Annotated in this window: 49 protein-coding genes (2 of these 49 running past the window's edge); 33 read left to right on the forward strand and 16 right to left on the reverse strand. The window is 74.0% G+C overall.

The window, feature by feature from the left end; all coding sequences use genetic code 11:
* The 5 genes from CLV35_RS05900 to CLV35_RS05920 all read left to right on the forward strand — a co-directional run.
* Positions 1-83, forward strand: the final stretch of a protein-coding gene (locus tag CLV35_RS05900; RefSeq protein WP_121192545.1) for a DUF72 domain-containing protein. Its footprint begins 793 nt before the window's first position; only the last 83 of its 876 coding nucleotides appear in the window; its start codon lies off the left edge, out of view; its stop codon occupies positions 81-83.
* A 327-nt stretch (positions 84-410) separates the two neighbouring features.
* Positions 411-2096, forward strand: a complete 1686-nt coding sequence (locus tag CLV35_RS05905) for a ribonuclease J (RefSeq protein WP_121192546.1) — start codon at positions 411-413, stop codon at positions 2094-2096.
* Positions 2097-2151: 55 nt separating this feature from the next.
* Complete coding sequence (locus CLV35_RS05910; protein ID WP_121192547.1) at positions 2152-3246, forward strand: quaternary amine ABC transporter ATP-binding protein; 1095 nt, start codon at positions 2152-2154, stop codon at positions 3244-3246.
* A complete protein-coding gene (locus CLV35_RS05915) occupies positions 3246-5243 on the forward strand; it encodes an ABC transporter permease subunit (protein ID WP_121192548.1) in 1998 nt (665 codons plus the stop codon). The genes CLV35_RS05910 and CLV35_RS05915 overlap by 1 nt, the downstream gene beginning before the upstream one ends.
* Entirely contained in the window at positions 5240-6244 is a 1005-nt protein-coding gene (locus CLV35_RS05920; protein ID WP_121192549.1) for an ABC transporter substrate-binding protein, read from the forward strand. Before CLV35_RS05915 ends, CLV35_RS05920 begins: the two co-directional genes overlap by 4 nt.
* 22 nt (positions 6245-6266) lie before the next feature.
* Here CLV35_RS05920 and CLV35_RS05925 read toward each other — a convergent pair whose 3' ends face one another.
* Complete coding sequence (locus tag CLV35_RS05925) at positions 6267-7229, reverse strand: pirin family protein (RefSeq protein WP_121192550.1); 963 nt, start codon at positions 7227-7229, stop codon at positions 6267-6269.
* Between the two features lie 76 nt (positions 7230-7305).
* The gene (locus tag CLV35_RS05930) at positions 7306-10734 is read right to left on the reverse strand and encodes a glucodextranase DOMON-like domain-containing protein (RefSeq protein ID WP_121192970.1); all 3429 of its coding nucleotides are present in this window, start codon (positions 10732-10734) and stop codon (positions 7306-7308) included.
* 129 nt (positions 10735-10863) lie between these two features.
* On the opposite strand from CLV35_RS05930, the gene CLV35_RS05935 reads away from it, so the two are divergent.
* The 3 genes from CLV35_RS05935 (at position 10864) to CLV35_RS19940 (ending at position 13540) form a co-directional block, all read left to right on the forward strand.
* On the forward strand, positions 10864-12045 hold the full coding sequence (locus tag CLV35_RS05935; RefSeq protein ID WP_147431891.1) for a hypothetical protein: 1182 nt from the start codon (positions 10864-10866) through the stop codon (positions 12043-12045).
* 92 nt (positions 12046-12137) lie between these two features.
* A complete protein-coding gene (locus tag CLV35_RS05940) occupies positions 12138-13367 on the forward strand; it encodes a glycoside hydrolase family 18 protein (protein ID WP_183061767.1) in 1230 nt (409 codons plus the stop codon).
* Complete coding sequence (locus tag CLV35_RS19940; RefSeq protein WP_231121542.1) at positions 13343-13540, forward strand: glycosyl hydrolase family 18 protein; 198 nt, start codon at positions 13343-13345, stop codon at positions 13538-13540. Before CLV35_RS05940 ends, CLV35_RS19940 begins: the two co-directional genes overlap by 25 nt.
* A gap of 7 nt (positions 13541-13547) precedes the next feature.
* On the opposite strand, the gene CLV35_RS05950 is transcribed toward CLV35_RS19940, so the two are convergent.
* Together CLV35_RS05950 and CLV35_RS05955 are read right to left on the reverse strand one after the other, a co-directional pair.
* A complete protein-coding gene (locus CLV35_RS05950) occupies positions 13548-14726 on the reverse strand; it encodes an ROK family transcriptional regulator (RefSeq protein ID WP_121192553.1) in 1179 nt (392 codons plus the stop codon).
* A gap of 58 nt (positions 14727-14784) precedes the next feature.
* On the reverse strand, positions 14785-15732 hold the full coding sequence (locus tag CLV35_RS05955; RefSeq protein WP_121192554.1) for an NAD-dependent epimerase/dehydratase family protein: 948 nt from the start codon (positions 15730-15732) through the stop codon (positions 14785-14787).
* Between the two features lie 123 nt (positions 15733-15855).
* Between CLV35_RS05955 and CLV35_RS05960 the strand changes: the two genes are divergently transcribed.
* The 4 genes from CLV35_RS05960 to CLV35_RS05975 all read left to right on the forward strand — a co-directional run bounded on the left by CLV35_RS05960 (position 15856) and on the right by CLV35_RS05975 (position 20241).
* Complete coding sequence (locus CLV35_RS05960) at positions 15856-16575, forward strand: TetR/AcrR family transcriptional regulator (protein WP_121192555.1); 720 nt, start codon at positions 15856-15858, stop codon at positions 16573-16575.
* Positions 16576-16622: 47 nt separating this feature from the next.
* Complete coding sequence (locus tag CLV35_RS05965; protein ID WP_183061771.1) at positions 16623-17567, forward strand: DMT family transporter; 945 nt, start codon at positions 16623-16625, stop codon at positions 17565-17567.
* An 83-nt stretch (positions 17568-17650) separates the two neighbouring features.
* The gene (locus CLV35_RS05970) at positions 17651-18754 is read left to right on the forward strand and encodes a UTP--glucose-1-phosphate uridylyltransferase (protein ID WP_121192557.1); all 1104 of its coding nucleotides are present in this window, start codon (positions 17651-17653) and stop codon (positions 18752-18754) included.
* Positions 18755-18951: 197 nt separating this feature from the next.
* A complete protein-coding gene (locus tag CLV35_RS05975) occupies positions 18952-20241 on the forward strand; it encodes a multidrug effflux MFS transporter (protein ID WP_121192558.1) in 1290 nt (429 codons plus the stop codon).
* A 767-nt stretch (positions 20242-21008) separates the two neighbouring features.
* On the opposite strand, the gene CLV35_RS05980 is transcribed toward CLV35_RS05975, so the two are convergent.
* On the reverse strand, positions 21009-21794 hold the full coding sequence (locus CLV35_RS05980; protein WP_183061772.1) for a SprT-like domain-containing protein: 786 nt from the start codon (positions 21792-21794) through the stop codon (positions 21009-21011).
* Positions 21795-22001: 207 nt separating this feature from the next.
* Here CLV35_RS05980 and CLV35_RS05985 point away from each other — a divergent pair, with 207 nt between their 5' ends.
* Both CLV35_RS05985 and CLV35_RS05990 read left to right on the forward strand, forming a co-directional pair.
* Entirely contained in the window at positions 22002-23981 is a 1980-nt protein-coding gene (locus tag CLV35_RS05985; RefSeq protein ID WP_121192559.1) for a putative bifunctional diguanylate cyclase/phosphodiesterase, read from the forward strand.
* Between the two features lie 44 nt (positions 23982-24025).
* Entirely contained in the window at positions 24026-26656 is a 2631-nt protein-coding gene (locus CLV35_RS05990; RefSeq protein WP_121192560.1) for a SpoIIE family protein phosphatase, read from the forward strand.
* A 32-nt stretch (positions 26657-26688) separates the two neighbouring features.
* Here the strand turns inward: CLV35_RS05990 and CLV35_RS05995 are convergent, their stop codons facing one another.
* Positions 26689-27663, reverse strand: a complete 975-nt coding sequence (locus tag CLV35_RS05995; protein WP_121192561.1) for an aldo/keto reductase — start codon at positions 27661-27663, stop codon at positions 26689-26691.
* 67 nt (positions 27664-27730) lie between these two features.
* On the opposite strand from CLV35_RS05995, the gene CLV35_RS06000 reads away from it, so the two are divergent.
* The gene (locus tag CLV35_RS06000; RefSeq protein ID WP_231121543.1) at positions 27731-28246 is read left to right on the forward strand and encodes a 2'-5' RNA ligase family protein; all 516 of its coding nucleotides are present in this window, start codon (positions 27731-27733) and stop codon (positions 28244-28246) included.
* Between the two features lie 2 nt (positions 28247-28248).
* Here CLV35_RS06000 and CLV35_RS06005 read toward each other — a convergent pair whose 3' ends face one another.
* On the reverse strand, positions 28249-28701 hold the full coding sequence (locus tag CLV35_RS06005) for a CYTH domain-containing protein (protein WP_121192563.1): 453 nt from the start codon (positions 28699-28701) through the stop codon (positions 28249-28251).
* Between the two features lie 239 nt (positions 28702-28940).
* Here CLV35_RS06005 and CLV35_RS06010 point away from each other — a divergent pair, with 239 nt between their 5' ends.
* The 7 genes from CLV35_RS06010 to CLV35_RS06040 all read left to right on the forward strand — a co-directional run bounded on the left by CLV35_RS06010 (position 28941) and on the right by CLV35_RS06040 (position 37844).
* A complete protein-coding gene (locus tag CLV35_RS06010) occupies positions 28941-29576 on the forward strand; it encodes a hypothetical protein (RefSeq protein ID WP_121192564.1) in 636 nt (211 codons plus the stop codon).
* A gap of 103 nt (positions 29577-29679) precedes the next feature.
* Positions 29680-30843, forward strand: coding sequence for a DUF4192 domain-containing protein (locus tag CLV35_RS06015; RefSeq protein WP_121192565.1), 1164 nt, complete (start codon positions 29680-29682; stop codon positions 30841-30843).
* A gap of 116 nt (positions 30844-30959) precedes the next feature.
* On the forward strand, positions 30960-31886 hold the full coding sequence (locus CLV35_RS06020; protein ID WP_121192566.1) for an ABC transporter ATP-binding protein: 927 nt from the start codon (positions 30960-30962) through the stop codon (positions 31884-31886).
* Positions 31883-32698 (forward strand): ABC transporter permease subunit, encoded by an 816-nt coding sequence (locus CLV35_RS06025; protein WP_121192567.1) that lies wholly within the window; start codon positions 31883-31885, stop codon positions 32696-32698. The genes CLV35_RS06020 and CLV35_RS06025 overlap by 4 nt, the downstream gene beginning before the upstream one ends.
* Entirely contained in the window at positions 32698-33615 is a 918-nt protein-coding gene (locus CLV35_RS06030; protein ID WP_121192568.1) for an aldose 1-epimerase family protein, read from the forward strand. Before CLV35_RS06025 ends, CLV35_RS06030 begins: the two co-directional genes overlap by 1 nt.
* A 125-nt stretch (positions 33616-33740) precedes the next feature.
* The gene (locus tag CLV35_RS06035) at positions 33741-35258 is read left to right on the forward strand and encodes an MFS transporter (RefSeq protein WP_121192973.1); all 1518 of its coding nucleotides are present in this window, start codon (positions 33741-33743) and stop codon (positions 35256-35258) included.
* An 81-nt stretch (positions 35259-35339) separates the two neighbouring features.
* Entirely contained in the window at positions 35340-37844 is a 2505-nt protein-coding gene (locus CLV35_RS06040; protein ID WP_121192569.1) for a DEAD/DEAH box helicase, read from the forward strand.
* Positions 37845-37853: 9 nt separating this feature from the next.
* Here the strand turns inward: CLV35_RS06040 and CLV35_RS06045 are convergent, their stop codons facing one another.
* On the reverse strand, positions 37854-39065 hold the full coding sequence (locus CLV35_RS06045; protein WP_183061774.1) for an aminoglycoside phosphotransferase family protein: 1212 nt from the start codon (positions 39063-39065) through the stop codon (positions 37854-37856).
* On the opposite strand from CLV35_RS06045, the gene CLV35_RS06050 reads away from it, so the two are divergent.
* The 3 genes from CLV35_RS06050 to CLV35_RS06060 are packed head-to-tail and all read left to right on the forward strand — an operon-like array spanning position 39064 to position 40220.
* Positions 39064-39588, forward strand: a complete 525-nt coding sequence (locus tag CLV35_RS06050) for an NUDIX domain-containing protein (RefSeq protein WP_407938189.1) — start codon at positions 39064-39066, stop codon at positions 39586-39588. The genes CLV35_RS06045 and CLV35_RS06050 overlap by 2 nt on opposite strands.
* A 10-nt stretch (positions 39589-39598) precedes the next feature.
* Complete coding sequence (locus CLV35_RS19945; RefSeq protein ID WP_183061776.1) at positions 39599-39826, forward strand: DUF5302 family protein; 228 nt, start codon at positions 39599-39601, stop codon at positions 39824-39826.
* Complete coding sequence (locus tag CLV35_RS06060) at positions 39819-40220, forward strand: ankyrin repeat domain-containing protein (protein ID WP_121192570.1); 402 nt, start codon at positions 39819-39821, stop codon at positions 40218-40220. The genes CLV35_RS19945 and CLV35_RS06060 overlap by 8 nt, the downstream gene beginning before the upstream one ends.
* Here the strand turns inward: CLV35_RS06060 and CLV35_RS06065 are convergent.
* Positions 40201-40743: an MOSC domain-containing protein gene (locus tag CLV35_RS06065; protein ID WP_121192571.1), complete on the reverse strand. Its 543-nt coding sequence runs from the start codon at positions 40741-40743 to the stop codon at positions 40201-40203. The genes CLV35_RS06060 and CLV35_RS06065 overlap by 20 nt on opposite strands.
* A gap of 17 nt (positions 40744-40760) precedes the next feature.
* A complete protein-coding gene (locus CLV35_RS06070; RefSeq protein WP_231121545.1) occupies positions 40761-42500 on the reverse strand; it encodes a long-chain-fatty-acid--CoA ligase in 1740 nt (579 codons plus the stop codon).
* Positions 42501-42597: 97 nt separating this feature from the next.
* Between CLV35_RS06070 and CLV35_RS06075 the strand changes: the two genes are divergently transcribed.
* Positions 42598-43332, forward strand: coding sequence for a histidine phosphatase family protein (locus tag CLV35_RS06075; protein ID WP_121192573.1), 735 nt, complete (start codon positions 42598-42600; stop codon positions 43330-43332).
* On the forward strand, positions 43322-44233 hold the full coding sequence (locus CLV35_RS06080) for an NAD(P)H-hydrate dehydratase (RefSeq protein WP_231121546.1): 912 nt from the start codon (positions 43322-43324) through the stop codon (positions 44231-44233). The genes CLV35_RS06075 and CLV35_RS06080 overlap by 11 nt, the downstream gene beginning before the upstream one ends.
* 22 nt (positions 44234-44255) lie before the next feature.
* Here CLV35_RS06080 and CLV35_RS06085 read toward each other — a convergent pair whose 3' ends face one another.
* Positions 44256-45293 (reverse strand): HNH endonuclease, encoded by a 1038-nt coding sequence (locus tag CLV35_RS06085; RefSeq protein WP_121192575.1) that lies wholly within the window; start codon positions 45291-45293, stop codon positions 44256-44258.
* Positions 45294-45339: 46 nt separating this feature from the next.
* A complete protein-coding gene (locus CLV35_RS06090) occupies positions 45340-46251 on the reverse strand; it encodes a PAC2 family protein (RefSeq protein WP_121192576.1) in 912 nt (303 codons plus the stop codon).
* Between the two features lie 400 nt (positions 46252-46651).
* Between CLV35_RS06090 and CLV35_RS06095 the strand changes: the two genes are divergently transcribed.
* The 5 genes from CLV35_RS06095 to CLV35_RS06115 all read left to right on the forward strand — a co-directional run bounded on the left by CLV35_RS06095 (position 46652) and on the right by CLV35_RS06115 (position 52261).
* Positions 46652-48070: a hypothetical protein gene (locus CLV35_RS06095; protein WP_121192577.1), complete on the forward strand. Its 1419-nt coding sequence runs from the start codon at positions 46652-46654 to the stop codon at positions 48068-48070.
* Positions 48071-48135: 65 nt separating this feature from the next.
* Complete coding sequence (locus CLV35_RS06100) at positions 48136-48645, forward strand: ATP-binding protein (RefSeq protein ID WP_121192578.1); 510 nt, start codon at positions 48136-48138, stop codon at positions 48643-48645.
* A 246-nt stretch (positions 48646-48891) separates the two neighbouring features.
* On the forward strand, positions 48892-50292 hold the full coding sequence (locus tag CLV35_RS06105) for an ABC transporter substrate-binding protein (RefSeq protein ID WP_121192579.1): 1401 nt from the start codon (positions 48892-48894) through the stop codon (positions 50290-50292).
* A gap of 110 nt (positions 50293-50402) precedes the next feature.
* Positions 50403-51365: a carbohydrate ABC transporter permease gene (locus CLV35_RS06110; RefSeq protein WP_121192580.1), complete on the forward strand. Its 963-nt coding sequence runs from the start codon at positions 50403-50405 to the stop codon at positions 51363-51365.
* Positions 51362-52261 carry a carbohydrate ABC transporter permease gene (locus tag CLV35_RS06115; protein WP_121192581.1) on the forward strand — a complete coding sequence of 300 codons (900 nt, stop codon included), beginning with the start codon at positions 51362-51364 and terminating at the stop codon, positions 52259-52261. Before CLV35_RS06110 ends, CLV35_RS06115 begins: the two co-directional genes overlap by 4 nt.
* 62 nt (positions 52262-52323) lie before the next feature.
* Here CLV35_RS06115 and CLV35_RS06120 read toward each other — a convergent pair whose 3' ends face one another.
* The 3 genes from CLV35_RS06120 to CLV35_RS06130 all read right to left on the reverse strand — a co-directional run bounded on the left by CLV35_RS06120 (position 52324) and on the right by CLV35_RS06130 (position 55358).
* A complete protein-coding gene (locus CLV35_RS06120) occupies positions 52324-53187 on the reverse strand; it encodes a nuclease (RefSeq protein WP_121192582.1) in 864 nt (287 codons plus the stop codon).
* Between the two features lie 66 nt (positions 53188-53253).
* On the reverse strand, positions 53254-54891 hold the full coding sequence (locus tag CLV35_RS06125) for an ABC-F family ATP-binding cassette domain-containing protein (RefSeq protein ID WP_121192583.1): 1638 nt from the start codon (positions 54889-54891) through the stop codon (positions 53254-53256).
* Positions 54888-55358, reverse strand: coding sequence for a heme-degrading domain-containing protein (locus CLV35_RS06130; RefSeq protein WP_121192584.1), 471 nt, complete (start codon positions 55356-55358; stop codon positions 54888-54890). Before CLV35_RS06130 ends, CLV35_RS06125 begins: the two co-directional genes overlap by 4 nt.
* A 66-nt stretch (positions 55359-55424) precedes the next feature.
* On the opposite strand from CLV35_RS06130, the gene CLV35_RS06135 reads away from it, so the two are divergent.
* Positions 55425-56051 carry a nucleoside/nucleotide kinase family protein gene (locus CLV35_RS06135; protein ID WP_121192585.1) on the forward strand — a complete coding sequence of 209 codons (627 nt, stop codon included), beginning with the start codon at positions 55425-55427 and terminating at the stop codon, positions 56049-56051.
* Here the strand turns inward: CLV35_RS06135 and CLV35_RS06140 are convergent.
* Positions 55992-56879, reverse strand: partial view of a spermidine synthase gene (locus CLV35_RS06140; RefSeq protein ID WP_121192586.1) — the 3' portion only. 51 nt of this gene lie beyond the right edge of the window; 888 of the gene's 939 nt are visible here — the last part of the coding sequence; the start codon falls outside the window, past its right edge — the gene reads right to left on this strand; the stop codon is at positions 55992-55994. The genes CLV35_RS06135 and CLV35_RS06140 overlap by 60 nt on opposite strands.

Here is a 56879-nt window from a genome sequence, read left to right on the forward strand (position 1 = left end):
TGCACGTGCTGATGAACAACTGCTACCGCAACTACGCGCAGGTCAACGCGCGCCAGCTGGCGGACATGCTGCCGGACGCCTGAGGCCTCGAACAGCGCCGCGGCCGTCGCGCTCGGTGTCGGCGGACGCCTCGACCGGCACGCCGTGCCAGCAGGTGCGCCGGCAGCCGCAGGCCTTGACCGCAACTGGCCCGCCACGTCGGGTTGTCGCCATGAGTGGGTACCTCGGGTTCGTTCGTCGCAACGTCTCGTCGCAGGTGGATCGGCAGATGGGGAGCCCGGCCTGAGCACTGGTTGCAGGACGAAGGACTGCTCCCAGCGTACCCGCGGAACGCCCGGTTCGCGGGGACGCCCCCGCGTGCGAGACCATGGCGGCAGCGACCCGTACGTCACACCGAGCGAAGGAGCCACTTGAGCCACCCACACCCCGAGCTCGGACGCCCGCCGAAGCTGCCCCGCGGAGGCCTGCGCGTCACCGCGCTGGGCGGTCTCGGCGAGATCGGCCGCAACATGACGGTGCTCGAGCACGAGGGCAAGCTGCTGGTCATCGACTGCGGCGTGCTCTTCCCCGAGGAGCACCAGCCCGGCGTCGACGTGATCCTCCCGGACTTCTCCTCGATCCGCGACCGGCTCCAGGACATCGTCGCGGTCGTGCTCACCCACGGCCACGAGGACCACATCGGGGGGGTGCCCTACCTGCTCAAGGAGCGGCAGGACATCCCGGTCGTGGGCTCCAAGCTGACGCTGGCCTTCATCGAGGCCAAGCTCAAGGAGCACCACATCATCCCCAAGCTGGTCGAGGTCAAGGAGGGCCAGCGCCGCGGCTTCGGCCCGTTCGACCTCGAGTTCGTCGCGGTCAACCACTCCATCCCCGACGGCCTGGCGGTCGCCGTGCGCACCGGCGCCGGCCTGCTGCTGGCCACCGGCGACTTCAAGATGGACCAGTTCCCGCTCGACAACCGCATCACTGACCTGCGCGCCTTCGCGCGGCTCGGCGAGGAGGGCGTCGACCTCTTCCTGACCGACTCGACCAACGCCGAGGTGCCGGGCTTCACGGTCAGCGAGACCGAGCTCAACCCGGCCATCGAGACGGTCTTCCGCACGGCGCCCCGGCGCGTCATCGTCTCCAGCTTCGCGAGCCACGTGCACCGCATCCAGCAGGTGCTCGACGCGGCCGCCAAGTACAACCGCAAGGTCGCCTTCGTCGGCCGCAGCATGGTCCGCAACATGGGCATCGCGCGCGAGCTGGGCTACCTCGACGTCCCCAAGGGCCTGGTCGTCGACCTCAAGCAGCTCGAGAAGATGCCTGACAAGCAGATCGCGCTGGTCTGCACCGGGTCGCAGGGCGAGCCGATGGCCGCGTTGAGCCGCATGGCCAACCGCGACCACATGATCCGCATCGGCGAGGGCGACACCGTCCTGCTGGCGAGCAGCCTGATCCCGGGCAACGAGAACTCGGTCTACCGGGTCATCAACGGGCTCACCCGCTGGGGCGCCAACGTCGTCCACAAGGGCAACGCCAAGGTGCACGTCTCGGGCCACGCGAGCGCCGGCGAGCTGGCCTACTGCTACAACATCGTGCAGCCGAGCAACGTCATGCCGGTCCACGGCGAGTGGCGCCACCTGCGGGCCAACGGCGACATCGCGATCAAGACCGGTGTCGAGCCCGACCGCGTGGTGCTCGCCGACAACGGCGTGGTCGTCGACCTCGTCGATGGGCGCGCCAAGGCGGTCGGCAAGGTCGCGGCGGGCTACGTCTACGTCTCCGGCACCACGGTCGGCCAGGTCACGGAGGCGTCCCTCAAGGACCGTCTGACGCTGGCCGCCGAGGGCGTGATCACGGTCGTAGCGATCGTCGACACGCGTACGGGCCAGCTGGCCGAGCCGCCGGACTTCCTCGTGCGCGGGTTCGCCCACGACACCGAGGCCGTCGAGAAGTCGGTGCCCGCGATCGAGGCCGCGCTGGCCAAGGCCGCCGGCGAGGGCGTCGGCGACCGGCGCCAGCTCGAGGAGCTGATCACCCGAGCGGTCGCGCAGTGGGCGTGGCGCACGCACCGGCGCAACCCGATCGTCCTGCCGGTGGTCATCGAGGAGTAGCCCCCTGCGCGCCGACTACGATGTCGAGTCCCCGACGCGCGGAGGAGCCGCACGCATGGCGATCCACCCGCAGGAGCAGGCGCGGCTCGCGGGCCGCCCCGCCTCGCCGGGGAACGCCGCCGAGCCGGTCTTCGCCGTCCGCGGGCTCTGGAAGGTCTACGGCCCGAAGGCCGGCGCGCTCCTGACCTCGCCGGAGCTCAAGGCGCTGTCGGCGCCGGAGCTCAAGGCGCGTACGGGTGCGGTGGCCGCCGTGCGCGACGTCAGCTTCGACGTCGTGCCCGGCGAGGTGTTCGTCGTGATGGGCCTGTCGGGCTCGGGCAAGTCGACCCTGGTCCGCTGCCTGACCCGGCTGGTCGAGCCGACGGCGGGGGAGATCGGCTTCGAGGGCACCGACCTGCTCGACGCGGGCGCGGGCACGCTGCGCGACCTGCGCCGGCACAAGATGGCGATGGTCTTCCAGCACTTCGGCCTGCTGCCGCACCGCCGGGTGCTCGACAACGTCGCCTACGGCCTCGAGATCCGGGGCGCCGGGCGGGCCGAGCGCTACGCCCGCGCCCGCGAGGTGCTCGAGCTGGTCGGGCTCTCGGGCTCCGAGGGGTCCTACCCCGACCAGCTCTCCGGCGGCATGCAGCAGCGCGTGGGCCTGGCCCGCGCGCTCGCCGGCGACCCCGACGTGCTGCTCTTCGACGAGCCGTTCTCCGCGCTCGACCCGCTGATCCGGCGCGACATGCAGAACGAGGTGCTCCGCCTGCACCACGAGGTCGGCAAGACCCTCGTCTTCGTCACCCACGACCTGTCGGAGGCCCTGCGCCTGGGCGACCGCATCCTGATCATGCGCGACGGCGGGCTGGTCCAGCTGGGCACCGGCGCCGAGCTGGTCGGCGCCCCTGCTGACGACTACGTGCGCGACTTCGTCAGCGACATCCCCAAGGCCCAGGTCCTGACCCTGCGGTGGGTGCTGCGCGAGCCGCGCCCCGGCGACGACCTCGAGGGCCCGGTGCTCGGCCCCGACGTGCTGGTCAGCGCCGCGGCCCGTGCGGTGCTCGCCGACGACCGCACCGTACGCGTCGTCGAGCACGGGCAGCTGCTGGGCGTCGTGGGGCGCGAAGAGGTCGTCGCGGTGCTCGCGGGCGTCGACGACGCGACCTGATGGCCCTGCTCGACACCGTGCGCGCGGTCCCGCGCCGCACCACCACCCTCGTCCGGGTCGACCGGCGCGGCGCGGCGCTGCTGACGCTGGTCGCGTGGCTGGTGCTCTTCGCCTGGCTCAAGGGTCGCGACACGCTGCGGCTCGAGCAGTCCGACGTGACCGGCCTGCACACCTGGCTCAACACCGTCGACGACCGCGTCGGCGACGCCCGGCAGGACAACCCGGCCTTCCGCAACGTGGTCGGCGGCATCCGCGACACGATCGACGCGGTGGCCACCGCGCTGCAGCACCTGCTCTCCTCGCCCGTCGGCGACCGGCCGCTGCCCCTGGTCGGCTGGCTCGGCGTCGTCACGGTCGCCACGCTCGGCGCCTGGGCGGTGTCGGGTGTGCGGCTCGCGCTGCTGACGATGCTCGGGCTGCTGTTCATCGGCAGCCAGGGGCTGTGGCAGCCGAGCATGGACACGGTCGCCCTCACGCTCACCGCGGTGCTGTTCAGCCTCTTGGTCGGCATCCCGCTGGGCATCGCCACCGGGCTCTCACGCCGCGTGCGGCTGGTCGTGACCCCGCTGCTCGACCTCGCCCAGATCCTGCCGGCGTTCGTCTACCTCGCGCCGCTCGCGCTGTTCTTCTCGATCGGCCCGGCGTCGGCGACGATCGCCACACTGGTCTACGCCGCCCCGCCGGTGGTCCGCCTCACCGCCCTCGGCATCACCGAGGTGCCGCGCGCCACGATCGAGTCGGCGACCTCGCTCGGCGCCACCCGGTGGCAGGTGCTCCGCACCGTCCAGCTGCCCAGCGCCCGCCGCACCATCGTCGTGGGCATCAACCAGACGGTCATGGCCGCGCTCGCGATGGTCACCATCGCCGCGCTCATCGACGCGCCCGGGCTGGGCCGCGTGGTGCTCGACGCGCTCAACCACCTCGACATCGGCACGGCCTTCAACGGCGGGCTGGCCATCGTCGTGCTCGCGGTCGTGTGCGACCGCGTCACCACCGCCGCGCGCCGGCCGCGCACGCAGGTCGGCGGCGGCCCCCGCGTACGCCTCGCCGTCACCGTGCTCGCGACGGCGCTCGGAGCCCTCGCCGTCTACCTCAGCTACACCTACCTCTGGGCGGCCCGCTTCCCGGCGAGCCCCGACCTCGGCACGCCGATCGAGGAGCGCACGACCACGGTCGTCGACTGGGTGCAGGCGCACTTCGGCGGGGCGACCGGCTGGGTCAAGGACGAGGTCACCCGCGGGGTGCTCGACCCGGTGCAGAGCCTGCTCGTCGACTCGCCGTGGTGGCTGACCGCCGCCGCGCTGGTCGCGCTGGCCGCGATCGTGGGCAGCGCCCGGGCCGCGCTGACCGCCGCCGTGTGCGTCGGACTCATCATCGGCACCGGGCTGTGGTCCGACGCGATGGCCACCTTGGCGGCCACCCTGCTCGCGACCGCCGTCGTCGTCGTCCTCGGCGTGGTGCTCGGCGTCTGGATGGGGCGCAGCCCGCGGGTCGACCGCACGATCCGGCCGGTCCTCGACGCCGCCCAGGTCATGCCGGCGTTCGTCTACCTGGTGCCCTTCGTCGCGCTGTTCGCCGCGAGCCGCTTCACCGGCATCGCCGCGGCGGTCGTCTTCGCCGCGCCCGTGGTGCTCAAGATCGTGGCGGACGGCATCGCGGGGGTGCCCCGGGCCGCGGTCGAGGCAGCCACCGCGGCAGGGTCCAGCACGTGGCAGACCGTGACAAAGGTGCAGTTGCCGATGTCGCTGCGTACCCTCGTGCTGGCGACCAACCAGGGGCTCGTCTACGTCCTGTCCATGGTCGTGGTCGGCGGCCTGGTCGGCGCCGGGGCGCTGGGCTTCGACGTCGTGTCGGGCTTCCGCCAGGAGAAGTGGTTCGGCAAGGGGATCGCCGCAGGTGTGGCCATCGTCCTGCTGGGCGTTCTGCTCGACAGGGTGCTGCAGGCCGCCGCGGCCCGCGCACCACAAGCACCGCGAGAGAGGCACCGCGCTCCATGAGGCTCATCCCACGTCGACGACCCGTCCGCCTGTTCGCCACCCTCGCCGCAGCGGGGCTGGTGGCTGCTTGCGGGGGCACGAAGGTGGGCTCGGAGCCCGACGCCGCAGGCGGCACCGCCTCGGCGGGCGGCTCGAGCGCAGGCGCGAAGGCGCCGTGCGGCAACGTCAACCTGGCGGTCTACAACTGGGTCGGCTACGAGGCCGACGCGGCCGTCTTCAGCTACGTCGCCCGGCAGCGCCTCGGCTGCACGGTCACGGAGAAGAACCTCGACGAGCAGGTCTCGTGGCAGGGCTTCGGCACCGGCGAGGTCGACGCCGTGCTCGAGAACTGGGGCCACGAGGACCTGGCCAAGAAGTACATCACCGACCAGAAGGTCGCCCAGGACCTCGGGCCCGACGGCAACACCGGCAAGATCGGCTGGTACGTGCCGCCCTGGTTCGCGGAGGCGCACCCTGACGTGCTCGACTGGAAGAACCTCAACAAGTACGCCGCGATGTTCAAGACCTCCGAGTCGGGCGGCAAGGGCCAGCTGCTCGACGGCGACCCCGGCTTCGTGACCAACGACGAGGCCCTGGTCAAGAACCTCAAGCTCGACTACAAGGTCGTCTACTCCGGCTCCGAGGCCGCCCTGATCGCCAGCTTCAAGCAGGCGGAGGCGGCCAAGAAGCCGCTGATCGGCTACTTCTACGAGCCGCAGTGGTTCCTCTCCGAGGTCGCGCTGAAGAAGGTCGCGCTCCCCGCGTGGACCGAGGGCTGCGACGCCGACGCCGCCAAGGTGGCGTGCGACTACCCCGACTACACGCTCAACAAGGTCGTGAGCACCAAGTTCGCCCAGAGCGGCAGCCCGGCCTACGACCTGGTCAAGAACTTCCGGTGGACCAACGACGACCAGAACCTCGTCGCGAAGTACATCGCGGAGGACAAGCTGAGCCCCGAGGCGGCCGGCAAGAAGTGGGTCGAGGCCAACCCCGACAAGGTCGCCGCCTGGCTGGGCGGCTGACCGGCCGGTCGGCGGCCAGCGGCTAGGCCGGCAGGCTCGCCCCGTGCCGGTCGCGCGCCTTGAGCCGCACGCTCGGCAGGGCGGGCGCCGGCAGCCGTTCGGCGTCGCAGCGCACGACGCCGAACCGGTCGCCGTGCTCCCATTCCTCGCGCGCCTGCACGACCTCCTCGTGCGTGCGGGCGACGAAGTTCCACCACATGACCAGCGGCTCCTCGAACGGCTCCCCGCCGATGACGAACAGCCGGGCCGGCTGACCGCTGGTGACCTCGAGCAGCCGCGAGCCCGGCGGCACGTAGAGCAGCGACCCCGGCTCGAGGGCCAGGCCGTCGACGGTCGCCGCGCCGGTCAGCACCAGCACGCCGTGCTCGAAGGCCGGGTCGAGCTCGAGCCGCAGGGGCGCCGACGCGTCGGTGCCGAGCTCCAGGGCGAGCAGCGGCGAGTGCACCTGCGCGGGGGAGTGCACCCCTGCGTACGCGCCGACGACCACGGTCGCACGGCCGCCCTGGAGCGCGACCTGGGGAAGCTCGGCGTGGTGCTCGAACCGGGGCGCGGTGCCGCGGGCGGAGTCGGGCAGCGCGATCCAGAGCTGCAGCCCGTGCATCGTCGGCGGGTGGTCGGCCGGTGACATCTCCGAGTGCGAGATGCCGCGACCGGAGGTCATGAGGTTGAGCTGGCCGGGCCGGATCGCCTGGTCGTGCCCGACGCTGTCGCGGTGGACGATCTGGCCCTCGACCAGCCAGGTGACGGTCTGCAACCCGCAGTGCGGGTGGGGCGCCACCTGCATGCCCGGCCGCCCGCTGACGTCCTCGGGCCCGAACGCGTCGACGAAGCACCAGGCGCCGACCATCCGGCGCGGGCGCTGGGGCAGCAGGCGGCGCACGGTGGTGTAGCGGCCGAGGGGTACGTCGTGGCCCGCCAGCAGCACGCTCTCGGCGTCGGTCACGGGCGAGGGGTCGGCGGGCAGGACGCGCGGCTGGGGGCTCACCGGGCCATTGTCCCGCCGGACGCGGAACGGCCGCCGCGGTTGCCCGCGACGGCCGTCCGTTCCAGCGTGTCGAGCGTCAGCTCACCGGCACGCCCTGCAGGCGCACGGGGCCCTGCGTGGGGTCGAGCTCGGTGGCCTGGCTGACCCCTGCGGGCGTCAGCACGTCCATGACCTTGGGCGCCGTGCCCGGGTCGATGGAGCAGATCGGGCTCGACACCGAGGCGCTCGCGCAGAGCCCGAACTGGTAGTCCTGCGGCAGCGGCTGGAAGCCACGGGCCTGGTCGGGGCTGAACCCGTCCTGACCGTGCAGCGCGACCGTGAACTTCCACCCGGCGCCCGGCGTGCCGCCCAGCGCCGCCTTCGGGATCACCACCGCGATCGTCTTGCTGATCGAGCTGGAGATCACGGTGACCGCGCCCTGGTTGGTGCCGGCCGCGTCGATGAACACCGGCGACACGAAGCCCTGGATCTCCAGGCGCTTGGTCCAGGCCGAACCGGGGTCGATCGTGAAGTTGCGCGACGCCGGCCCGGGGGAGGTCGAGGTCGTGCCGCCACCCGGCTGCTGGACGTAGATGTCGAGCAGCTGGGCGCCGATCGGCGAGCCGAACGTCGGCGTCAGGTCGCCCAGCGTGGAGCGCAGGGTGACGGTGTCGCCGCTGTCGATGACCTCGAAGCGCCGCAGGTCGTAGGCACCGGCGTGGAAGTCGGCAGCGAGCGGGTACGCGTAGGTCCCCGGCCCGTTGTCGTCGCCCGTCGGGTCGGTCACGTCGAGCACCGTGGTGCCCGGGATGAACGACGAGACCACGGTGACCCGCGCGACACCGGTGGCGCCGGCCAGCTCGGCCGCCGCGCTGATGTCAGTGGTCCCCGGGCCGGTGGGCACGTCGGCGCTGAAGGAGCCGTCGGAGCCGGCGGTCACCACGACGTCGGTCGCGCCGGTCTCGGAGCCCTCGAGCAGGGCCTGCACCGTCACGGTCGCGCCGGGCGCGGTCGTGCCGGTGACGGTGGTGGTGGCACCGGTGACCTCGGTGGCGTTGGCCGGCGAGGTGATCGTGACCGGCACCGCCGCGACCGCGCCGTGCAGGTAGCGGGCCTTGACCGCGGCCGGCTGCTCGACGACGGTCCCCGTCGCGATGGCGCGCGCCAGGCGTACCTCCTGGGCCTGCGCCCAGGTCAGCGGCGAGGCAGAGCCGGCCGCCTTGCCGGTCTGGAAGCCGATCGACGCGATGGCCGGGTCGGTGCCGTAGGGCGACTTGGGCAGGCTCGGGTCCTCCCACGCCTGCTCGGGCACGAGCCCGACTCCGGACGACGACGCGATCATCATCCGCAGCCGCTTGGCGGCCTCGGTGCGCACACCGCGGGCGATCTCGTCCTCGCCACGCTCACCGGAGAGCACCGGCCACACGTGCCCGGACCCCGCCTGCGAGGTCGGCCAGGGCTGGCCGTCGACCGGGCAGTTGGTCGGGTCGGCGACCCAGCAGTCGCCGTAGCCGTCCTCGGAGCCGGGGGTCGAGGTGCCGTAGCGGTAGTAGCCGCGCCCGGTGGGCATCGAGCGGCTGATGACCTTGTCGAGCAGCGGCACGGTGGCCCGCACGTCCGGGTCGTTCGGCGAGAGGATGCCGAGCCGCGTCAGCTCGAGGAAGCCGCCGTCGAGCACCGAGCGCTGGTCGGCCGTGACCGAGCCGTTGCCGAGGCCGTAGGAGACCGCCTCGTCGGGGTTGCCGTTCTTCGACAGGCGGATGAAGTAGCGCCCGTTGCCGTAGGTGCCGGTGGTCGTGACCGTCCAGGCCTTGATCTGGCGCTGGAACGAGTCGGCCGTCGCGCGGTAGAGCCGCGCCGACGCGGAGTCGCCCTGCTGGTCGGCGATCTTGGCAGCAGCGACCAGGCCGCCGATCTCGGCGGCGATCGTCGAAGGGGAGTAGCCGGACTGCTCCTCCCAGCGCTCGTTGCCGAACGACGGGCCGTGCGCCACGACGAAGTCGGCGGCCGGCTTGATGCCGGTGGTGTAGAGCTCCGAGTCGCCGCCGAGCCCTGCCTGCCACGCAGCCAGGATCGGGAAGGCGCTCTCGTCGAGCTGGTCGCCTGCGCTGTCGAAGTTCTTCTGGCCGTTGAGGAGCGAGTTGCGCGGGAACCTGCCGTCGGGCTGCTGCTGGTACTGGAACAGCCAGCGCACGATCGCCTGCTCGGTCGCGGTGTCGCCTGCGGCGAGGAAGCCCGTGAAGGCCTCGTAGAGGTCCCGGGCGAAGATCTCGCGGTAGGAGCCGAACCACACCGGCAGCCCGGTGTTGGCGTCGCGCGCACCTGCGTCGAGCGCCTGGCCCCAGGGGCTCGCGAGCGACGCGACGACCGCGCCGCGGAAGGTCTTGTCCTCGCTGGCCTTCAGGACGTTGACGCTGAGCCAGTACTGCGCCTTGGCCTGCGCGGCCGCGGCGGCCGACTGGCCGGGCAGCGTCGCGGGCGGCGGGTTCAGCTTGGCGTCGTACGTGTGCCACGTGTCCAGGTAGCCGCCGCGCAGGGAGGCGAACGGCGTACGCGCGCTCTTCCACGCGGTGTGCGCGGCGCGCCCCGCGTTGCGCGAGTCGTAGCCGAGCGCCAGCGTGAAGTCCTTGCCCGCGCTGAGCGCGATGCGCCCGGTCTGCACGACGTTGCCGTCGGCGGCCGGCGCCGCGTTGCTCGCCAGGCCGTGCGTCGCGTCGAGCTCGGTGAGCCCGTCGCTCGCGGTGCCGGCGTAGCCGTTGCGCACCGCGGTGAACGGTCGGTCGGCGGCCAGCGCGGCGTAGACGGGCTTGGCGTAGTCGCGGTTGACCGCCTGGGTCGCGGTGCTGGTGTCGGAGGCGACCAGCGCACTGCGGGACGCGTCGTACGTCGCGGTGTCGCCCCCCGCGTTGGCCTCGCCGCCGCCACCGTTGCCGTTGACCGTGGCGTCGTAGCGCACGTAGACCGAGAGGTTCTTGCGGCTCGTCACGAGCTTGGTGTGCATGACGACCGCGTCGGTCTTCGGGTCGGTGACGTACTCGGTGACCAGCTTGTAGCCGTGGGCCTTGCTGGTGCTGGTGACCTCGCACGACATGCCGGACACGTCGGTGGTCCGGACGGTGTACGTCGTGTCGCGGGTCTGCAGGTCGGTGAAGCTCGAGCCGTCGGTGACGACGTACTGCAGCGTCTCGACCTCGGTGTTGTCGATGGTCGGCCAGTAGACGTCGGACAGGACGCCGTCGGCGACGGTGAACCACACCTTCGAGCGGCCGTTCTGCGCCGTGCCGACGCAGTCCTTGCGGGCCAGGTCGAAGTGCGAGGAGGTGCCGCGCGCGGGAGCGCCAGCGGCCGCTGCCGGGGACGCGGCGCTCGCTGCGGGCGAGGCGCTGGCGGCGACCGGCGCGGCCAGCGCGCCCGAGAGTGCCAGGGCGCCCGCGGCGGTGAGGGCTGCCGGCTTCGGCCGGCGGGTGCGTGCCGGCGACTGCCGGCTGGAGAGTGGTGTCGGCGACTGCCGACGGCTGGTTCGCATGGGCACAACTAAGCACCGGGAGGACGGTTCGGCAAGGCCTTCTGCCGGAATCTTGCAGAGATTGACGTGATCTTGCGGGCCGCTCCGAGGTGGGTCCAGGGCCGCCGGCCGTGTGCGATAGTGACGCCCGTGTCAGTCGATGGAGACCTGGCGGTCGTCGGCGTCGTGGCCGCGGTCGCGGGCATCGGCGTGACGGTCGGGGTGGCGCTGCGTACCTGGCGGCTGCCCGAGCCGCTGCCCTGGCGGCGCTCCCTGCGCATCCCTACGGAGTCGCCCGCCGGCCGCGTGCTGGCACAGCTGGGCCGAGCCAGGGACACGGCTCGACGCGTGCTGGCTGCACTGGGCCGGCGCCCGCGCGAGAAGGACTACTCCGGCGACGGGCTGGTCGCCTTCGCCGCCGTCGCCTTCGTCGTGTTCGTCGCGCTCGCGGTCGCCTCCATCACCTTCGCCCGCATCGAGAAGGACGCGCTGCGGGTCGTCGCCGTCGCCTCCGTCGTGGCCAGCTGTGCGCTGGTCGGCGTGCTGCTGCGCTGGGGGTCGCGCATCCGCATGCGCCGTGCGCTGCCCTGGCTGGTGCTGGTCTTCCTCGGTGACGCCGGCATCGCGCTGGCGCCCGCCACCTTCGCGAAGCCGTGGTTCGCCCAGGGCCGCTTCGACCACCGCGCGCAATGGCTGCCGCAGCAGGGCGGCCTGCTCGACCGGGCCAAGGCGGCGCTGAAGATCTGGGACCTCGAGCTCGTCTTCCACGTGCTCGCGCAGTCGCTCGGGCTCACCATGCTGCTGGTTGCCGTCATCAGCTCGGCCGGCTACGTCGTGCGGCTCTCGCGGCGCACCCGGCCGCGCACCGGCGTGCGCTCGCTGGTCGGTGCCACGTCGCTGGTGGTCGTGGGCGCCGTCCTTGCGTCCGGTGCGCTCGCGACAGTCCCCGCGCGCCTCCTCGGGACCTCGGTGTGGGAGGCGAGCGCCTCGGAGTCGTCGGTGAGCGCCGAGTCGACGCCGCCGGTCGCGCTGCAGGCCGACGCGCGCGGCCGGGTGGCGCTGCTCTTCGCCCGCTGCGGCCGCGACCGGATCCTCGACCTCACGATCGACGGCAAGCCTGTCGGGCAAGCCTTCCTCGGCGTGCCGGCCACCTCGCCGGTGACCCGCATCGCGCTGCCCGCCGGCACCGGGACGATGACCGTGCGATTCCGCACGACCCGCAGCTTCTCGCGCACCGTCGTGTTCCCCAGCAGGCCCAAGCCCAAGGGCTTCCTGCCGGCCAAGCGCGGGGTCACCGTGCAGCAGTTCTCGAAGGCGGGCTACGCCTGTTGAGACGGCCGAGGGATTTTTGTACACCCTCTTGACCTAAAAACTCCGCCGGTCGGACAGTGGGCCGTCACGCCCACAGGCCCAGGAGGTCCGTCGTGCCCCACATCCGTCCCCGACCGGCCGCGGCGGCGCTCGTCGCGCTCGCCACGGCGGTCCCGCTCGCCGTCTCGAGCGCGCCCGCGTCCGCAGCGCCGGCCCGCGCCGCCGCCCAGCCCGCCAAGGTCGTCAACGCCTACTTCGCCGACTGGGACGTCTACGCCCGCGGCTACTTCGTCAAGGACATCCCCGCGGCGAAGCTCACCCACATCACCTACGCGTTCGGCTCCGCGACGGCCGACGGGCTCTGCGCGCCCGCCGACGCGTGGGCCGACTACCAGCGACCCTTCGAGGCGTCGCAGACCGTGGACGGCACCGCCGACACCTGGGCCGACCCGCTGCTCGGCAACTACAAGCAGATCCTGGAGCTGAAGGCGAAGTACCCCCACCTCAAGGTGAACATCGCCCTGGGTGGCTGGACGCTGTCGACCAACTTCTCCGACGTCGCCAAGAAGTCGGCCACCCGCAAGAAGTTCGTCGCCAGCTGCATCGACCGCTTCATCAAGGGCAACCTGCCCGGCCTCGCCCCCGGTGCGGCCAAGGGCGTCTTCGACGGCATCGACCTCGACTGGGAGTACCCCGGTGTCGACGCCGGCAACGCGGCCCACTTCTCCAAGGACGACAGGCACAACGCGACCCAGCTGCTGCGCGAGTTCCGCAGCCAGCTCGACGACGCCGCCGGCCCGGGGACCCACTACGAGCTGACCGCGGCCCTGCCCGCGACGTCGAAGGCGTCGCAGTACTGGGAGCTGGAGAAGGTCGCCCGCACCCTCGACTTCGTCGACCTGATGACCTACGACTTCCACGGCGGCTACGAGCCCTTCAGCTCGTTCAACTCGCCGTTCACCACCGACCTCACCGACCCGAACCCGGGCGTCGACGCGACCTGGAGCACGACGGGCACCGTCGCGCACTACCTCGCCAACGGCGTACCGGCCTCGAAGATCGTGGTGGGCACGCCGTTCTACGGCAAGCAGTACATCCGGGTGGGCACCACGGGCGACGGGCTCTACTCGTCCTTCGACAACACAGGGCTGACCGGCGACGTGCTCACGGTCTCGGGGTCGACGACGCCGACCTACCGCGAGATCGTCGACGGGGCAGGGATCTTGAAGAGCGACGGTACGTCGCCGGCCGCCGGGTGGGTGCCCGCTGGAACGCCGCGGCCGGGTCGCCCTACCTCTACAACCCGGCGGCGCAGCACGTGCTCGCCGACGGCAGCACGGTGACGGCACCGACGTTCATCTCCTACGACGACCCGCAGTCGCTCGCGCAGCGGGTGGGCCTCGTGCAGGCCCGCGGGCTGCGCGGCGTCATGGCCTGGGAGATCAGCCAGGACTCCGACGACTCCGCGCTGGTCGACACCTTCGCCCCGCTGCTGCCGAGCGCGCCCCGGCGCTGACGGGAGCTCAGGCGATGAGCGGCCTGGGCCGCAGGACGTGGCCCTGCTCCTGGGCGGCGAGCGCGAAGCCGCCCAGGACGCCGGCTCGCGTGCCGAGCCGGCCCCGCAGCACCTCCACCGCGCGCGCGGAGCCCCGGCGGTCGACGGCCTCGGCGACGCCCTCCTGCAGGGCGGTGCCGAGGCCGCCGACAGCGCCGCCGGTGACGACGGCACCCAGGTCGAGCGTCGCGCACACCGGCGCGAGCACGCGGCCGACGGCGAGCCCCGCCGTACGCAGGATCCGTTGCGCAGCAGTCGATCCCTCGGCCGCCAGCGAGGCGAGGAGCTCGAGGTCGGCCGGGCTGCCGAGCTCGTCGGAGAGGGCAGCCAGCACCTGGGGCGCGGACGCCACCGTCTCGAGGCAGCCGGTGCTGCCGCAGCGGCACGGCCGGCCGCCCTCGTGCACCACCTGCACGTGGCCGATCTCGCCGGCGATGCCGGAGGTGCCGCGGTGCAGCCTGCCGTCGAGCACGAGCCCGGCCCCGATGCCGTCGCAGAGGTCGACGACGACGAGGTCGCGGTGGCCGGCGCCGGCGCCGTAGGTCGCCTCCCCGAGCGCCACGAGGTTGGCGTCGTTGTCGGCCGTGACCGGGACGCCGAGCAGCCCGCCGAGGCGGGCGACGGGGTCGAGGTCCGCCCAGCCCGGCAGCAGGACCCCCGACCGGACCACCCCGGTGCGCGGGTCGAGCGGCCCCGGCACGCCGAGGACCACGCGCGAGAGGTCCTTCGCCCCCACCTCCACCTGCAGCTCCCGGACCGTACGCGCCGCGACCTCGAGCGCCGCAGTGCCGGACGAGCGGGTGTCGACCCGCACCACCCGCTCGGCCCGCACCCGCGGCTCCAGCGTGCCCAGCGCGACCCGGAGCGAGCCGACGGCGACCTCGACCACCGCGGTGAGGCCGGGGGGCGGTGCCAGGGCGAGGCGGCCGGCGGGGCGCCCGCGGGTGCCGGTGCGTGGACCGTCGACGCTGCGTACGAGCCCGTCGTCGCGCAGCTCGGCCACGACGGAGGTGACCGTCGCGCGCGAGAGGTGCGTCTCCCGGCACAGGTCTGCGTTGGTGCCCGACCCCAGGCGCGCGAGCGCCTCGAGCACGCGGCGGCGGTTGGCCGCGCGCAGGGGGTCGCGTCGGGCGGTGCCCTCGCGCAACGTCCGCCTCCCGCCTCGCTGCTGAAGAGTGGGCCGATGCTAGCGGCGGACGCGGCAGTCAGGCGGCTCTCCCAGCAGCCAGGCGCTCCCGCCACCAGGCGACGGTCTCGGCGAACCCCTGCTCGACCGGGGTGGCCGTCTCGCCGAACTCGGCTTCGTAGGCCGAGCTGTCGATGACGTAGGTGCGCTGCCACTGGTAGCGCATCTTCCACAGCTCGAGCGCAGGCTTCTGCACGACCCCGACGGCGCGCAGCACCGGCCACGGCAGGCTCGAGACCTCGGGGACCGGCACGCCGGCCGCCGCCGCGAGACCGGCGACGGCCTGCCGCCGGCTCATCGGGGGAGCGCTCGGCACGTGCCAGGCCCGGCCCCACGCGCGCTCCTCCCCGCCCAGGCGCACCAGGGCGCGGGCGACGTCACGCACGTAGGTGAAGCTGTGCACGGTGTCGGGGTCGCCGATCACCTGCGGCCTGCGGCCCCGGAGCAGCGCCGGCACGACGCGGTCGGCCAGGTGGCCGGTCGAGAGCACGCCGGGGCCGTAGAAGTCCGACGCCCGCGCCTCGGTCGCCCGGATGCGCCCGGCCTCGTGGAGCTCGCGCGCCTCGCGCCACATCCGGGCCCGGATCCGGCCCTTGACGTCGGTCGCCGCGTCGGGCAGCGCCTCGGTCATGGGCACGTCGACCGGGCCGTAGACGTACAGGTTGCCCATCGTGACCAGCACCGCGCCGGTGCGCTCTGCCGTCGTGAGCAGCGAGGCGCTGAGCGGCGGCCACTGAGCCGACCACTGGTCGTAGGGCGGGTTGGCGCAGTTGTAGAGCACCGCGGCGCCCTCGGTCGCCCGGGTGAGCGCAGCGGCGTCGGACGCGTCGGCCCGGACGCTCTGCGCGCCTGCGACGCGGGCGGTGCCCGAGCGGGTGACGACGCGGACGTCGTGGCCCTGCGCGAGCAGCAGCTCGGCGGTGCCCGAGCCGATCGCGCCCGAGCCGACGATGACGTGGAGTGCCATGGTGCTTCCTCTCGTGTGGAACGAGAGCGGTGCTCTCGACGCGGACCACTGTTCTCGGTTATGGATCGATTGTCAAGAGCGGTGCTCTCGGGATGGAGCGCCGCTTCCGGTAGGGTCGTCCGCATGGACGCACCGCGTACGGCCCGGGCTCGCGCACGCGCCGAGCTCACCACCGCGATCGCCGACGCGGCGCGTACGCAGCTGGCCGAGCAGGGCGCCTCCGCGCTGAGCCTGCGGGCCGTGGCGCGGGAGCTCGGCATGGCGTCGTCGGCGGTCTACCGCTACGTCGCCTCGCGCGACGAGCTGCTCACGATGCTCATCGTCGAGGCCTACGACGCCCTGGGAGCGGCGGCCGAGGACGGCGAGCGCACCGCCCGTGAGGCCGGCGGCGGCCCAGGGACGCGCTGGCTCGGCGCGGCCCGCGGCTTCCGGGCGTGGGCGCGCGCCCACCCGCACGAGTACGCGCTCGTCTACGGCTCGCCGGTGCCGGGCTACGCCGCGCCCGCCGCGACCGTCGCCCCGGCCGTGCGCACGGCGCGGGTCCTCATCGCGATCCTGCGCGACGCCGTCGACGCCGGGCAGCTCGAGGCGCCCCGGGCCCCGCTGGGCCGTAGCGTCGTGGCGGCCCCTGTGCTCGAGCTGTCCGGCGGCCTGCCGCCCACCCCGTTCGAGGACCTGCCGGAGCGCGCGCTGGTGCTGCTGTCCTCCCTCACCGGACTGGTGACCTACGAGTTGTTCGGGCACCTGGTGAACACCGTCTCCGACGTCGACACGTGGTTCGACGCGTCGGTCGCCTGGGTGGCCTCGGTGGCCGGCCTGGTGGTGGAGGTCGAGGCGTCCTGAGCGACCCCCGTGGAATGGGCGGCGGACGCGTACGGTTCGCTTCCGGCATGAGCAGCAGCAGCGGCGGTACGCGGCGCGACGGCACGGGCTGGGTCGCGCTGGCCGCGGCGCTGTGGGGGAGCGACGCGCTGCTGCGCGCGCACCTGGTCAAGGCGGTGCCCTCGGCCACCATCGTGCTGGCCGAGCACGCGATCGCCGTGGTGCTGCTGCTGCCGGTGCTCGTGCGCACCTTCCCGGCCGTCCGGCGCCTCGACCTGCGCGGCAAGCTGGCGCTGATCGGCATCGGCGGTGGCGCCTCCGCGCTCGCGACCGTGCTGTTCACCGAGGCGTTCACCTACGGCGACTACATCGCGCCCGCCCTGCTCCAGCAGGCCCAGCCGCTCATCGCCATCGCCGGCGCCCGCCTGCTGCTCGGGGAGCGCCCGCGACTGCGCTTCGCGCCGTTCGTGGCCGTGGCGCTGGTCGGCGGGTTCCTCGTGGCCTTCCCGCACCCGGGCGACGTCGCCGTCTCGTCGGTGCGCGGCGCGCTGCTCGCGCTGGCGGCCGCGACGCTGTGGGGGAGCGGCACCGTGCTCGGCCGCCTGCTCTCGGTCTCGCTCAGCTTCGAGGCCACGACGGCCTGGCGCTTCGCGGTCGGGCTGCCCACCGCGCTGGTGCTCGCGCTGCTGCTCGACGCGCCCGTCGTGCCGCCCGCCGCGGACCTGCCCGCGCTCGCGGGGCTCGCGCTCGGGCCCGGCCTGCTCTCGCTGCTCCTCTACTACTGGGGCCTCCAGCGGACGCCCGCCGCGCGTGCCACCCTGGCCGAGCTCGCCTACCCGGTGACCGCCGCCGTGGTGGGCGTGCTGTTCCTGTCCGGCTCGCTGACGGCCACCCAGGTGCTGGGCGGCGTGCTGGTGGCCGGCACGGTGACCCTGCTGGCCCTGGCCTCGCAGCGTCGTGGTGCCGCGACGGTGGAGGCCCCGCCGCCCCCGGTGCTCGTCGAAGCCGGTTAAGGATTCGGCCACAACCGGGCTCAGCCGGTCAGAAAGTGGCACCCGGGGTGACTCGCGGAGCGCGAACCGACACAATCGTCCCCGTGACCCAGACGATCGATGACGAGACCCAGCGGATCCTCGACGCCTACGGCTTCGACGAGGCGACGTTCACCGACCTGCGCGAGCGCGTACGCACCGGGAGCCTCGGCCCCGCCACCAACGTGGTCGACGGCGTCGTGGGCCCGCCCGACCCTGCCGACGTGGTCGAGCTCCCGGCGCCGGGCAGCGAGGCCTACGACGCGGCTCGCGAGGCCGGCCTGCGCGCGCTGCGCGCCGGCGAGGTCGCCTCCGTGGTGCTCAACGGCGGCATGGCGACCCGCTTCGGCGGAGTCGTGAAGGGCGTCGTCGAGGCCGTCGACGGCAAGAGCTTCCTCGAGGTCAAGATCTCCCAGGCGGCCGAGATCGCGCAGGCCCTGGGCGCCGACGTGCCCGTCGTCGTCATGACGAGCTGGGCCACCGACCGGGCGACGCGCGAGTTCCTCGCCGAGCGCGGGGTGCCGGAGCCGATCTACTTCAGCCAGTACGTCTCGCTGCGCCTCGAGCCCGACGGCGGGCTGTTCCGCACCGGCGAGGGCGAGGTGTCGCCGTTCAGCCCTGGGCACGGCGACTTCCTCATCGCCTTCCGCGCCTCCGGCACGCTGCAGGCGCTGCGCGAGCGCGGGGTGAAGTACGTGATGGTGTCCAACGTCGACAACCTCCCGGCGCGCGTGGACCCGGTCGTCATCGGCGCCCACATCAACGCCGGCCGCCCGGCGAGCTTCGAGTCGGTGCCCAACGAGGGCGACGTCGGCGGTGCGCCGGCCAGCGTCGACGGCCGCAGCCGCGTGCTCGAGTCGATGCAGTTCCCGCCGGACTTCGACCACAGCACGCTGCCGTTGACCAACGTCAACACCGCGACCTTCGACCTCGACGCCCTCGACCGCGACTTCGACCTCACCTGGGTCTACGTCGAGAAGAGCGTCGAGGGCCGCAGCGCCGTGCAGCTCGAGCGCCTCTACCACGAGGCCTCGCGCTTCCTCCCCACGACGTTCCTCGCCGTGCCGGCGAGCGGGCCGCAGGGCCGGTTCCTGCCCATCAAGAAGCCCGACGACCTGGTCGCCGCGCAGGACGAGCTGCGCGAGCTGGTGGCCCGGCCGGCCGTCTGAGGCTCTCAGGCCGCGCTCCTCTGGGCGTCCGCCGATCGCAGTCCCCGATCGCGAGGATTGCGTTCGGCAATGACCGGAAACGCTCTCGCTTAATGCGGCTCCGCTCGGGCAGAATGGTTGCTGGCGGTTCCGGACGGCGCAGTCCGAGGGTGCGCCGATCCCCACCCGTCACCAGGCCCTGAGGTCCTCGCCCCGTCATGTCTGTCGCGACCGTCCGCGCCCTGTCCTACCGCTACGCGACCAGCACGACCGCTCCGGCCAGCCGCCGGCAGCGCATCAAGCTCGTCACCGTGCTCGGGCTGCTCACTGCCCTCGGGCCCTTCACCTTCGACATGTACCTCCCGGCGCTGCCGAAGCTGACCACCAGCCTGCACACGACCGACTCCGCCGTGCAGCTGACGCTCACCGGCACGCTGGTCGGCGTCGCCCTCGGGCAGTTGGCGATCGGCCCGCTCTCCGACGCGATGGGCCGCCGCCGCCCGCTGCTTGCCGGCATCTGCGTGCACATCGTCGCCAGCGTCCTGTGCGCCGTCGCGCCGACCGTGGCCTTCCTCGGCGTGATGCGGGTCCTGCAGGGTCTCGGTGCTGCCGCCGCCTCGGTCACCGCCATGGCCGTGGTCCGCGACCTCTACTCCGGCACCGCGGCGGCCAACACGATCTCGCGCCTGATCCTGGTGCTCGGCATCTCGCCGGTCCTCGCGCCCTCCGCAGGCAGCGCGCTGCTCGGGCTCACCGACTGGCGCGGCATCTTCGCCGCCCTCGCCGGGATCGGCGCGCTCATGCTCGTCATGTCGGCGTTCGGGCTGCGCGAGACCCTGCCGCCGGCGCGCCGGCGCTCAGGAGGCGTCGTCGACTCGGGCCGCACGTACCGACGGCTCTTCGGTGACCGCACCTTCGTCGGGCTGGTGCTCACGGCCGCCTGCACGATGGGCGTGGTCTTCGCCTACGTCTCGGGCTCCTCGTTCGTCCTCCAGGACGAGTTCGGCCTCACCGAGACCCAGTTCGGCATGGTCTTCGCCTTCAACGCCATCGCGCTGATCGGCGCTCCGCAGATGAACGTCGTGCTGCTGCGCCGCTTCGCCCCTCAGCAGATCCTGCTCGGCGGACTCACCCTGGGCGCCGTCGCCGGCTCGACGTTCCTGCTCGTCGCGCTCACCGGCTTCGGCGGGCTGCCCGGCTTCCTGGTGCCGCTGTTCTGCACGCTGTTCTCGATCGGGCTGTGCGGACCGAACACCGCCGCCCTCGCGCTCTCGCGCCACGGCGAGGCCGCCGGCACCGCCGCGTCGCTGCTGGGCGCGATCCAGTCCGGCGCCGGCGCGGCCGCCGCGCCGCTGGTCGGCCTGCTCGGCAACGACTCCTCCGCCATGGCGACCGTGGTCCTGGGGCTGGCGGGCACGGCGGTGTTCCTCGTCGTGGTCGTCGTCCGGCCGCGGAACATCGGCTCCATGGACGGCGCGCTGCCCACCGCCGCGGCGGTTGCGCACTGACGCTGCCGGGCACTGGCTGCGGCGGGCGCGCTGAGCGGTAGGCGCTGCGGCCCGGCGGCAGGAACCTCGAGCTGGGCGGTAGCAACCACGGGCCGGCGGTAGCGCACCTGCTACCGCCGCCCGCGTTCGCTACCGCTCACCGCGGGCGGCGCTGCGCGGCCGCCGCGTACGCACTCGGGGTGCTCGGGGGGCGCGCTGAGCGGTAGGCGCTGCGGCCCGGCGGTAGGAACCTCGAGCTGGGCGGTAGCGACCACGGGCCGGCGGTAGCGCACCTGCTACCGCCGCCCGCGTTCGCTACCGCTGACCGCGGGCGGCGGCTGCGGAGAGGTGAAGAGCCCCCGGAACGCGAGAGCCGCCCCTCAGCCAGAGCTGTGGGGCGGCACGGGGTGCGGGTGGCGCTGGGGGTCAGTCGTCCCAGGGGCCGAGGTCGATGTCGTCCATGCGAGGTCCTTCCTTCGAACAGTGCTGAGGTGTCTTCCCCGGGCAACCGCGGGGCCAACCGTCAGGAGCGCCGTGGAGGCGTGGTCCCGTCGGTGGCGGCCGTGGCGACCGCAGGGGCTGCTGAGTAGGTGTGTCGGCCGATGCGCGCCGCCCTTGAGGGCTGGCGCAGGAGCCGTTCTCAGCGGGCGACGGTCCGTGGTGGACGTCGTCGCCAGGTGGGACGCGGAGAGCTGCCGGCAGGGCGAGCCACGAGCCGCATCTGCGTCCCAGTGTGGCACAACTCCGGGCAGGGCCCCGACATTCCCGCGCGTAGGCCGCCGACCTGGTCAGAGGGCGCGCACGAGGACGAACGGTGCAGTGACCAGACCGGTGCGCGTGCGCACGTGGTAGCGGGTGCGCCCGCGCTTCTCGACGACGCCCACCATGCCGGCGTACTTGCCGCTGCCGAGCAGGCGGACCGGCGCTCCCGGCGGGAGGGGGCGGGCAGCGGGCGGCGGGTCGGCCAGGTGGAGCTCGAGCGCGAGCTCCTCGAGCCCGTCGCCGGCGCCCCCGTGTGCTGCGGCTCGCCCGTCCGCACCGCGCGCAGCAGGCCGCGACGCCCCGGTCGGGAGCTCGCCGCTCAGGCGCCGCAGCTCGTCGAGGTAGCGCGGGTGCATGGGCACGGTGCGCCCCTGGTGGGTCCAGGTGAACACCGCCCGCGGGTCGAAGCGGGAGCTGCACCGCCGGCACGACTGCACGCGCGTGGGCCGGCGGTGCCGCGTGGTGCGGTGGCCTGCCGGGCAGACGCCGACCCAGTCGGCCGGCACGGCGGCCGACTCGGACGAGACGCACCGGTTGCCGGAGCACCCGATCGCCACCGCCCTGGCCCGCCACACCGCGTCGTGGCCGTGGTGCGGGCCCACCAGCGCGTGGGCGATCTCGTGCAGGACGGTGTCGCGGACCTCGGCGGGGGAGTGCAGCTCGGTGAGCACGCGGCTCAGCCCGATCTCCCGGGTCGACGCACGGCACACGCCGGCCCTCGTCTTGGCGCCGTCGAACACCAGCGACCAGCCGCGCAGGCCGTGCTGGCGCATGAGCGCCCGGGCGAGCGCCTCGGCCTCCTCGAGCTCCACGCCGCGTCCTCCTCCCGCTCGGGTGCCAGCGGCACCGTCGTCCGTCGCCACCGACCCTAGGTCCGCCCACCTACACCCGTCCGCGGCTGTCCACAGGCGTCCCGGCCCGAGCCGCGGGCGCCCAGGCCGTCAGGTGACTGTGCGTCGAGGGGCCGTGGCGCACGGCGTACCGTTTCGCGGCGGGCGTACGCCGGGTACGACTCGGGAGTGCCAGTCGACGACCCGGCGCTCCCCAGGAGCGCCGCAGAGCCGGCGGAGGAGTCCCCCTCGGGGCGACCGGCCTTCGAGGCGCTGCAGGTCGACTCGTCGACGCTGGACTACGCGGAGCTCTTCGACGCCACGCCCTCGCCCCACGCGGTCTTCGACCGGCGGCTGGTGCTCGTGGAGGCCAACGCGGCCTTCTGCGCAGCGGCCGGGGCCAGCCGCGGCCGACTGCTCGGCCGCAGCCTGCCCGAGCTCTTCGGCGCCGACGACCCGCTCGGCGGGGACGACGCGGCGGCGCTGCGCGTCGCCCGGTCCATGGACGGCGTGCTCGCGAGCGGTGCGCCGGACTCCTTGCCGCTGCTGCGCCACCTGCTGCCGGGTCGCGGCGACGACGGGCCTGCCGCGCGCTACTGGAGCCTGCTGATCACGCCCGTGCGCGGTGCCGAGGGCACCGTCGAGCTGCTGCTCGTGCGCGCCGACGACGTCACCGGCCTGGTGCGCGACGCCGAGGTCGAGGAGCGGCCGACCGACGTCGTGGAGGTGCTGCACCGCGGGGTGCTCGCCGCCGAGGTCGACATCTTCGCCCGCGCCAACGAGCTCGAGCAGCTCAACGACGAGCTGCGCTCCTCGCGCGACCAGCTCGCCGCCCGGGTGCTGCACGACCCGCTGACCGGGCTGCTCGTGCGCCCGGTGCTCACCGAGCAGCTCTCGACGGCGCTCTCGCGGCTCGCGCGCCACCCGCACCCCCTCGCCGTCCTGTTCGTCGACCTCGACGGGCTCAAGCAGGTCAACGACTCCCTGGGCCACGCCGCCGGCGACGAGCTCATCCGCCGCTGCGCCGCGCGGCTCAAGGCCGGGGTGCGCCCCAGCGACCCCGTCGCGCGCTTCGGCGGAGACGAGTTCGTCGTGCTGCTCGAGGACCTCGACGACGCGGCGGAGGCCGAGCAGGTCGCCGGCCGCGTGCTCCAGACCCTGCGAGCCCCGCTGACCCTCGCCGCAGGCGCTCGCGTGCGCCCCAGCGCGAGCATCGGCATCGCCGTCGCGACGGGGCCGGACGTCACGGCCGAGGTGCTGCTCTCGCAGGCCGACGCGGCGATGTACCGCGCCAAGCACGGCGGCAAGGGGCGCGTCGAGGTCTACGACGACAGCGCCCACGCCGCGGCCGACGCACGGCGCACCCTCGAGGCCGAGCTCGAGCGCGCACTGCCGGAGGGCCAGCTCCGCCTGCACTACCAGCCGATCCTCGACCTCAGCACCGGGGCGACCTACGCGGTGGAGGGGCTGCTCCGCTGGCAGCACCCGACGCGCGGGCTGCTGGCTGCGGCCGACTTCATCGAGCTCGCCGAGGACAGCGGCGGCATCCTGGAGATGGGCGCGTGGGCGATCGGCGAGGCCTGCCGGCAGCTCGCCGCCTGGGACCTCGTGCTGGGCGAGCACAGCCCGCCACGGGTGTTCCTCAACCTCTCGGTGTCCGAGCTGCTGCAGCCGCACCTCGACGAGCGCGTCGCGGAGGTCACCGCCGCAGCCGGCATCGACCCGGCCCGGCTCGTGCTGGAGATCCCGGAGGCCGGCATGCTCGAGGAGCTCGGCACGCGCAGCGGGGTCATCGACGTGCTGTCGAGACTGGGCTGCCAGCTGGCGATCGACGACTTCGGCATGGGCTACTCGCCGTTCGGGCGGCTGGTGCAGATGCCGGCCGGCATCCTCAAGATCGACCAGTCCTTCGTGAAGGCGCTCACCCGCAGCCCCGAGGCGCCCGCCATCGTCTCGGCCGTGCTGCTGATGGCCCACAACCTGCGCAAGACCGTCGTGGCCGCCGGCGTCGAGGACTCCGCCGCGCTCGCGGCGCTCCAGGAGATGGGCTGCGCCTACGCCCAGGGCTACCACTTCTCCGAGCCGCTCTCGGCGCAGGACTACACCGAGCTCGCCCGCCGCCCCGACTTCGACTCGTTCACGGCCGCCCTCGTCGCCGGGGCCGGCTGAGCCGGGTTCGCCCCGCGGACGGCCGGGTGGCAGCATGCCCCGGTATGTCGCCGTCCACGTCGAGCTGCGGTGGCGCCGGGGCGCCCAGGGCCGGCGCGGACCCGGCCGCAGCCGTACGCGCCGTCGAGGCGGCCGGCATCGGACTGCTGGGCTGGGACCCGGCGACCGGCGCGGTGTGGTGCGACGAGGTGGCCCGGCGCCTGTTCGCCGCGCCGGAGGGCGAGCTGCGCGGCGTCGAGGACCTCTGGCGACGGGTGCACCCCGACGACCGCACGGCCGCGGTGCGCGACGTCAGGGCGGCCGCGGGCGGCACGTTCCACTGCGAGGTGCGGGTCGACGTGCCCGACGACGGTACGCGCTGGGTGACCTGCCGCGGTGCCGTGCTGGCCGAGCCCCAGGGGCGCCGCGTCGTCGCGGTGGCCTTCGACTCGAGCGCGGTCCGCGAGGACAGCACGCAGGCGCTGCGGGTGCTCGCCTCGATGGCCACCGGCCTGCTGCTGGTCGACCGCGACTGGCGGGTCACCTACCTCAACCCCGAGGGCGAGCGGATCCTCGGTGTCGAGGCCGACGAGGTGCAGGGGAAGACGCTCTGGCGCACCCTTCCGGCCGCCGGGGAGCCCGCGGCCGTCGAGCGCTACCGCCGCGTGCTGGCGACGGGGGTGCCGGAGTCCGTGGAGGAGCACCACCCCGATCTCGGCGCATGGTTCGAGGTGCGCGTCGAGCCGGCCGCGGGGGGCCTTGCGGTGTCCTTCCTGGACGTCACCGCGCGCCGCACCGCCCAGGAGTCGGCGCAGGCAGCAGCCCGCCGGCTCGAGCTCCTCAGCTCGGTCAGCGAGGACCTCGCCGGCACGCTGGACCTCGGCGAGGCGCTCGACCGGCTGGCCCGCTCGGTGGTGCCCAGGCTCGCCGACTTCGTCGTCATCACCGTCGCGGACGACGCCGGCACGATGGTCGACGAGACCAGCTGGCACGTCGAGGCCGAGCAGCGCGCCACCCTCGAGACCTACACCCAGGTCCGCATGGCGGCGATGACCGACCGCTCGTTCTTCGTCACCGCGATCGGCACCGGTGACCCGGTCATCGTGGAGTCGGGGGCCGCCCAGGCGATCGCCGCCCGGCTCGCGCCCGGGGAGGCGGCGGAGGCGATCCGCCGGCTCGCGCCGGAGTCCGGCTTCTTCGTCCCGCTGGTCGCCCGCGGCCGGACGGTCGGGCTTCTCAGCCTCTACCGCGGGCCCGCCCGCGAGCCGATGAGCGAGGAGGAGCGCTCCACCGGCATCGAGCTGGCCGCCCGCGCCGCGCTCGCGGTGGACAACGCCCGCGCCTACCTGCGGGCGCGCGAGGCGGCGGCCGAGGCCGAGGCCGCCAGCCGGCGGCTCGCCCTGCTCGCACGCGTGAGCGAGGCGCTGTCCACGACCCTCGACGGCGCCGAGGCGGTGAGCCGCTTGGCCCGGCTGGTCGTGCCGCAGCTCGGCGACTGGTGCGTCGTCAGCCTGTCCGGCGCGAGCGGCGGGACGGCCGAGACCGCCTGGAGCCACCGCGACCAGGCCAACGCCGCCGCCGTCGAGGAGTTCGTCCTCACGCACCCGGAGTGGGTGGCCGCGGCGCCGGTGGCGGAGGCACTGCGTACCGGCTTCCCGGTGGCCGTCCGCGACGCCGACGAGGCGGCGCAGGCGCTGGCAGGAGCCGACCTCTCGGTGCTCGCGCCGAGCGGGCTGACGGTGGCGCCGCTCGTGGCGCGCGGACGGGTGCTCGGCGTGCTCGCCCTGGTCACGGGAGCGGAGCGCGAGCCGCACGACGACGACGAGGTCGAGACGGCCACCGAGGCGGCCCGCCGTGCCGGGCTGGCGCTCGACAACGTACGCCTCTACGCCCACCAGCGCTCGCAGGCCGAGGAGCTGCAGCGCAGCCTGCTGACCGAGCCGCCCGAGCCCGACCACGTGCAGATCGAGGTGCGCTACGTGCCGGCGTCGGAGGAGGCGCAGGTCGGCGGCGACTGGTACGACGCCTTCCTGCAGCCCGAAGGCGCGTCGGTGCTCGTCATCGGCGACGTCGTCGGGCACGACATGCGTGCGGCGGCGGCGATGGGGCAGGTCCGCAGCCTGCTGCGGGCCATCGCCTACACCACCAACGCCGACCCGCACGAGGTTCTGAGCCGGCTCGACGCCGCGCTCGAGGGACTGCAGGTGGGCACCACCGCGACCGCCGTCGTCGCCCGGCTCGAGCAGACGGCCGACGAGCGGGCGCGCGGCGTCTCACGCGTGCGCTGGTCGAACGCCGGGCACCCGCCGCCCATGACGATCAGCCCCGACGGGGCGGTGGCGGTGCTCGCGGGCGTCGAGGCCGACCTGCTGCTCGGCTTCGACCCGGCGGCGGCGCGCAGCGAGTCCGAGACCGTCCTCCAGCGCGGCTCGACGCTGCTGCTCTACACCGACGGGCTCGTCGAGCGGCGCGGGCAGTCGCTCGACGACGGGCTGGTGCGCCTGCGCGAGCTGCTGTCGTCGCTGGCGCACTACCCGCTCGACGAGCTCTGCGACGAGGTGCTGCGGCGGCTGCGGCCCGAGAGCGCCGAGGACGACGTGGCGCTCGTCGCCGTGCGGCTGCACCGGCAGGACGTGCCGCGCCCCGGCGAGGCAGGGCCGGAGCGGACGCCGAGCCGCCTGCCGCGCGGGGTCTGAGCCCCGGCGCGCCAGGTCGGCCCGGCGGTCCCCTAGAAGCCGGCGACCTCGTGCGGCACGTAGGGCTCCTCGAGCCGGGCGATCTCCGCCTCGTCGAGGTGCAGGTCGACCGCCGCGACGGCGTCGTCGAGGTGGTGCGGCTTGGACGCGCCGACGATCGGCGAGGTCACGACCGGCTTCGACAGCATCCACGCCAGCGCGACCTGCGCGCGGGTGACGCCGCGGGCCTCGGCCACCTCGCCGACCCGGTCGACGACGACGCGGTCGCTGCTCGCGGTGTCGTAGAGCGTGCGGCCGAACTCGTCCTTGCCGGAGCGGTTGGTCTGCTCGTCCCACGCCCGGGCCAGGCGGCCGCGGCCCAGCGGCGACCACGGCAGCACGGCGACGCCCTGGTCCGCGCAGAAGGGCAGCATCTCGCGCTCCTCCTCGCGGTAGAGCAGGTTGTAGTGGTCCTGCATCGAGACGAAGCGGGTCCAGCCGTGGAGGTCGGCGAGGTAGAGCGCCTGCGCGAACTGCCACGACCACATCGACGAGGCGCCGATGTAGCGCGCCTTGCCGGCCTTCACCACGTCGTGCAGCGCCTCGAGCGTCTCCTCGATGGGCGTGCCGTCGTCCCAGCGGTGGATCTGGTAGAGGTCGACGTAGTCGGTGCCCAGGCGGGTCAGGCTCGCGTCGATCTGGGCGAAGATCGCCTTGCGCGACAGGCCGGCGCCGTTGGGGCCCTCGGCCATGCGCCCGTGCACCTTGGTGGCGATGACGACCTGCTCGCGGGTCGTGAAGTCCTTCAGCGCGCGGCCGAGGATCTCCTCGCTCGAGCCCGCCGAGTAGACGTTCGCGGTGTCGAAGAAGGTGATGCCCGCCTCGAGCGCCTGGGAGATGAAGGGGCGCGCCTCGTCCTCCGGCAGCGTCCAGGTGTGGTTGCCGCGCGCGGGGTCGCCGTAGGTCATGCAGCCCAGGCAGATCTTCGACACCTCGAGGCCGGTGCTTCCGAGCTTGACGTAGTCCATGCAGCCCATCCCACCACCGGCTACGCCGTGCCGGGCGCGCAGGGCCCCCGCGTGCGAGGGTGGCCAGGTGTCCCACGCTGCGGAGCAAGCCCCGATCGTCGTGTCGGCGCGGCTCGACGCGACCGCCCAGGAGTTCTTCGACACCCTGCGGCGCAGGCACTTCCCCGCCGACCGGCTGGTCGTCGGGGCGCACCTGACGCTCTTCCACGCCATCCCGGGCGACGCGCTGGGGGAGGTGCTCGCGGACCTGCGCGACTGCGTACCGTCCGGGCCCGTGACCGCACCGGTGCGCCCGCCGCGCTCGCTCGGGCGCGGCGTCGCCTACGACCTCGACGCACCCGCGCTCGTCGAGCTCCACCGCCGGCTGCGCGAGCGGTGGGCGCCGCTGCTCACGCGCCAGGACGCCCAGCCGCTGCGCCCGCACGTCACGGTGCAGAACAAGGTGACGCCGGAACAGGCGCGCCGGACGCTCGAGCTGCTCGCCGCGCAGGAGCGCCCGGCGGCCGCGGTCTCCGACGGCGTCGAGGTGTGGAGGTACGTCGGTGGCCCGTGGGAACCGGTCACCACCGTCGAGTTCGGCTGAGCTCAGGCGCGATGCGCCGACCCGGCGAGGCCTGCCTCGGTGTAGGCCGGGTCGGCGCTGACCTCGCGGCCGCACCAGCGCGGCACCGGGCCGCTGGCCGGACCGGTGGCGAGGGCGAGCCCCTCGTGGGCGAAGTGGTAGACGTCGAGCGACCAGCCGGCGCCCATGTCGTAGCGGCTGTAGAACACCTTCGCCGGTGCGGCGGCGAACATCGCGGCGCCGAGGCCGGCGTCGACGGCGCCGTCGTAGCCGAGGGGCGACGCGGGCGGCCCGACCGCCTGCACCGTGAAGGTGCCGGGGTCCGGGTTGCCCTCCGCGTCGAGCAGGAAGCGGCGGCACACCCGCACCGACCAGGGCGCAGTCGTGCCGAGGAAGGCGACGTTGAGCTGGGCGGTCGCGTGCAGCGGGAGCTCGGGACGCCGAGGGACCACGAACGTGCGGCACGCGCCGTGCATCTGGCCGCTCCTCTGCGCTCGGTGTGTCCGGTGGCTGCGACCGTCACCGTAGGGGATCGGCGGTCCGGCCGCCGGTAGCCGGCGCACTCCTGTCCTGCGTGACCGGGCGGGTGCAGCACGTGAGCAGCGCGAGTGGCGGGGCGCCGGGCGGGGCAAGAGCCTCCTGCCGGGGGGTTCCGCCACGACGGCGCCACCTCGGTCCGCCCGGCCCTCCCGTCCGACCCCTCGAAGGAACGCCCATGGCTCTGCTGCGGTCCGACGCCCACCCCTCGGAGCGGTGGCTGCGTCGCGCCGCCCCGGCCGCCCTGGCGGTCCTGACCGGGGGAGCGGTGCTGACGACCGTGGTCGCCGTCCACCGCCCGCTGCTGTGGGCGGTTGCCGGACCGCTGTTCGCCGTCGCGCTGTGCGCAGCAGCGGCCTGGGGAGCCGCCGTGCGGCTGCGCCGCAGCCAGGCCCGTCAGGGCAGGCGCCGGGTGGGCCAGTGGGTGCGCAGCGCACGGATCCACGGCGGGCAGGTCGACGGGCTGGCCGCCGTGCGCGCGGGAGCTCCGCTCACCTACGCCGAGCACGCGACCGGATGGCTCTGCCTCGAGCACGAGGTCCTGCGCTTCCTGCCCTCGCCCCGCTGCGACCTGCCCGGCGCCGCGTGGTCGGTGCCGTGGGAGTCGATCGCCGTCGTGGACGTGCGCCCCGCTGCCGACCTGCGCACCCGGCTGGTGCCGGGGCTGCACCGGAGCATCGTGACCCTGCGCTTCCGCGCCCCGCTGGCCCAGCTCGTGGTGCAGGTCGACGACGACCCGCTCGCCGTGCTGCGCGCCTGGCAGTGGTACGGCGTGGGCGAGCGCCCCGCGCGCCAGCGCGGCGCCGACCGCTGAGCCCCCGGGCTGTCCACAGCCGGGCGCCGTCCGGCTGGTCGCCGTCCACAGGGCCCGTCCAGCGACCTGCGCCGGGAGGCGGCGAGCCCCGAGCCTGGGCGCCATGAGCACCCCAGTGATCCGCGCCCGGTCCGTCGACGACCTCGTCCGCGCCGTCCCGCACCTGCTCGGCTTCCACCCCTCCGCGAGCCTGGTGGTCGGCTGCCTCTCCGGCGACCCGAAGCGGGTCGGGCTGGTGATCCGCGTCGACCTGCCGCCGCCGGGCGACGAGCGTGCCCTCGCCCGCCAGCTGGCCCGGGTGGTGGCCGAGCAGTCGGCGGGCGCCGCCTTCGCCCTCTGCTTCGACGACGGGCACGTGGGCACGACCTCGGAGGACCGGCCGCTGCCGTGGAGCAGGCTGGTCGACGCGCTGGAGCGGGCGCTCGCCGACCGCGGGGTCGAGCTCGTCGAGGCCGATCTGGTCGGCGACGGGCGACGCTGGTCCTACACCTGCCAGCAGGAGTGCTGCCCTCCGGGTGCCCTGCTCGAGCCCGCCGACGAGGGCGCCGTCGGCCTGCTCGCCGCCGAGCAGGCCCTGAGCGGGCGGTCGCCGCTCCCCGACCGGGCCGCGCTCTCCGCGTCGGTGCGCCCTGCTGCGGCGACGGGTGTCCGTTCGGCGCTGTCCCGAGCGCGGCTCCAGCGGGCGCGCCGCTCCTACGCGCTGCTCGCGGCCGGCGGCCGGGCGCAGCTGGTGGCCCACGTGTGCTCCCTGGTCGGGCACGCCGCAGCCGCGCTGGGGCAGACGCGCGAGCCCGACCCCGACTGGGCGGCGCTGGTGCTGGTCTCCCTGCGCGACGTGTGGGTGCGCGACGCCGTGCTGACGCTGGCGCTCGACGCGGCGGGCGAGGGGAGCGAGGCAGCGGCGCAGCCGGGGGAGGACCGGGACGGTGGTGCTGGGGCCGGCGCCGCTGCCCTGCCTGGCGGCGGCTTCTCGCGAGCGGCGCTGGTCAGCGTCCTCGTCGCGCTGGCGCAGCAGGCCCCCGAGGCCGAGGCCGCGCCGGTCTGCTCCCTGCTGGCGGGCACCGCATACGCCTTCGGCGACGGCGCCCTGGCCAACGTGGCCCTCGAGCGGGCTCTCGGTGCCGAGCCGGGCTACTCGCTCGCCGCGCTGCTCGACCGCATGTTCGCGGCGGCCACCACGCCGGAGGAGCTGCGCCGCGTGCTGCGCGACGTGCGGGCCGACCTCGCCGGCGCCCTCGACGCCGTGCCGCCGACACGCGTGGGCTGAGCGGTGGTCACCGTGGGCGACCACGGGCGCGCTAGCGTGACGAGGACACCACAGCGAGGGCCGCGCACCACCACGCCGGAGGGGCCCCGGCCCACCACCCAGGGGAGAGGGATGCGGTGATCGAGGCACGCGGCCTGACCAAGCGCTACGGCAGCACGCTCGCGGTCGACGACCTGTCGTTCACGGTGCGGCCCGGCGTCGTCACGGGGTTCCTCGGGCCCAACGGCGCCGGGAAGTCGACGACGATGCGCATGGTCCTGGGGCTCGACCGGCCGAGCGCGGGCGAGGCCCTGGTCAACGGCCACCCCTACACCCGCGCGGCGGCGCCCATGCGCGAGGTCGGTGCGCTGCTCGACGCCAAGGACGTGCACGGGGGGCGCACCGCCCGCGCCCACCTGCTGGCGCTGGCGCAGTCCAACGGGCTGCCGGCGTCCCGCGTCGGCGACGTCCTCGAGCTCACCGGCCTGTCGTCGGTGGCGCGCAAGCGCATCAAGGGGTTCTCCCTCGGCATGTCCCAGCGCCTCGGCATCGCCGCTGCGCTGCTGGGCGACCCGAGCGTCCTGCTCTTCGACGAGCCGGTCAACGGGCTCGACCCCGAGGGCATCCTGTGGATCCGGCACTTCATGCGCTCGCTGGCCGCGGAGGGTCGCACGGTCTTCGTGTCGAGCCACCTGATGAGCGAGATGGCCCTCACCGCCGACCACCTGGTCGTCATCGGGCGCGGGCGGCTGCTGGCCGACACCTCCACCCCCGAGTTCATCGAGCAGAACTCCGCCACCAAGGTGCGGGTCCGCTCGCCGCAGGCGGGTGAGCTCGCCTCCGTGCTGGCGTCGCGCGGCCACGTGCCGACCGCCGTCGACGGCTACCTCGAGCTCTCGGGCGTCGCGACCGACGAGGTCGGCGACGCCGCTGCCGCCGCCGGCATCACGATCCACGAGCTGTTCTCCCAGCGATCCTCGCTCGAGGAGGCCTTCCTGGAGCTCACCAAGGACAGCCTCGACTACGTCGCCGACCCGCACACCGCTCCGGAGGGACAGCGATGACCGCCACCGCCGCACCTGCGCCCAGGACCCAGCCGCCCGCGTCGGGGGCCCGCTTCCCCAACGTCGTGCGCGCCGAGTGGACCAAGGTGGTGTCGCTGCGCTCGACCTGGTGGACCCTGCTGGCGACCTTCGTCGTCACCGTGGGGCTCACCACCCTGATCAGCTGGGCCATCGTCTCCAACTGGGCCGACCGCGGCTCCGACTTCGAACCCGCCGGCGCGTCCATGTCGGGCCTGCTGTTCGGCCAGCTCGCGATCACGGTCCTCGGCGTCCTGAGCCTCGCCAGCGAGTACTCCACCGGCGGCATCCGCACGACGTTCGTCGCGGTGCCGCGACGGCTCTCCGTCCTCGCGGCCAAGGCGCTCGTCGTGGCCGGGCTGTGCCTGGTCGCCGGCCTGGTCACCTGCTTCACCGCCTTCTTCATCGGCCAGGCCTTCTTCGCCAGCAAGGACGGCTCCGTCGGGCTCGGCGACCCTGGCGTGCTCCGGGCGGTGGTCGGCGGTGGCCTCTACGTCGCCGGGTGCGGGCTGTTCGGCCTCGCAGTCGCCAGCGTGCTGCGGCACTCGGCGGGCTCGATCACCGCGGTCGTGGCACTGCTGTTCGTGCTGCCGCTGCTGGCCAACGCGATCCCCGGCAGCGTCGGCGACGCGGTCACCAAGTACTTCACCTCCAACGCGGGCCAGCACATCACCGACGCCCGCACCGTCGCCGACGACGTGCTGAGCCCGTGGGCCGGCTACGCGGTCTTCACCCTGGAGTGGCTCGTGGTCCTCGTCATCGGTGCGTTCCTCCTCACCCGCCGGGACGCCTGATGCCGGCCTCGGTGCCCGCGTCCGGGCGGCAGGTCGAGCTCGTCGCCGGCGATGCCCGTGCCACCGTCGTGGAGGTCGGTGCCGGGCTGCGCGAGCTGTCGGTCGGCGGCCGTCCGGTGGTCGACGGCTACGCCCTCGACGAGATGGCCCCTTCGGCGCGCGGCGCCCACCTCATCCCGTGGCCCAACCGCATCCGCTGGGGCCTCTACACCTGGGAGGGCGCAACCCTCCAGCTCGCCGTCAACGAGCACAAGTTCGGCAACGCCAGCCACGGCACCGCCCGCTGGCAGTCGTGGACGCTGGCCGAGAGCGACGCGTCGTCGGCGACCTGGACGCTGCGGCTGCACCCCGCCCCGGGCTACGCGTTCACCCTCGACCTCTCGGTCGCCTACGCGCTCGCGCCCGACGGGCTCACGGTCACCACGACCGCGACCAACGCCGGCGCCGGCCCGGCGCCCTACGCGTACGGTGCGCACCCCTACCTGATGGCCAGCCCGGGCGCGAAGGTCGACGGCGACAGCGTCCGCATCCCCGCCGCCACGTGGCTGCCCGTCGACGCGACGATGGTGCCGGTCGGGCGGGCCCCTGTCTCCGGCAGCGCCTACGACGTCGAGGGCGCCCTCGGCGAGCGCAGCATCAACACCACCTTCACCGACCTGCGGCGCGACAGCGACGGCATGGCCCGGACGGTGCTCGAGGCGGGCGACGGGCAGCGCACGGTCACGCTCTGGCAGGACGAGTCGTTCCCCTACGTGCTCGTCTACACCGCAGACGAGGTGGGACAGGGCCGCGACCGCGACGCCGTGGCCATCGAGCCCATGACCTCGCCCCCCAACGCCTTCTCCAGCGGTGTCGACGTCGTGCGCCTCGAGCCGGGAGAGACCTTCCGCGGCACCTGGGGCATCGCCGTGGCCTGACGCCGGCGCGGGCGGCTCACCCGATCGGGTCCGCACCGGGCGAGTTTGAACGAAGCCGGGATTGCGGTAGTTCCCTGCGTGGCGCTTCGCCGCAGGGAACGACCCAGGAGGCTGGTTCGATGTCGATGGGGACAGCGCAACCCGAGGTGACCGTACGAAGCACTGTCCCTGCACGGATAGACCGGCTCCCGTGGTCGCCCTTCTTCACCCGCATGGTGGTGGCGCTGGGCGTCGCCTGGGTGCTCGACGGGCTCGAGATCCAGATCGCGAGCGTCGTCGGAGCCGTCCTCAGCAAGGAGGACACGCTCCACATGACCTCCGGCGCGGTGGGGGACATCGCGACGTGGTACCTGCTCGGCGAGGTCGTCGGCGCCCTGTTCTTCGGCCGGCTCTCCGACCGGCTCGGCCGGCGCAACCTGTTCATGATCACGCTGGGCATCTACCTGGTCGGCAGTGGTCTGACCGCGGCCACGTGGAGCGGCCACGGGGCGGGCCTGGCGTTCCTCTACCTCACCCGCATCATCGCCGGCATCGGCATCGGCGGCGAGTACGCCGCGATCAACTCCGCGATCGACGAGATGATGCCCGCGAAGTACCGCGGGCGCGTGGACATCCTGGTCAACGGCACCTACTGGGGCGGCGCGTTCCTCGCGACCATCGCCCAGCTGATCATCCTCAACAACATCTCCGACAAGGTCGGCTGGCGCCTCGCGTTCCTGCTCGGCCCGGTGCTGGGCCTGGTCATCCTGTTCGTCCGGCGGCACCTGCCGGAGAGCCCGCGCTGGCTCATGATGCACGGGCGCGAGGAGGAGGCCGAGGCGACGATCGCGCAGATCGAGCGCTGGGTCCAGGAGTCGGGCCGCAAGCTCAAGGACGTGCCCGACAGCAAGGCGATCGAGATCACGCCCGACCCGGGCGTCGGCTACCTGGCGTTGACGAAGGTGCTGTTCTCGCAGCTGCCGTCGCGCTCGATCCTCGGCGCCACGCTGATGATCACCCAGTCGTTCCTCTACAACGCCATCTTCTTCACCTACTCGCTGGTGCTCACCAAGTTCTACGACGTGAGCACGGGCAACCTGCCCTACTACTTCATCGCCTTCGCGCTGGGCAACCTGCTCGGTCCGCTCACCCTCGGCCACCTGTTCGACACCCTGGGCCGCAAGAAGATGATCTCGGGCACCTACCTGCTGTCGGGCGTGCTGCTCCTGGTCACCGCGCAGCTCTTCCACACCGACGCGCTCAACGCGACGACCCAGACCCTGTGCTGGTCGGTCATCTTCTTCTTCGCCTCGGCCGGCGCCAGCGCTGCCTACCTGACCGTCAGCGAGATCTTCCCGATCGAGGTCCGGGCGAAGGCGATCGCGGTGTTCTTCGCCATCGCGCAGTGCTTCGGCTCGCTCGGCCCCCACATCTACGGCCGCCTGATCGGCGACGGGTCCAACCCCGACAAGCTGTTCTACGGCTACCTGCTCGGTGCCGCCGTCATGATCGTCGGCGGCGTGGTGGCTGCGGTCCTCGCGGTCGACGCCGAGGGCAAGTCGCTCGAGGACGTCGCCACGCCCCTCGGCTTCGTGCGCAAGGTCGCCGTCGAGCAGGCGCCGGCGGAGCGTACGCCGCGCACCGACCGCCTCACCAAGGGCTAGCGTCCGAACCCGCCGCGCGTCCACCAGCGGGGACGCGCCGGCGGGTCCGGACACAGGGGCGCGGGTAGCATCGGCGAGGACATGAGCCTCTTCGACGCGCTGCCCGCGTCCCCCGACCCGGACTCCGTCTACGCCGCGTTCGAGGCCTGGACCACCGAGCAGGGGCTCACGCTCTACCCGGCGCAGGAAGAGGCGCTGCTCGAGGTCGTCAGCGGCTCCCACGTCATCCTCGCCACGCCCACCGGTTCGGGCAAGAGCCTGGTCGCGACCGGCGCCCACTTCGCCGCACTGGCAGCGGGGCGCCGTACCTTCTACACCGCGCCGATCAAGGCGCTGGTCTCCGAGAAGTTCTTCGCCCTGTGCGCCGTCTTCGGCGCCGAGCGGGTCGGCATGCTCACCGGCGACGCGTCGGTCAACCCGACGGCGCCGATCATCTGCGCGACCGCCGAGGTGCTGGCCAACATCGCGCTGCGCACCGGGCCCGGGGCCGACGTCGGCCAGGTCGTCATGGACGAGTTCCACTTCTACGGCGACCCGCAGCGCGGCTGGGCCTGGCAGGTGCCGCTGCTCGAGCTGACCGGCGCGCAGTTCCTGCTCATGTCGGCGACCCTCGGCGACGTCACCTTCTTCGAGCGCGACCTGACCCGGCGTACCGGCCGACCCACCGCCGTGGTCAAGAGCGCCGAGCGGCCGGTGCCGCTCTCGTACTCCTACGCGCGCACGCCGATGCACGAGACGCTCGAGGACCTGCTGGTCACCCGGCAGGCTCCCGTCTACGTCGTGCACTTCACCCAGGCCGCGGCGCTCGAGCGCGCGCAGGCGCTCATGAGCGTCAACGTCTGCACGCGCGAGGAGAAGGACGCGATCGCCGAGGCCATCGGCGACTTCCGCTTCGCGGCCGGGTTCGGGCGCACGCTGTCGCGCCTGGTCCGCCACGGCATCGGCGTCCACCACGCCGGCATGCTGCCGAAGTACCGCCGCCTCGTCGAGACCCTCGCGCAGCAGGGGCTCCTCAAGGTCATCTGCGGCACCGACACCCTGGGCGTCGGCATCAACGTCCCGATCCGCACCGTCGTGCTGACGGCGCTGTCCAAGTACGACGGCACCCGCACCCGCCACCTCAACGCCCGCGAGTTCCACCAGATCGCCGGCCGAGCGGGGCGGGCCGGCTACGACACCGCCGGCACCGTCGTGGTGCAGGCGCCGGAGCACGAGGTCGAGAACGCCCGCCTGGTCAAGAAGGCAGGCGACGACGAGAAGAAGCTCAAGCGCATCGTGAAGAAGAAGCCGCCCGAGGGCTTCGTCACGTGGAGCGAGAAGACCTTCGACCGGCTCGTGTCGTCCGAGCCCGAGCCGCTCACCTCGAGCTTCACCGTCTCGCACGCCATGATCCTCAACGTCATCGCGCGCCCCGGCGACGCGTTCGTGGCCATGCGCCACCTGCTCGAGGACAACAACGAGCCGCGCGCCAACCAGCGCCGGCTCATCACGCGCGCCATCTCGATCTACCGCGCGCTGCTCGCCGGGGGAGTGGTCGAGCGGCTCGACGAGCCGGACGACGAGGGACGTACGGTGCGGCTGACCGTCGACCTCCAGGCGAACTTCGCGCTCAACCAGCCGCTGAGCCCCTTCGCGGTGGCGAGCCTCGAGCTCCTCGACCGCGAGTCGCCCGACTACGCCCTCGACGTCCTCAGCGTGCTCGAGTCCACGCTCGACAACCCGCGCCAGGTCCTCTCGGCCCAGCAGTTCAAGGCCCGCGGCGAGGCGGTCAACGCGATGAAGGCTGAGGGCATCGACTACGACGAGCGCGTCGAGCTGCTCGAGGGCGTGACCTGGCCCAAGCCGCTCGAGGAGCTGCTGACGGCGGCCTACGAGCTCTACGCCAAGGGCCACCCGTGGGTGCACGACGTCGAGCTCGCGCCGAAGTCGGTCGCGCGCGACCTCTACGAGCGCGCGATGACCTTCGTCGAGTACGTCGGCTACTACAACCTCGCGCGCTCCGAGGGGCTGGTGCTGCGCTACCTCGCCGACGCGTACCGGACGCTGCGGCAGACGGTGCCCGAGGACGCGCGCACGGCGGAGCTCGACGACCTCATCGAGTGGCTCGGCGAGCTGGTGCGCCAGGTCGACTCGAGCCTGCTCGACGAGTGGGAGAAGCTCGCGCACCCGGGCGACGACCCGACCCGCCCGGTGCTGCGCGACACCGGCCCGCCGCCGGTCACCGCCAACAAGCGCGCCTTCCGCGTGCTGGTGCGCAACGCGCTGTTCCGCCGCGTCGAGCTCGCGGCGCTGCGGCGCGCGTGGGACCTGGGCGAGCTCGACAAGGACGCCGGCTGGGACGCTGACCGCTGGCAGGACGCGCTCGACGACTACTTCGCCGAGCACGACGAGATCGGCACCGGCCCCGACGCCCGCGGCCCCAAGCTGCTGCTCGTCGAGGAGGAGCCGACGCAGTGGCGGGTGCGGCAGGTCTTCGCCGACCCCGCCGAGGACCACGACTGGGGCATCTCCGCACTGGTGGACCTCGCGGCGTCCGACGAGGCGGGCACCGCCGTGCTGAAGGTCACGGACGTCAACCGACTCTGAGGCGCCCGCTCAGCCGACCGCCCGCCGCAGCCACTCGGCGGGGTCCTGCTCGTGGTAGACGTGCTCGCTCGGCTCGATGCCGTCGAGGAACCGCTGGTAGACGACAGCCTGGCGCAGCGCGGTCACCGGCTCGAGCAGCTCGGCCGCGCGCGTGGGGTCGCTGCCCGGCACGGCCTCGGCCCACAGGGCGTCCCAGCGGCTGCGCACGAGGTCGCGGTGATGCGGGGGGATGCGCGAGAGGAACGCCACCCGGTCGAGCAGCGGGCAGCCCACGCCACTGTCGCCCCAGTCGAGGAGCACGAGCCGCCCGGGCACGCCGCGCACGTTGCCGGGGTGGAAGTCGCCGTGCACCAGCGTGTCGGGGATGCCACACGATGCCACCTCGGCCAGGCGCTGGGGAAGTCCGGACACGAGCGCATCCAGGCGTTGGGCCACGTCTTCGAGCTCGACCCGCCTGCGGCGCACGACGTCCTCGACGAGCGGGACGAGCGCGTCGGCCCGCCAGTCGGGCAGGCCGAGCCCGAGCAGGTCGGGCACGTGCGCAGCTGCCATCGCCTGCACCGGCACCAGCAGGTCGAGCATGTCGGTCAGCAGCGGCGGCACCGCGGCGTACTGGTCGTCACCCGGCACGTCGGCCAGCAGCGTGCGTGCGCCGTCGGCGCCCAGCACGAGTGGTATGCGGTGGTCGCCGTGCCGCTCGAGCCACCGGAGCAGCGCCCCCTCGTGCGCGAGGAACGGCGGCACCACCTTGAGCCAGGCGGTTCCGTCGGCCAGTGGCAGCCGCCACAGGCTGGAGAGGTTCCAGGTGCGCACCTGCTGTCCAGGCCCTGTGCGCCGCGTCCCGCGCGCCGCGAGCACCTCGTCGGCCCAGCGGAGGTCTGCGGCCGGGCCGCCGGGCCGGGCGTGGGGCAGCCGAGCGGGCGAGTCGTCGAGCGTGCCGGACCACGGCTCGCAGACGGCAGCGGCGCGTACGCCGTCGGCCGCCTCCACCAGGTAGGTGACCGGCCCGCCCGCACGCAGCCCGGTGGTGCCTGCGCGCAGCAGTCGCAGCACGGTGACCTCGAGCCCGTGGCGGGAGCGCGCCTGCTCGACGACCGGGCCGACCTCCATCCACCAGGGCAGGTCCACGTCGAACTCGGGCAGCGAGCCGAGCACCCGGCCGGCCCCGTCGCACAGGACGAGGGTCACGGTGCGGGGCGGGGGGAAGTCGTCCGCGTCCATGCGCACGAGCATCGCAGCAGCAGGGGCTGGGTACGGTGCGCTCGTGCACAAGCGAAGCGCAGGTCTGCTCGTCTGGCGGCGTGGCGGCTCCGACGGCTCCGGTGTCGAAGTGCTGCTCGCCCACCCGGGCGGGCCGCTGTTCGTCAACAAGGACGACGGGCACTGGTCGATGCCCAAGGGCGAGTACGACTCCGACGAGGAGCCGCTGGCTGCAGCCAACCGCGAGTTCGCCGAGGAGATCGGCGTCGCGCCCCCGCCTGGCGACCCCGTCGCGCTCGGCGAGTCGCGCCAGCGCAGCGGCAAGGTCAACACGATCTGGGCGGTCGAGGGCGATCTCGACGTCACCGAGGTCGAGAGCAACCTGTTCGAGATGGAGTGGCCGCCACGCAGCGGGCGGGTCCAGGAGTTCCCGGAGATCGACCGGGCCGGATGGTTCGACGTCGCGACCGCGCGCCGCAAGCTGTTCGAGAGCCAGCAGGTCTTCCTCGACCGGCTGCTCGCCGTCGTCGGCAGCGGGTCGTAGGCTGCGCGGCATGACCGAGACCCCCGCTCCCGAGCCGTCCGAGGCCGACGCCCCCGAGGCCGACGCGCCCCAGGCCGCCGAGTCGAGCGACGAGGCGATGCGCCGCAAGTTCCAGGAGGCGCTGGCCCGCAAGCACGGCCACGGTGCCGTGGGTGCCGGCGGTGCGCAGGGCCGCGGCGTCGGCCCCTCGGCGGGCGGCAAGGTCCAGCGGCAGTTCCGCCGCAAGTCGGGTGGCTGACGCGCCGCTCGACGACGAGCTGGTCGAGTTCGCCCACCACTGCTTCGACCTGGCGCGTGCCGGGAGCACGGCGGAGCTCAGCGAGCTGCTCGACGCCGGCCTGACCGTCGAGCTCACCAACGCCAAGGGCGACACCCTGCTCATCCTGGCGGCCTACCACGCCCACGCCGACACGGTGGCGGCGCTGCTCGCCCGCGGCGCGGCGCCCGACCGGGTCAACGACCGGGGGCAGACGGCGCTGGCCGCGGCCGTCTTCCGGCAGGACGTCGGCGCGGTGCAGGCGCTGCTGGCCGCCGGCGCCGACGTCCACGCGGGCGGTCCCTCGGCCCTGGCCACGGCCCGGTTCTTCGACCTGCCGGAGATGCTCGAGCTGCTCAGCGCGGAGCCGGGCTGACCGGCGCTCCCACATCGAGCACGGCCGGGCCCCGCGACAGCCGCCCGGAGGTCAGCGGCGTGCACCGCAGGCCGCCCCGCCCGCGCATCGCGCGGAAGGCGCCCGGCGCGTAGACCACGTCCATCCAGGCGCACGGGTTGGCGGGGCGGCGGCCGGCGAACCGTACGCTGCCGGCCGCCGTCCGCAGCTCGAACTCCACGCCGCGCAGTGCGGCCACGTCGGCGCCGCGCAGCACGAGGTTGCGACGGGCGAGCAGCGGGTCGAGGTCGGGGACGCCCACGACGCCGGAGACGTGCTCGAGCGACTCGACCGCGAACAGCGTGACGGCGGCCGCCGCGTGCGCACGCCTGCCGAAGTAGCGGTCGCCGACGATGCCCCTGCCCTCCACGACCTCCACCTCGTCGCGGTCGTCGGTCACCACCTCTCCCGGGCCGTCAGCGGGCCGGCCGGCGTAGGCGTGCGCGCTCGACACCAGCAGGTGCAGCACCTCGACCGGCCACGACGTACCCGGCTCGGGCGCCACCGCGACCGGCGGGGAGCTCAGCGCTGCTCCTCGGCGCGCCGCAGCAGCTCGGCGCGCACCTCCCGGCGCAGCGTCTTGCCGATCGGGTTGCGGGGGATCTCCTCGACGACGACGAAGCGGTGGGGCACCTTGAACCCCGAGAGCCGCTCGCGGGTCCAGGCCCGCAGGGTCTCCTCGTCGAGGTTGCCGCGCTCGCGAGCGACGACCGCCGCGACGACCTCCTCGCCGCCGTGCTCGACCGGCAGCCCGACCACTGCCGCGTCGGTGAGGGAGGGGTGCGTCTTCAGCACGTCCTCCACCTCGCTGGGGTAGACGTTGAAGCCGCCGGTGATGATCAGCTCCTTGATGCGGTCGACGATCGACACGAAGCCGTCGTCGTCCATGACGGCGATGTCGCCGGTGCGGATCCACCCGCCGGGCAGCAGCGTCGCGGCGGTGTCCTCCGGGCGCTTCCAGTAGCCGGCGAAGACCTGCGGCCCCCGCACCAGCAGCTCGCCCGCCTCCCCGAGCGGGCGCTCCGGCAGCGGGCCGGGGTCGACGCCGGCGGCGACCGCGGCGGGGTCGACGATGCGCACCTCGGTCGACGGGAACGGCACGCCGACGGTGCCGGGGCGCCGCCGGTCCGACAGGGGGTTGCCCACGGTGATGGGGGACGTCTCGGTCATGCCGTAGCCCTCGACCAGCAGGCCCCCCGTGACCTTCTCCCACGCGTCGACCGTCACCGGCGGCAGCGCCATGGCTCCCGAGAGCGAGAAGCGGATCGAGCTGAGGTCGGCGCTGGTCGTCTCCGACGCGCGGGCCAGCCGGTCGTACATCCCCGGCACTCCCGGCAGGAACGTCACCGGCCGCCGGCGCATCGCCTGGAGGAACGCGTCGAGGTCGAAGCGCGGGAAGAGCACGACACAGGCGGCCAGCCGGGTGGCAGCGGTGAGGCACAGGGTCAGGCCGTAGGCGTGGAAGACCGGCAGCACGCCCGCGAACGTCTCGGCGCCCTGGCGCAGGCCGGGCACCCAGGCCGCGGACTGCTCCGCGTTGGCGAGCAGGTTGCGGTGCGTGAGCATGGCGCCCTTGGGCTCGCCGGTGGTGCCGCCGGTGTACTGCAGCAGCGCCAGGTCGTCCGGCGCCGGCAGCGGCACCTCCTCGCCCACCGGCCGGGCCCTGGTGAGCAGCGTGCCCAAGCGGGGCACGTCGCGGGGCACCGGCGCCCGCAGCGCTGCCCGCGTCGTACGCGCGGCGGCCACCGGGAGCCGGAGCGCCAGGCGCTTGGCGCGCGGCAGATCGGCCGAGAGGTCGACCGCGACGACGGTGCGCACCGACGTACGCGGCTGCACCGCGCGCACGGTGGCCACCGACTTCTCCCACGCCAGGACGACCTCCGCGCCGGAGTCGGCGAGCTGGCGGACCAGCTCCTCGGCGGTGTAGAGCGGGTTGTTCTCGACGACGACGGCGCCCAGCCGCAGGACCGCCCAGAAGACGACGACGTGCGTCGGGCAGTTGGGCAGCACGATCGCGACCCGGTCGCCGCGGCCGACGCCGAGCGAGCGCAGCGCCCCGGCGGCTGCCGAGACCCGCCGGCCGAGCTCGGCGTAGGTGGTGACCGAGCCGTAGAAGTCGAGCGCGGGGGAGTCGGGGAACTGCGCGACGGCGCGCTCGAGCAGGTGGCCGAGGTGGGCCTCGGGCACGTCGACGTCGGCGGGGACCCCCTCGGCGTACGCCGCGAGCCATCGCCTGTCGGTGCTGCCCGTTGTCGTCGTCACGCCCCCAGTGTCCACGCCACGCCGCCGCGCGGGCCGCGCCCGGTCGGACCCGAGGCCGCGTGGCGTCGGGGCCGGTCGAACGGGGTAGCGGGGTCGCATGGTCGATCGACGCGAGCCCGAGCGGCTCTGGCTGCTGCGCCACGGGGAGAGCACGGGCAACGTGGCGGACCGCGCCGCCCGCGAGGCGGGCGCGGCGCGGCTCGACCTCGACGTGCGCGACCCCGACGTGCCCCTCACCGACACCGGCCGCAGCCAGGCCCAGACGGTCGGCGCGTGGCTGCGCGAGCTGGAGGAGCCGCCCGAGGTCGTGCTGTGCTCGCCCTACGCGCGGGCTACGGCCACGGCGGAGCTGGCCCTGCGCGCCGGCGGGCTCGACCTCGTGCCCGCTCCGGACGAGCGGCTGCGCGAGCGCGACCTCGGGGTCCTCGACGGGTTCACCGGCCGCGGCATCCGCGAGGCGATGCCGGAGGAGGCGGCTCGTCGCGCGCACCTCGGCAAGTTCTACTACCGGCCGCCCGGCGGCGAGAGCTGGGCCGACGTCGCCCTCCGCGTCCGCAGCGTCCTCAGCGACGTCCGGGCCGAGCACCCCGGCGGTCGCGTGCTCGTCGTGTCGCACCAGGCGGTGATCATGTGCTTCCGCTACGCGCTCGAGCGGCTCGACGAGAAGGGCGTGCTCGCGATCGACTCCGACGAGCCGCTCGCCAACTGCGGCACGACCACCTACGCCGCGGCCGAGGGACGCCTCGTGCTGCGCAGCTACAACCGCGTCTCCCACGTCGCCGAGTCGGCGACCGTCACCGCCGAGCCGGATGCGAGCGCCCGTGTCGTCTGAGAGCCCGAACCAGACCCCCGACGGCGGCGTGCGCACCGTCACCTACGCGCTGCTGAGGGGCTGGCTGCTGCCCAACGACGGCACCGGCAAGGAGTCGCGCGGCCGCACGCTCGTCGTGGGCGGCAGCGCTCAGACGCCGGGCGCGGTGCTGCTCGCGGGCGAGGCGGCGATGCGCGCCGGCGCCGGCAAGCTGCAGGTGGCGGCACCGGCCTCGAGCGCCCAGCACCTCGCGGTGGCGCTGCCCGAGGCCCTCGTGCTGCCCGTCCCCGAGCTCGACGACGGCTCCCTCGACCCGGCCGCCGCCGACCGCATCGCCGAGCTCGCCGCCGACGCCGCGGCCGTGCTCGTCGGGCCGGGGATGGTGGGCGTCGAGCAGACGATGGCGCTGGTGCGCGCGCTGCTGCCCGCCGTCAGCGGCGCTCTGGTGCTCGACGCGCTCGGGCTCGCGGTGGCGGGCGACGACCCCGCGCTGCTGCGCGAGCGCAGCGGGCCGACCGTCCTGACCCCCAACCTCGCCGAGCTGGCCATCTCGCTGCACGAGGAGCCCGGCTCCCTCGGTGACGACGACGTCGCGGCGGCCGTGCGCCGGCTCGCCGGGCTCACCGGGTCGGTCGTCACCTCCGGCGCCACCGAGTCCTTCACGAGCGCGGCGCACGGTCTCGTGTGGCACGACCTCGCGGGAGGGCGCGGGCTCGGCGTGTCCGGGTCCGGCGACGTGCTCGCCGGAGCAGTGACCGGCCTCGCCGCCCGGGGTGCCGGTCCGGAGCAGGCCGCAGTGTGGGGCGTCCACCTGCACCGGCGGGCGGGCGACCGGCTCGCGGCCGAGGTGGGCCGCACCGGGTTCCTGGCCCGCGAGCTGCCCGGGCAGTTCCCGCGGGTGCTCTCCGAGATCGAGGTCTGAGCCGGGCGGTCGCCGGCGCGGCTCAGGCGCCGAACAACGCGGCGATCCGCTCGCCCTCCTGGCCCCCGGCGACCTCCCAGCTGCCGCGGGCCCGCCACAGCGGCGACCCGGCGGGCGCGCTGCGGTAGGCCCCGACCATCGCCCGGCGCACGCGCTCGCTGTCGTCGGGCTCCTCGAGCGCAGGCGCGGGCCGGCGCGACCACCGGAAGACCAGGGGGAGGGCCAACAGGGCCCCGGCGCGCTCGCGGCTGCACCGTGCGTCGGCGACGAGCAGGTTGGCGGCGGCGTCGAGCGGCAGCCGGCGCCACGGCACGACGGTGTCGACGACCGCGTCGCGCGCCCGACCGCCGCACAGCAGGCACCGGCCGTCCTGCGCCTCCAGCAGCGCCTCGCGCAGCTGCTGCGCGCTCGGCGGCAGACCGAAGAGCAGGCGGCCGAGGCCGGTCGGGGAGGCGCCTGCCGCGTCGGCGACGACGGCGGCCCACTCGCTCTGCAGGGCCGGGCGGAGCAGGGGAGCGGCGAGCGCGAGCTGCCGCGGCGTACCGGGCAGCAGCTCGAGCGCGCGGCCGCGCTCGTCGAGCTCGGCCTGGGTGGTGCGCCGGTGCAGCCAGCCCGACTCGAACAGCAGGTCGGGCCCCGGGGACTGCAGGTGGGGGAGCGCGGACTGCGCGAGCAGCAGCGCGACGCGCCGCACGGCCGCCGACCAGCGCGCCGGGTGCGCCGCGCCGGTCGCCCGAGCGGTACGCGTGCCGGCCAGCCGCCCGGCCGAGGCCAGGGCGGCGACCTCCTCGACGAGCGCCGGCTGGCGCGAGGTGCCGCCCGCCTGCGGGAGCGCGCGGCCGTCGGCGAGCGGCTGCACCTGCGCCCAGTAGAGCTCGACGACCCGCTCGGCCAGCTCGTCGAGCCCGACGGCGCTGCGCAGCGGGTCGGCCACGACGAGGTCGAGCAGCGCGCTCAGCGCCGCCAGCTCGACGGTGCTCGCCCGGCTGCGCACCACCGCGAGCTCGAGCAGCCGGGCCGCCACCTGCTCCGGCGCGGGGGAGCGGTCGGGCGCGGGCACGTCGGCGAGGATGCCACGACGGCCGGCGAGGCCTGCGCCGCCGGGCTCAGCCCTCGCCGGACTCCTTGCCGGTCTGCTCGGCGAGGAAGCGCTCGAACTCGCTGCCCAGCTCGTCGGCGCTGGGCAGCCGGCCCTCGGCGAGCAGCGCGGAGTCGGCGCGCGCCGCCACGAAGGCGTCGTACTGCTGCTCCAGGCCGGCGATCATCTCGCCGATCTCGGCGCTCTCGCTGGCCTCGGACTGCACCTTGACCGCGACGACCTGCGCCGCCACCTCCAGCGCCTCGACGTCGAGCGAGAGGCCAGGGGCCTCGCCGAGCGCCTCGACCAGGCGCAGCGCGGCCTGGGGGTACTCCGCCTGCGCGAGGTACTGCGGCACGTGGACGGCGAAGCCGGCGGTGTCGTGCCCCGCGCGGGCCAGGAGGTACTCGACGGCGTGCCCGACCGAGCCCGGGACCAGCGCCTCGTCGAACCACGCCTGGTGCCCCGCGACCAGCTCGGGGCGGGAGGCGTGCGCCGTCAGCCCGAGCGGGCGGGTGTGCGGCACGGCCAGCGGCACGGCGTCGAGGCCCACGACCAGCCGGACGCGCAGCTCGCGCACGAGCAGCTCGACCGCGGCGGCGAAGCGCTGCCACTGCACGTCGGGCTCGGGCCCGGTCATGAGGAGGTACGCCTGCCCGCTGCGGTCGGTCAGCGCGTGCACGTCGATGCGGGGCAGGGCCAGCGAGGCCCAGTGGTCGCGGTCGAAGCGCAGCAGCGGCCGGCGGGCGCGGTAGTCGACCAGCTGGTCGGCGTCGAACGAGGCCACCAGCCGCGGCTCGGAGGTGCTGACGAGGTGCTCGCGGACCAGGCGCAACGCCGACCCCGCGTCGACGAAGCCCTCGAGCGCGCTCACCAGCACCGGGGTGCCGAGGTCGGGGAGCCCCGGCTCCAGCGTGACCAGGCTCTGCGGGTCCAGCACGGTGCACCTCCTCGTCGTGGAGCGAGGGCCGGGTGCGGCCGCGCTCCTACGCGCACTCCAGCGGCAACCGTACGGAGGCCGTCCTTCTTCCGCGCCGCGGGTACGCGGGGGCCCGAGCGCTCCGGGCCGGTCGTTGCTCCGGCGAACCGCGGGGAGGAACCCGGCGTGTCCGGCTCAATGTTCGCGAACGCTCGCCGAAACATGACCGAACGCGCTAGATTGCCCCCTCGAGCGGTCTCACGCCACGGCGGCTGACCGGTCGAGGGGGTTCTGGGGCACGGGGGCCTGCAGACGCGTCGTCGGACACGGCTGCCTGCTCGACGCGTTGCTGCACCACCCGGCTGCACGGCAGGCACGACCAGTTCGCACGACCACGTTGAGCACGAGCAAGGCGGAGCACATGGACAGGACGGCGGAGACGCTGCGCGCGTTGCGCCGTCGCCGTGCTCCGCTGGTGCCGGGCCCCCGCCTGCTGGCCCGCCTCGGCCTGGTCCTCGGGCTGCTGCTCTCGGGCTGGCTGCTGCTCAGCGGCACCGCCTCCGCCGACGAGGGCACCGCCCCGGCCGCCACCGCTGCCGCGACCGTGGAGCCGCCGGCTCCGGACGCGACCGCGGCCTCGACCCCCGAAGCGACGACCCCCGGCACTCCGGCGCCCCAGGCCTCGGTCCCTGCCACCCAGCCCGAGACCGCCCCGGACACCACGCCGGACGGCGGCACCCAGGCGACGGCGCCCGAGACGGCGACCGGCACGGCGACCGACACGCCCGACACCGCGCCCGGCACCGCAGGCACGGCGCCCGACGGCGGCACGCAGCCCCCAGCGCCCGAGCCGGGCAGCGACCCCAGCGGCGACCAGCCCGTCAGCGGTGACCAGCCTGTCAGCAGCGACCAGCCGGTGGCCGGGGACCAGCCCTCGCCCGACGCGACGCCGACCCCCGAGGCCACGCCCGCGCCGAGCGACGCGCCGGTCGTCACCCCGTCGACCACGCCCGCGCCGGAGACCACCGCCACGCCGACGCCCTCGCCGACGCCCAGCCGCGCCACCGCGCACGACCCGGCCTCCGACCACCCCGTCGTCGACCGCTCCACGACCGACCGCTCGGGCGACCACGTCGACCGGCCGGCCGACCCGGCACCCGCGACCGCCGACAAGCTCGACCACGCGAGCGCGCCCGACCACGCGTCCACCGGCCCTGCCGGTGACGTCGACGGCGCTCTCGCCGCGGGCTCGACGACCGGCGCCGCTGCGCCGGCCGAGACCGACGCCGTCGCCGCCCCGGCCGCCGTGCCCTTCGGGCCCGGCCTCCCGACGCCGGCTCCTGCGACCGCCGTCCCGTCAGCGGCGGCCCCCGACGCGGCGCTGCCGCCGCTGCGCGACCTGCGCACCGGCGAGACCGTCACGAGCGACGAGCTCGCCGTCTCGGTCGCGCACCTGCACTCCGACGCGACCCTGCTCGAGCGCAGCGCGCCCAAGCACGCCGCCGTGGGCGCCGAGGCCCCCCACGCGCGCGGCACCGCCGCCGAGCCGGTGCTGACCGGCCGGTCGGGCTCGCCGACCGGCGGCGCGCCCGCGGGACCGAGCGTCCCCACGGCACCCACGGTCCCGGTCGCGCCCGCTCCTGCCGGCCCCACCGTCGCCGGTGCCGGGTCCGGCACCCACACCACCGGCAGCGGCGGCTCCGCCGGCAGCGGCGGCTTCGCCGTCGTCCTCACGCTCCCGCAGATCACCCCGCCGAACGGCCTCGCCGTCCGGCTCGCGAGCGCCGGCGCCCTGCGCCTGCCGCGCATCGCCGTCCTGCCTGCTGTCTCCCCTGCCTGACCCGGGTCCCGGCGGCGTGCAGCCGCCTGCGCGAACCCGTCCGTGCAGCGCCAGGGGAGCAACCCGTGTCAATCCCGTCGATCCACCTCCTGCCCTTCCAGCCTGAGTCCTTCCTCGCCCGCATGTCGTCGGTCGAGGGCCTGAGCCGCCGCCTGCGCGGCGCCACCGGCCGTCGCGCCGAGCACTCCCCGGAGCGCCGACCGCGCGAGGAGGTGCTGCGGCTGCTCGCGACCGTCGAGGCGCCGGCTCAGACCCGCCGCTTCGTCGCCGACATCCTCGGCGCCTGGGGGGTCGCCGCAGACGTCCGCGACGACGTCGTGCTCGTCGTGAGCGAGCTCGTCAGCGAGGCCGCGCGCTACCCGCTCGCCGTGCACGTCGAGGTGCGCCTGACGCGCCGCGCCGGGCGCATCGAGCTCGCGGTGAGCGACCTGTGCCCCGAGCCGCCGTCGTGCGCCGACGCGCGGCCCGGCACCGCATCGCTCGTGCGCGCCGTCCTCGACGGCTGCAGCGAGCACTGGGACTGGTCCTTGTCGGCCCCGGCCGGCAGGACCGTGCGGGCGTCCATCGCCTGCTGAAGACGAGCGGACCGGCCGAGGGGGGCCGGTCCGCCCTTGCGGAGGGTGCTGGCGCGCGGAGGGGGCGCGCCAGCACCCTTTTTCTTGCAGCAGGAGTGCCGTGGAACGTCAGCAGCTGACCGGGCACGGCAGCGGCGTGACGGAATCGTTACGCGCTCGATGCGCCTTTGCGCTACACCCGCGCCTGACGCCCTTGCAGAATGACGTGTCTTCAGATGCACAGCAGAACCAATCGAAGGGGACTCCATGAGCAAGCGCACCCTCCGCCACGGCGGCGTGGTGGTGGCGAGCCTCGCGCTGGCCTTGACCGCCTGTGGTGGCAGCAGCGGCGGCGGCAGCGACGCCTCCGCTCCCGCCGGCTCGACCGGCGCGTCGGCAGCAGCCGGCAGCGACGTCAAGGACGGCCTGGACTGCACGCCCTACAAGGCCTTCGGTGACCTCAAGGGCAAGCAGGTCTCGATCTACACCTCGATCGTCGCCCCCGAGGACCAGCCGCAGATCGACTCCTACAAGCCGTTCGAGGCCTGCACCGGCGTCAAGGTCAACTACGAGGGCAACAAGGCCTTCGAGAACCAGCTGCAGGTCCGCATCGCCGGCGGCAACGCCCCCGACATCGCCTACATCCCGCAGCCCGGTCTGCTGCAGAAGGTCGTCGCGACCGGCAAGGCCATCGCGGCCCCGCAGCAGGTGAGCGACAACGTCGACAAGTACTTCGGCAAGGACTGGCGCGCCTACGGCTCGGTCGACGGCAAGCTCTACGCCGCCCCGCTCGGCGCCAACGTGAAGTCCTTCGTCTGGTACTCCCCGAAGGCCTTCGAGGACAAGGGCTACACCGTCCCCACGACGTGGGACGAGATGACCGCCCTCAGCGACAAGATCGCCGCTGACAACCCCGACGACAAGCCGTGGTGCGTGGGCTTCGGCTCCGGCGACGCCACCGGCTGGCCGGGCACCGACTGGCTCGAGGACGTCCTGCTCCGCACCGCGGGCGCCGACGTCTACGACAAGTGGGTCAACCACACCATCCCGTTCAACGACCCGCAGGTCGCGACGGCGCTGGCCAAGGTCGGCTCCATCATCAAGAACCCGAAGTACGTCAACGGCGGGCTCGGCGACGTCAAGAGCATCGCGACGACCGAGTTCTCCGAGGCCGGCCAGCCGATCCTCGACGGCGGCTGCTGGATGCACCGGCAGGCCTCGTTCTACGCGGCCAACTGGCCCAAGGGCACCGACATCAGCGAGCACGGCGACGTCTACGCGTTCTACCTGCCGCCGATCGACCCCTCGAAGGGCAAGCCGGTCCTCGGCGCCGGTGAGTTCGTCGCCTCCTTCCGCGACGCGCCCGAGGTGTCGGCCTTCCGCACCTACCTCTCCTCGCCGGAGTGGGCGAACATCAAGGCCAAGCTCTCCTCGGGCTGGGTCTCCGCCAACAAGGGCGCCGACATCGCGAACTTCAAGAACCCGATCGACGCGCTCTCGGTCAAGATCCTCCAGGACCCGAACACCGTCTTCCGCTTCGACGGCTCGGACCAGATGCCGGCCGCCGTGGGCGCGGGCTCGTTCTGGAAGGGCATGACCGACTGGATCACAGGCAAGAGCGACTCGGCGACCCTCGCCGACATCGAGAAGACCTGGCCGAAGTCCTAGGCCACTAGGGTCGGGCCGGGTTCCTGCGCTGCGGGAGCCCGGCCCGACCCCGTTCCGCTCCTCGCCGCCCAGTCCACAAAGAGCCGCCCAGTCCACAAAGAGGTGATGTCATGTCCTCAGCCGAGAAGATCGGCCAGATGCTCGTAGCCATGGCTGCTTTCGCCGTGGTGTTCGCCGTCATCATGTTCTTGGCTGACCGCATCAAGGGGCGCTCGGCCGACCGCGTGCAAGCCGCGATCTTCGTGGTCCCCGCGCTCCTGCTCCTCACCGTCGGGCTGGTCATCCCGGCGATCCAGACCTTCTACCACTCGTTCAAGGACGCCGACAGCAAGGACTTCGTCGGGTTCGACAACTACCACAAGGTGTTCTCGGACTCGACCCTGCTGACGGTCCTCGGGAACACGGCGCTCTGGGTCATCATCGTGCCGTTCTTCGCGACCGCGATCGGGCTCCTCTACGCGATCGTCATCGACAAGTCGCGCGTCGAGCCGTTCGCCAAGGCCCTGGTGTTCCTCCCGATGGCCATCTCGTTCGTCGGCGCCTCGATCATCTGGCGCTTCGTCTACGCCTACAAGCCCTCGAGCCGGCCGCAGATCGGCCTGCTGAACGAGATCTTCGTGAAGCTGGGCGGCTCGCCGCAGCAGTTCCTCATCAACCACCCGTCCAACACCTTCTGGCTCATCGTGGTCATGGTGTGGATCCAGGCCGGGTTCGCGATGACCGTGCTCTCGGCGGCCATCAAGGCCATCCCCGGCGACATCATCGAGGCCGCCCGCCTCGACGGCGTCGGGGCGATGGGCATGTTCCGCTTCGTCACGCTCCCGAGCATCCGCCCGGCCGCCATCGTGGTCCTGACGACCATCGCGATCGGCACGCTGAAGGTCTTCGACATCGTCCGCACGATGACCGGCGGCCAGTTCAGCACCAGCGTCGTGGCCAACGAGTTCTACAACCAGAGCTTCACCATCTCCGACGCCGGCGTCGGCTCGACCCTGGCGGTCCTGTTGTTCGTCCTCGTCATCCCGGTCGTGGCCTACAACGTCCGGCAGCTCCGGAAGGCGGACGCGCGATGACCACGACCACTCCTCCCGTCGCGATGGCGCCGGCGGTCCCGACCGCCCGCGTCGCCAAGAAGCGCCTCACCTCGCCGTGGGCCTCGCTCGTGGCGATCGCCATCGCGGTGCTCTGGACGACCCCGACGCTGGGCCTGCTGATCACCTCGTTCCGCAGCCAGCGCGACATCAACCGCAGCGGGTGGTGGAACGTCTTCCACAACCCCTCGCTGACGATGGAGAACTACCGCACGGTCTTCAAGCCGGGCACGGCCAACGACCTGTCGGGCTACTTCGTCAACTCGTTCGTGATCACGCTGCCGGCCGTGCTCGCGCCGGTGCTGCTCGCGTCGATGGCGGCCTACGCGTTCGCCTGGATGCACTTCAAGGGCCGCGACCTGCTGTTCGTGGCGGTCTTCGCCCTCCAGGTCGTCCCGCTGCAGATCGCGCTCATCCCGCTCCTCAAGGCGTTCAACGGCTGGGCCGGGATCGGCGGGTCCTACTGGACGGTGTGGATCGCCCACACCATCTTCGCGCTGCCGTTGGCGATCTTCCTGCTGCACAACTTCATGAAGGAGATCCCGGCCGAGCTCATCGAGGCCGCGCGCGTCGACGGCGCCGGGCACGTGCGCATCTTCTTCCAAGTGCTCCTGCCGCTGATCACCCCGGCGCTCGCCGCCTTCGGCATCTTCCAGTTCCTGTGGGTGTGGAACGACCTGCTCGTGGGCCTGACCTTCCTAGGCACCAACAAGCAGCCGCTCACCGTCTTCATCGGCAACCTGGTCGGCACGAAGGGCAGCGCCTGGTACCTGCTCTCCGCCGGAGCCTTCGTCTCGATCATCGTGCCGCTGATCGTGTTCCTGAGCCTCCAGCGGTTCTTCGTCCGCGGTCTGCTGGCCGGCGGGCTCAAGGGCTAGCGGCGCACCGACCCCGACGAGGCCCGCCCGGCACCAGCCGGGCGGGCCTCGTCGCGTCCGTTCTAGGTCTCGAAGAACACCAGCCGGTCGGGCGCCGCCAGCATCCGCACGGTCTGGCCCTCGACGGCGACGACGCTCGAGAGCGCGGCGACCTGGCCGGTGTCCAGGACCAGCACGCGGTCGGGGGAGGAGTCGAGGAAGGCGCGGAAGCCCGACAGGTCGGCGGTGCCCAGCCCGAGGTACTCCACCAGCCGCCGGAACAGCTTGGGCAGCACGACGGCGGACTCGGTCAGCGTCTCCAGCCCGCGCACCTGCACCCCGCTGGTCGTGGCGTCGACCGGCCAGACGCCGCGGCCCGCGTCCCGGGCCCCGGCGGCGAGGGTGGTGAGCGCGGCGCGCAGGTCCGCGTACAGCTCGGAGTAGAACGTCGGGTAGGCCAGTCCGCTCCCCAGCAGCGCGGCGTTGACCGAGGCGGTCACCGCGTCAGGGTGGAGGAAGACCCGGGCTCCGTCGGCCCCCTCCGGTGCCGCGCCCGCGGCGAACAGGAAGGCCACGGCCCGGCCGTACTTGTCGGCACCGCTGGTGAGGACCGTGGCAGGCACGGACGCCGGGGTCGCCGATGTCACCGTCTGCCCGGAGCGCGTGACCGAGGTGAAGCCGAGCTGCTCGAGCAGCGAGCGGGCTGCGGCGTCCCCCAGCGCGGGCGGCTGGTGCAGCTGGCCGACGCCGCCGCCCGGCGGCGTGTAGTGCGTCTCGAGCGCGTCGATCGCGTCGAGGCGCAGCTGGACGGTCGCGTGGGCGTTCGCCTTCACCCTCAGCCCCGCGGCCGTCCAGGCGTCGGGACGGGTGGGCGTGAAGCGTACGGAGTCGCCGTCGGGTGCGGCGCCCACGACCCCGACCGTGCCGTCGATGCGGAAGAAGGGCATGCCCGCACGGTCCCAGAGGCCAGGGCCGCTGGGAAGTGGCCGGAGGGGCAGAGTCGCGCCGGCGGCTCAGCCCTCGGTGACCTGCCCGCGCGAGACGTGCAGGCGGCGGGTCGTGTGCACGGCCTCGAGCATCCGCCGGTCGTGCGTCACCAGCAGCAGGGTCCCGGCGTAGGAGTCGAGCGCCGACTCCAGCTGCTCGATGGCCGGCAGGTCGAGGTGGTTGGTCGGCTCGTCGAGCACGAGCAGGTTGACCCCGCGGGCCTGCAGCAGCGCGAGCGCGGCACGGGTGCGCTCGCCGGGGGAGAGGCTCTCGCACGCCCGGGTGGCGGCGTCGCCGCGCAGGCCGAACTTCGCGAGCAGCGTGCGCACCTCCGCGTCGGGCCACGAGGGCACCTCCCGCGCGAAGGCGTCGGCCAGGCGCGCCGGCCCGCCGAAGAGCCCGCGCGCCTGGTCGACCTCACCGACCACGACGCCCGGGCCGAGGCTCGCCGCGCCCGAGTCCAGCTCGAGCCGGCCGAGCATCGCGGCCAGCAGCGTCGTCTTGCCCGCGCCGTTCTCGCCCGTGATGGCGACGCGGTCGGCCCAGTCGACCTGCAACGTCACCGGCCCGAGCGCGAAGCCGCCGCGCCGCACCACCGCCTCGCGCAGGGCGACGACGACCGTCCCCGAGCGCGGCGCTGCGGCGATCGACATGCGCAGCTCCCACTCCTTGCGCGGCTCCTCGACGACCTCGAGCCGCTCGATGCGCCGCTCGCTCTGGCGGACCTTGGCCGCCTGCTTCTCGCTGCTGTCGGCGCGGAAGTTCTTGACGAACTTGTCGTTGTCGGTCGCCTTGCGACGCGCGTTGCGCACGCCCTTGTCGGCCCAGGCGCGCTGGGTGCGCGCCCGCAGCTCGAGCTCGGAGCGGGTCTCCGCGTAGTCCTCGTAGGCCTCGCGGGCGTGCCGGCGCGCGACCTCCCGCTCCTCGAGGTAGGCGGCGTAGCCGCCGCCGTAGACGCTCACCGTGCGCTGGGCGAGGTCGAGCTCGACGACCCGCGTGACGGTGCGCGTCAGGAACTCTCGGTCGTGGCTCACCACCACGGTGCCGGCGCGCATGCCGGTGACGAAGCGCTCCAGCCGCGCCAGCCCGTCGAGGTCGAGGTCGTTGGTCGGCTCGTCGAGCAGGAAGACGTCGTAGCGGCTCAGCAGCAGCGCGCAGAGCCCCACCCTCGCCGCCTGACCGCCGGACAGGCTGGTCATCTCGGTGCCGAGGTCGACCGCGAGGCCCAGGTCGGCGGCGACGGCGCCCGCGCGGTCCTCGAGGTCGGCGCCGCCGAGGGCGAGCCAGCGCTCGAGCGCGACGGCGTACGCGTCTTCCGCCCCCGGTTCCTCACGGCCCAGCGCCTCGGTGCTCGCCTCGAGCTCGCGGTCGGCGTCCGCGACGCCGGTGCGCCGCGCGAGGTATGCCGCGACGCTCTCGCCCGGGCGCCGCTCCGGCTCCTGCGGCAGGTAGCCGACCGACGCGGTGGCCGGGGTCAGCGAGACGCTGCCCGCCTCGGGGCGGCGCAGCCCGGCGAGCAGCCCGAGCAGCGTCGACTTGCCGGCGCCGTTGGCCCCCACCAGCCCCACGACGTCGCCGGGCGCGACCACGAGGTCGAGCCCCTCGAACAGCGCGCGGTCGCCGAAGCCGGCGGCAAGGTCGCGGGCGACCAGGGTCGCGCTCATGCCGACAGGTGCGCCCGCAGCGCCTCGACGACCAGCGCGTGGTCCTCGTCCTGCGGCAGGCCGCTGACGACAACGACGCCCACGAGCCCCGTGCCGCGGACGACGAGGGGGAAGCCGCCGCCGTGGGCGCGGAAGCGTGCGAAGGGCAGGCCCGTCCGGTCGTTGAAGTCGGTGCCGGCAGCCTTGTTCGTCAAGTGGTGGTAGTAGGTGGCATGTCCGAGTCGCTCGACGACCCGCGTCTTGCCGGCCACCCAGGCGTCGTTGTCCGGCAGCACCCCGGGCAGGGCGGCGCGGAAGAGGACCTGCGGGCCACGGCGTACCTCGATGAGCACCGGCAGCGAGCGCTGCCGTGCCAGGTCGAGCAGCCTCAGGCCCAGGGCGAGCGCGTCGTCGTTGGAGAGGGACGGCAGCTCGAGCTCCCGCTCCTGGGCGAGGACGTCGTCGGGGGTCAGCTCGGGCGCGGTCACGGTCGCCCAGCGTAGTCGCCGGACCGACAGGTCCGGGCGCTCGGCCCGCGGGCTAGCGTCGGAGCCGTGCGTGCCCGCCCCCTGAGTCCCTCCGGCGTCGTCGCGGAGGTCGCCGCCCGCGTCGAGGCGCTGGGACGCACCGCACCCGTACGCGTCGCGGTCGACGGCGCGCCGGTGTCCGGAGCGCTGGAGCTGGCGCGCGACCTCGTCGAGGTGCTCGTGCGCTCCGGCCGTCCCGCGTGGGTGGTGCCGGCCGAGGGCTTCCTGCGCCCCGCGTCGCTGCGGCTGGAGCACGGGCGCCACGACCCCGACGCTTTCCTCGAGGACTGGCTCGACGCCGGCGCACTCGCCCGCGAGGTGCTCGACCCGCTCGAGGACCCTGGGGCGCCGCGGTTCCTGCCGAGCCTGTGGGACCCGGTGCGCGACCGGGCCACGCGGGCCGGCTACGTCGAGGCGCCTCCCGGCGCGGTGGTCGTCGTGCCGGGGACGTTCCTGCTCGGGCGCTGGCTGCCGTTCGAGCTGACGGTGCACCTGGCGATGAGCGGCGCAGCGCTGGCGCGCCGCACCCCGGCCGACCAGGCGTGGACGCTGCCCGCCTACGAGAGGTACGCGGTGGATCCCGACCCGGTCGCGTCAGCCGACGTGGTCGTCCGCGTCGACGACCCCGCCCGGCCCGCCCTCGTGGTCGGCTAGCCCGGCTCCCTCGGTGGGCGCGGGCGGGTCCTCGTAGGGCGCGGCGGTGCCGACGAAGTCGGTGAGCCGGTCGCCGACGAGGACGCGGGCCTGGGCAGCGCCGCCGGCGGCCCGGCGCAGCAGCGCGTCGAGGGGGAGCGGCGCGTCGGAGGCGGTGATGATGACGTTGCCGTTGCGGCGCCCGCGCAGCACCGACGGCTCGCTGTGCAGGGTCACGTGGGCGAAGCTGTGCAGCGCCGTCGCGGCCTCGCGGCGCGCCTCGACGAACGGTGCTCGACCGGAGAGGTTGGCGACGTACGCACCGCCGGGGCGGAGCACGCGCTTGGCCTCGGCGAGGAAGCCGGTCGTGGTCAGGTGCGCCGGCACGGCGAGCCCGTCGAACGCGTCGCGCACGACCACGTCGGCGCTGGCGGCGGGCTCCTTGCGCAGGCCCTCCCGGCCGTCGCGGGCCTTCGTGCGCAGCAGCGGGGTGCGGCGCAGGCTGAGCAGGTCGCGGGAGAGCTCGATGAGCTTCGGGTCGAGCTCGAGCACCAGCTGGCGCGACTTCGGGCGCGTCGCCGCGACGTAGCGGGCCATCGAGCAGGCCCCGCCGCCGACGTGCACGGTGTCGAGCGGCGCGCCGGCGGGAGCCAGCGAGTCGAGGATGCCGGCGATCCACGCCATGTACTCGAAGCCCAGGTGGGTCGGTGCGTCGAGGTCGACGTAGGAGCTGGGCACCCCGTCGATCAGCAGCACCCAGCCGTTGTCGACGTCGAGGTCGCGGAGCAGCTCGGCGGTCGACCAGGTGAGCTGGTGCGTCCCCGGCTGGAGGGCGGGCGGCGTGGTGCG

This window comes from Motilibacter peucedani, assembly GCF_003634695.1.
Lineage (GTDB): Bacteria > Actinomycetota > Actinomycetes > Motilibacterales > Motilibacteraceae > Motilibacter > Motilibacter peucedani.

What these genes read in the sequence shown, in the direction of transcription:
- CLV35_RS05910 (WP_121192547.1), top strand. Translation starts at nt 2,152, where the DNA reads ATGGCGATCCACCCGCAGGAGCAGGCGCGGCTCGCGGGCCGCCCCGCC.
- CLV35_RS05915 (WP_121192548.1), top strand. Translation starts at nt 3,246, where the DNA reads ATGGCCCTGCTCGACACCGTGCGCGCGGTCCCGCGCCGCACCACCACC.
- CLV35_RS05920 (WP_121192549.1), top strand. Translation starts at nt 5,240, where the DNA reads ATGAGGCTCATCCCACGTCGACGACCCGTCCGCCTGTTCGCCACCCTC.
- CLV35_RS05930 (WP_121192970.1), bottom strand. Translation starts at nt 10,734, where the DNA reads ATGCGAACCAGCCGTCGGCAGTCGCCGACACCACTCTCCAGCCGGCAG.
- CLV35_RS05955 (WP_121192554.1), bottom strand. Translation starts at nt 15,732, where the DNA reads ATGGCACTCCACGTCATCGTCGGCTCGGGCGCGATCGGCTCGGGCACC.
- CLV35_RS05960 (WP_121192555.1), top strand. Translation starts at nt 15,856, where the DNA reads ATGGACGCACCGCGTACGGCCCGGGCTCGCGCACGCGCCGAGCTCACC.
- CLV35_RS05965 (WP_183061771.1), top strand. Translation starts at nt 16,623, where the DNA reads ATGAGCAGCAGCAGCGGCGGTACGCGGCGCGACGGCACGGGCTGGGTC.
- CLV35_RS05975 (WP_121192558.1), top strand. Translation starts at nt 18,952, where the DNA reads ATGTCTGTCGCGACCGTCCGCGCCCTGTCCTACCGCTACGCGACCAGC.
- CLV35_RS05990 (WP_121192560.1), top strand. Translation starts at nt 24,026, where the DNA reads ATGTCGCCGTCCACGTCGAGCTGCGGTGGCGCCGGGGCGCCCAGGGCC.
- CLV35_RS05995 (WP_121192561.1), bottom strand. Translation starts at nt 27,663, where the DNA reads ATGGACTACGTCAAGCTCGGAAGCACCGGCCTCGAGGTGTCGAAGATC.
- CLV35_RS06005 (WP_121192563.1), bottom strand. Translation starts at nt 28,701, where the DNA reads ATGCACGGCGCGTGCCGCACGTTCGTGGTCCCTCGGCGTCCCGAGCTC.
- CLV35_RS06010 (WP_121192564.1), top strand. Translation starts at nt 28,941, where the DNA reads ATGGCTCTGCTGCGGTCCGACGCCCACCCCTCGGAGCGGTGGCTGCGT.
- CLV35_RS06015 (WP_121192565.1), top strand. Translation starts at nt 29,680, where the DNA reads ATGAGCACCCCAGTGATCCGCGCCCGGTCCGTCGACGACCTCGTCCGC.
- CLV35_RS06025 (WP_121192567.1), top strand. Translation starts at nt 31,883, where the DNA reads ATGACCGCCACCGCCGCACCTGCGCCCAGGACCCAGCCGCCCGCGTCG.
- CLV35_RS06030 (WP_121192568.1), top strand. Translation starts at nt 32,698, where the DNA reads ATGCCGGCCTCGGTGCCCGCGTCCGGGCGGCAGGTCGAGCTCGTCGCC.
- CLV35_RS06035 (WP_121192973.1), top strand. Translation starts at nt 33,741, where the DNA reads ATGGGGACAGCGCAACCCGAGGTGACCGTACGAAGCACTGTCCCTGCA.
- CLV35_RS06040 (WP_121192569.1), top strand. Translation starts at nt 35,340, where the DNA reads ATGAGCCTCTTCGACGCGCTGCCCGCGTCCCCCGACCCGGACTCCGTC.
- CLV35_RS06050 (WP_407938189.1), top strand. Translation starts at nt 39,064, where the DNA reads ATGCGCACGAGCATCGCAGCAGCAGGGGCTGGGTACGGTGCGCTCGTG.
- CLV35_RS06045 (WP_183061774.1), bottom strand. Translation starts at nt 39,065, where the DNA reads ATGGACGCGGACGACTTCCCCCCGCCCCGCACCGTGACCCTCGTCCTG.
- CLV35_RS19945 (WP_183061776.1), top strand. Translation starts at nt 39,599, where the DNA reads ATGACCGAGACCCCCGCTCCCGAGCCGTCCGAGGCCGACGCCCCCGAG.
- CLV35_RS06075 (WP_121192573.1), top strand. Translation starts at nt 42,598, where the DNA reads ATGGTCGATCGACGCGAGCCCGAGCGGCTCTGGCTGCTGCGCCACGGG.
- CLV35_RS06095 (WP_121192577.1), top strand. Translation starts at nt 46,652, where the DNA reads ATGGACAGGACGGCGGAGACGCTGCGCGCGTTGCGCCGTCGCCGTGCT.
- CLV35_RS06105 (WP_121192579.1), top strand. Translation starts at nt 48,892, where the DNA reads ATGAGCAAGCGCACCCTCCGCCACGGCGGCGTGGTGGTGGCGAGCCTC.
- CLV35_RS06110 (WP_121192580.1), top strand. Translation starts at nt 50,403, where the DNA reads ATGTCCTCAGCCGAGAAGATCGGCCAGATGCTCGTAGCCATGGCTGCT.
- CLV35_RS06115 (WP_121192581.1), top strand. Translation starts at nt 51,362, where the DNA reads ATGACCACGACCACTCCTCCCGTCGCGATGGCGCCGGCGGTCCCGACC.
- CLV35_RS06120 (WP_121192582.1), bottom strand. Translation starts at nt 53,187, where the DNA reads ATGCCCTTCTTCCGCATCGACGGCACGGTCGGGGTCGTGGGCGCCGCA.
- CLV35_RS06125 (WP_121192583.1), bottom strand. Translation starts at nt 54,891, where the DNA reads ATGAGCGCGACCCTGGTCGCCCGCGACCTTGCCGCCGGCTTCGGCGAC.